This window comes from Paenibacillus nuruki (assembly GCF_963311185.1).
GTDB classification, from domain to species: Bacteria; Bacillota; Bacilli; order Paenibacillales; family Paenibacillaceae; genus Saccharibacillus; species Saccharibacillus nuruki.
This window is the reverse complement of record NZ_OY725677.1, coordinates 4694042-4751712: the sequence shown is the minus strand read 5'-3', so window position 1 is coordinate 4751712 and position 57671 is coordinate 4694042. Positions and strand designations below refer to the sequence as shown.

Here is a 57671-nt window from a genome sequence, read left to right as displayed (position 1 = left end):
CAAACATCCATTTTCCTGCTTTACGGACAAAAGGGCTTTTAGCCGGCAAATGACTAGGACTCGTGCGACTCATTTCATGCCAGACTGTTGATAATACGTTTTGGCTCCACTGACGTGCATTCTGGTGAAGAGACCGTTCAGATGCTTTGATATATAATTTGCGAATATTCTGTTCAATTACTGCTCGGCGTTCAGATGGATTAAATAAGCGTACAATATGATACAGCCAATCTTCAGAATCTCGAATCGGTTCTGATCTGCGTTGTTGCCAGATCGGCGGCATCACTATCGATGATATCCACTCAGGTGGTGGCAAAATCGTCAACAGATTAATTGTATGATTACTGCCTAACACCTGATCCATATTGCTGAGTTCAGTGACATTAAAAATTCGAGCAAGTCGACCCATTTCTTCAGAGCGCCGTTGCCATTCATTGCGCATTGTCGGTGATGGAGCAGGCAATAACAGTCGTATCATCGGCAATCGTCGTGATAACAAAGAAGGCATAGACAATATCATTTTACGAGAAGGGCGACTGGAACTTGTCTGTCTTGAGCTGGAACGCAGTCTTGCAAATTGCTGTTCTTCTATACGTTGAATTTCTCGATATTCATGAAGCACTTGATTGTCATCGATCTCCACATCGTATGATCGTGCTTCATTATCGGTATCGTGCTCCACACCTGCCGGATCATTCCACCATTCATGTATGCCTAGAGTCTGTAGAATTCGTTCTGGAGTCACTACAATCGAAGATGGCTCATATCGATTATGCATTTCACGGTTTAACGGAAGGGATTGATGTGTGACTGCACCTGTTGCCAGAGCCACCCATGGACTATTGGCTATCCATCGATTGTCTGAAGTACGGTTCGCATACAAAGGGTTTTCTGAATAAGACTGACCTGTACGCGATATAGCTAATGTACGCAAGAAATAATGCTGGCGAATCATCAATGGACGGATCACAGTCATTTGCGTAATATTCGTCCATTGTACATTCATCGAATGATGATACACTTCTTCGCTATGAACATTGTTTGCTAACTTGCGATAGATTAATCGAGAAATAGGAAAACGTGATAACGATGGCATTTGATATTTAGTTATCAGACGGTCGGCAAAATGCTGATGCTGACGCATATGACCGATACGATCTGATAATAACTTCATGTACTCATCGCTTCCTTTCTTATTTATCCATTTCATCTATAAGCACTTACAATTGGGCACGACTCCGCTGATCTAACGATAGCCCTTGATGGACAATTTCTATCGATTCAAATGCAATATCATTTTGCTTGGCGCTCAATTGTGGCCCTATCCATTTCACAGGATAAGCATCTTTAAAATGCCAGATCATAAAATCGTTATAGTTATCATTGCTCATCATAATAGAACCGTTAAGCTTGACAATACTGCCTGTTTTGAAGCCGTCATACCAGTTCCAAAGGCTCTGCGCAAACACAATACCTCGCTTGAATACAAGGGGTGGATACTCTCTTCGTGTGGGCAAATAATGCACATACCCATTTTCCCCACCTTCAATATATGTTTCGTACTTGGTTTCCGCTTGTAACCCACTTATCTCCGAGAATCCCGCAACTTGCAACTGGTCGATTTGAACCATGAATCGGAAAGCGGCTAATGGATCTTTGCGAATAGGGGCCGCATTACCGTGCATCGATTTCCCTGGCAATGATCATCATCCTTTCCCAAATACATCAAATAGATTTTCTTTCTTCTCTGAACCTTCTTCATTCAGATTGCGGTTAATTCGAGAAATCTCTTCACACCATCGTTGACGCTCTCGATGCTCCATACTCATCAATGCTTCATGCGACCAGTGAAAATAATAAGCGATAAATCCCATTTCTTCATATAACTTATCAGCAGGATAACTCAAGCTTAGACCAGACTCTGAGACAAAAAATCCATTTTCACCTCGTGTTCATGTCCACATTTAGGACAGATAATAGGAACAGACGGTTCGTCAACTTCATTAATGCTACGATAAAAATTCTGCAAATATGCCAGATCAGCTGTAAATAGTCCTTCAATGGTATGGGTGTCGATCATGCTCATATCGCCAAGCTTGGTAATCACGCGGGCTAGCAAAATAATGGTAAGATAACTGGGATTGTTCTGTACTCGTGGATCACGCATAGGCAAAATCTCATCACTTGCTGTCGCAAGGCGCATCACTCCACGTCGATGTAAATTACCATCTCCATCGATATAACCACGCGGCAATTCAAAGCTATGTTCTGTCGTCAACACCATAATATAGTAACCTCCAGATTGAATTCGATTGCTATTCTAGCTTCTACCCGTTAGACGATAACAGGCGGACATTCGCTTCCGCCTGTCCCTTTAACTGTTCATTTAGCTTTTATTTAGAACGCTTCATACCTTCATGTGCTAACTCAATCGTTTCAATCGCTACTTCTTTGCCAGAACCGTTAAAGTTAGGTGCAGTGTATTTGGTTGGCCATGCTTGGATAATCTGCCATGCTGCTTTATCTTGCCCAGTCTCATCAATCGCTGTAATCGTTACATCTTGACGGGTGATCGTTCCATTCGAACAATCTTCCAACCATTTGTACAATTCTGTCGAGTCGGTTACGCCCCATTTGAGTGTGATATTACCGTATTTCGTTAATCCAGGTAATTTGCGTGGTGTTGTCACTTCATTACCTTCGCGATACTCTACAATTTCGACCGTTGAATCGTAACCAGATACTTCGGTAAATCCAGCTTGAGTAATACTTCCCACTTCCATTTTGAATCTAAAATTACGATATGGATCTTTGCGTTCTCCCATAGGTTCTACCCCTTCCCCGAATTAAAAACAGAATCTCAAGACAGTTCATCAGCCATTTAGCTTGTAAGACATGTACTGATATTTTATTCTGTAGCTGTTTTTTGTGTCACACGGAAAATAACAAATTCTGCTGGCTTCACAGCAGCAATTCCAATAATACAGATTAAGCGCCCGTTATCGATATCATCTTGAGTCATCGTACTTCGTCCAATCTGTACATAAAAGGCTTCAGCGGGTGTGGCTCCCATCAATGCTCCATCTCTCCACACTGTTGTCAGAAAAGAGTCAATAGTCCGTTGTACGCGTGACCATAACGGCTCATCATTCGGTTCAAAAACAACCCAATTCGTATTACGACGAATCGATTCTTCCACAAAAATGAATAAACGACGCACGTTAATATATTTCCATAATCCATTGGAAGAACAGGTGCGCGCCCCCCATACCCGAATGCCTTGCCCGGTAAATTGCCGAATTAGATTGACACCTTTAGGATTCAAAATATCTTGTTCTCCCATGTTGTACTGGCAGTATAATCCGGTCACACCACGTACGACTTCATTGGCTGGTGCTTTGTGCACACCACGCGTATTGTCTGAACGAGCATAAATGCCTGCCATAGATCCTGAAGGAGGAATCGCGACACTTCGCTTTTCAAAAGCATCATATACCAGTAACCATGGTGAATATAAAGCGGCATATGAACTATCAAAGTAGTTACGGTGCTCTAGTACGTCAGGAACTTTAGTGGTTTCTTTCGGTGCATCCAAAATAGCAAATCGATTGGTGGCATTTTCACAATGTGCTACTAATGCTAGCTGTACATTGGGATCGGTCACTCCTGGAACTGCTAGAATACTGACTTCATCATTATCAATAAAGGATTGAATCCCTTTACGTTTGCCTGGCCCCAGATCTTTGCCCATAAAATCACCTGCGCCTAGATCATCTGCACTGCCATCACTACCACCGCTAAGTGCTAGATTGGATGATCCTTTGTCTTCCGTCTCACCGCTAACCACTTCAAAAGGAGGGACTGCTTTGGTTGCCTTATCTCCTTCTGGCTCTATCCACTGCACACTAATCAATGAAGAACGAGAAGCAGCAATTCCGATAAAATTAGGAGCTGTTGCGTTAAGTGAAGCATTTTCAAATCGTTCTGCTTCCATTCCATAACGTACTTCAACATCGAACTCACGGGTAGATAATACTTTGGTAGGAACAAGTTCAGAATCTACCACATCACCTGTTAATGGTTCTTCCAATTCCATTAAATTATCGAGTGCTGATACCACCCGATTATACGTAACGTTGTCTCCTTCAACAAAAGAAACTACATCTCCAGCACGGAATCCTGCTGTACTTTTGACCAGATATTTACCTTCTCCTAGATCTTCTGTAATCTGAGTCTTGGCTTTGCTTGCGGGAATAAATCGGATCACGATACGATTGCCCCACTGCCCCGGATTACGTGCATGAATGATAAGCCCTGTTGCTTTTTCCAAATCTTCTGCTTTCATATTAGCCGCTGTTTTAGCTGTTTCAGGTGCTACTCTCATGACATAACATCTAGAACCACCATTACCAAAAAAGTGTTCTACGGCATACGCAAGATACCGATACTGACCAAATGCATTTTCCGATAAATACCCACCATAACTACGCTGGAAATCCGCAATCCCTGTGATCAATACAGGCAATCCTTCTACTGCTCCACGCTCTGCAACGCCCAAAAAGCCTGCGGTACTCGTACTGACTCCTGCCATAGGTACGGGGCCGCTATCAAATTCCTCTACATATACTCCCGGAGACAAATATTCTGGCATGTGCGCATTCTCCCTTCTCTTTATCAAATTTAATGTTTAGCCATACCATCCTCTTCAAATGATGGAGGAATCGTCAGTTGAAACGTTACGACTTCAGATTCTTGTACAGTCAGCATTTCTGATCTATACAGCTTTTGATTAGCATAACCAGCAACAAGTTCAAATTGTCCTTGGGTAGAAGGGATAGCACGAATCACTAACACTGCTTCACCATGATGATCGGTGATCGCTTGCACGACAGGCAATAATAAGACTCCTGATAGATAACTTTGAGATAAGGGAGCGGTTAGTTGCCATACTTGGTCGTTGAGCTGAGGAAGACACTCAATCATAATGAGTTCATCCGATGTTATTTCTCGGGAAGTTACGTCTTTATCTACTGCACTAAAAACAAATTGCTCTCCTGCTAGCGGACGTACGCCTGCGGTTGTCACTTCAATCACCCGAGATTCTAGAGAAGCATTCTTTTTTAAGCGTGCCCGACTATTGACAGCTGAACGACTGTATAATGTCAAAGGAATACCAGCCATCGGTTGACCCGAAGCATTCACGCAACGACAGTCAATTCTAGTGGCTTGTGTACCAAATGAATACGCAGGAGAGGGCTGTAATAGTAAGCGAAATACCGGTGGATTTTTCTGCTCAGGATTCCATTCCCACTGTTTGGTCACTATTCCATAATCGGGTGAACGAATCGTTAACCGGTACACACCTACAGGCAGATTACTGTAAATATAACAACCTTCGTTTTTGTAAATAGGGGCATTACCGGCAGGTTCTAAAATCAAAGACAGACGTTGATGATCTACAGCGCGACCAGTGACTATATCTGTTATATAGATGACAGCAGACAACTGATGCCTTATTGAGAGCGACTGCTGAATCATGGGTATCCCTCCCGTGTCTGTGTACGAATATCGCTCTCCAATATGCGTGCGACTTTTTTGGTACGTTTGGATTCTATCAATACAGGGCCGACGCTGTAACTGATCGATAATTTGTACGGTTTTTGCGGGAAAAAGCTCAATAGCTTTTCACTTGGAAAATCTTCAAAAATAATTCGTAATTCTTCATTATGATCACGTAACGTTCCGACAAGATCAGTTCCGCTCAATATCGCATGATCGTGCATCGTTTGCAGAATATGACCCATTATCCGATTGCTATCTAACGCTCGTACACTGGCATCGGCAGCAGAATGTACTGTAATCAGATAGGATAACTCTAAGGACAACGGTGGATACTGTAGAAGATCGTTCCCCCGTGAAATCATATCGTAAATTTGATATTCTTTACTTTGCCGAATCTCATAAAGATAGACACTAATGATTAATTCACTATCTTCAATCGGAGAAGAAAGTCCAATACTCGCTGATTCTGCAATAGGATCAGGTGTAAGTTGGTCTCGCAATAATTTGACGATCGATAATCCAGTATCTGCAATAACTTGGGTGCTACCGATAGGCTTCTCCTCCTTTCCAGTATCTAGCTATTATGGATTTCAAGAATTACTGCCATAGATCACTATATAATCCAAGAGAAGTTGTAGAAGGAACCATGCCACTTTTATCTAGCTCTTGTCGTAACGCTGTAAAAATCATTTTCATCGATAGAGGCACTTGTTCCGATGCCGCCAGAAAAGCAGAAGCCACCAGCACATTTTTAATCTGTCCGCCAGAGATCTCAAATGTATCTCCCAGAAAATCAAAATCAATGCCTTTTTCAATCGGAACTTGATCCGGTAATAAGGTACGCCAGATCTGCTGACGACTTTCTTTATTAGGAAAAGGAAAACGAATAATAAAGCTTATTCTACGCATAAAAGCTTCATCCAAATTTTGCTTGTAGTTGGTGGCGAGCACCGTAATCCCTTCATACTCCTCCATCTTTTGCAATAAAAAAGAAGTCTCCATATTCGCAAATTTATCATGCGAATCACTCACTTCAGAACGCTTACCGAACAATGCATCAGCTTCGTCAAAAAACAAAATACTGCTGCTGTATTTGGCTTCATCGAATACTTCTTGCAGATGCTTCTCGGTCTCTCCGATATACTTACTAACCACCTGTGACAAATTAATTTGATACATTTGCATCTGCAACTCGTTAGCAATCACACGAGCCGACATCGTTTTCCCTGTACCCGGTGGGCCTGTAAATAGGAGACTTAACCCTTTACCATAAGCTAACTTATGACCAAATCCCCATTCTTCATACACTTTACTGCGATACTTTACCTGATCACAGGCATAACGCATTCTTTGCTTCTGACTAACAGGCAAAATCAAATCATCCCATGTTGCTGTTATCGATAATCGAGTTGCTTGCGTATTTAATCGAGTCTGAATCTGTCTATAACAACTACGATTGAGATGTTCTTGTGTAAGCTCAAGTGTCTGATCAGCAGTTGTATGATCTGAGTTCAAAGTATATTCTGTTGCCATATCTGCCAAAGCTTTGACGATCTGGCCTGCTGTCATTTGAAAAGTCGATGCTGCTTGTTGCCAGTTCAATGAATGTTCAGTCCACTTTTGATTGCCATAATATTCCCAGATCAGTAGAGATTCTTGAATACTTGGCATAGAAAGCTGAATTTCTTGCTCTAGTGACCATAAAGTGGTTGTTAGATACATATCTTGCATCGTATTTGCTATCAAAAATAAAATGCCCTTATATTGCTCTAATTCTCGCACGACATATTGAATTTCTGTAGGTGTACGTTGTAGCCATTGATCCCATCCGGTACACACTAATACAGCATCCCGTAGCATAGCTTGACGAAGTGTCTTTTGGATCCATTCCTGTATCTTTTCACTAGATGAGGATTCAATTCGTTCGAGATCAGCAACTAACATCGAACGGTGATAACACTGACATAGATGTCGGAGTTGATGCTTTTTACCGCTTCCTACACGACCGTGAATAAGAACAACTGTCTGATCGGATTGATGTTGCCAGATAAGCTGTAATTGCTGTTGGATCGATTGATGAATAATCAGTGGCGGCAGTTCATCGTCTGGTTGGTATAACCTTAGACCTTTTGCCGAAAATGAATGCTGCTCAACCTGTTCTTCTAATAAAAATTGCATCACATCAGGCTCAACGATCCATGCCCTGGACAATGAAGATTTAGGTTCAGATTCTACAAGAGGATGAATCAACCAATCTGTTAAAGGATGCCGGGTTCCAAAAGCTTGGCGAATCCGCTGAACGTGTTCTGGTTGATCTGCAAGCAACTTTAATAAGAGTTGCAGTGTTGGGGATTTACAAGTGATATCGTCTTGCAAATAAGCATATAACTTTTCATATTTACGATCGATTTCAATAGCAAGTACAACTAAAAAACACAAATAGCTGTGATCTTCTAATTTCATTCGCTGACGAATCTGATCCAATGGTGTATGTATCCCTTGTTGTCTACTTAACTCTAGACGTTTGGCAATATACTGCTCCCATGCGGTTAACATATGGAGTAGTTGTTCTATAGGCTCCAGTTGCTCGGGGGATTTATAAACTTCTAGCAGAGACCATACTTCTTCTTCACTAATGAATAGTCCCTTATATTGCTCAATCTCAGCAGATACTTGAGGAGGATAACGAATCAAAGCGATCCGTATGAGTAGATCGATTCTGCGAATTTCATGTTCAATATGCTCCCATCCAGAAGCAAAAGGCATCACCTTATCATCTTTGATCCATTGATCCACTTGATGTAGTGGCGAAGACACATTCAATACGCTAACCTTCCTTTCCAGGGATAGGTAATAAGGAACTTTAAAAAGCTATGCTATTGTAAAAAGGAATACAGTAAAGGAATAAAAATGATAGAAGTGGAGAGTAGATATAAGCGATACTATTAAAATTCATAGATCGATCTATTTTGGGTAATAGCGATACGTATACATTATGAATTTGACCAGATCATTTTTGATATAGATGGGGTAAGTGGATATAATTACTAATAATGTTAATCGATATCTTTCTATTTTTCAACATAAAAAAACCTTCTCTATATTATCTATAGAGAAGGTTTGAAAAAATATAAAATTATATTATTCTAAATACTCTGAAGGTAGATAAACAATTTCTGATGCGGCTTCGATAATTAATTGGTGTTGGTCTGCTTGATACTGCACACCTTGTTCTTTGACATAGTACCAGTGCTTGATCTGTGGAGCATCTTCAGGTAGTTCAAAGCGGAATAGATTTAGCTCATTTTGCAAAGTAAGAATATCTTGTACAATCTCTTCAGGCACATTCATAAGCGTCATACGGAAACCACCTGCGGGCAGATCGCTTAATTCATAAGTGAACGTGTGCTTATTATTATTTAATAATTCTCGACCTGTCACTGCATGCTTGACCATTACGGTTTCTTTCATCAGCTATATTCCTCCTAAGGCAAGTCGATCAGCAAGAAAAAGACAGGTTCTTCTGCTGTCATCTGTAAATGAGTTTCTTGTTCGATCCGCATGGCATCTCGCTTGGATAATAGATGTTCTTGATTCATCGTCAGACTACCTTGAATCACAAATACATACGTACGGCGATCTGGATGCTGAACGAATGGAATCTCTTGCCCTTTTTCCAGACGACTGAGATAAATGGTCATATCTTGATGAATCGTCGCTTGATTCTCGCCACCCTGACGACTTACGATCGGTAACAATTGACCGTTTAACGAAGCTGGATTATACGACGAACTCATATACGAAGGCTTAAGACCACGTGCTTCTGGCTCAAACCATAACTGCAATAGATTACAATGCGTCTCATCTGAAGCATTATGCTCTGTATGCACAACACCAGTACCCGCAGACATCCGCTGAACACCGCCAAAAGAACTTACAGCTACATTTCCTATATTATCTTCATGGCGCAATTGTCCTTCCAAAATAATCGATACAATCTCCATATCACTATGCGGATGCGCACCAAATCCACGTGAAGGTGCAATCACATCATCGTTAAATACACGAAGAGGACCAAAGCTTACATTATTCGGATCTTGATATTCACTAAATGAAAAGCTATGACTTCCTTGTAGCCAACCTCGATCAAAACTAAAACGTTCTTCTGCCGGGTATCGTGTAAACATATCTATTCCTCCCTGAGTAGATGATCTGCTGTTCATTGGTTTATATCATTACTGAATTATTGTAACAAACTTACGAATATAATGTAAAATATAAAATAAGAAATAGCCGTTGTCACTTAATATGAGACAACGGCTATAGTATTGAAACATGTTCATCGCAATAGTTATACTTTAAAACGAGAAACTAATTGTTGTAACTGTTCTGCTAGACGCGTTAAATCGGTAGCCGCACTGGATACTTCTTGCATCGAAGCCAGTTGTTCTTCTGCTGCTGCTGAGATCGTCTCTGTATTACTTGCTGCTTCTTCTGAAATACTAGCGATATCTTCAATCGATTCTACAACCGCATTCGCATCACTGTTCAAATGATCTGTTGTTCCGGTTACATCATTCATTTTGCGAGAAACGGCTTTAATCGCACGATTAATTTTGGAGAATGAGCGTCCAGACGTATCAACTGCTAAGATACCACCAGTTACATTTTCTTTCGCTTGATCCATAACTTCGATCGATTGCGCAACAATACCTTGCATGCCTGTAATCAGACTACCGATCCGTTCTGCGGATTCTCCTGATTCGGAAGCAAGCTTACGAACTTCGTCAGCAACTACAGCGAACCCTTTACCATGTTCCCCTGCTCTAGCAGCTTCAATCGAAGCGTTCAACGCTAACAAATTGGTCTGTTTGGCAATATTACGAATAAGATCAACAATACCACCAATTTCACTGGATTGAGTATTGAGACTGGTGATAATTTCAGCCAAACGATCGACGGTTAATTGAATTTCAAAAATTTGTTGCGTTACATTAATAACCGATTCATTTCCTTTAGCTGAAGCTGTTGCCGCATCGGTCATACTCTGGCTCACTTCTGCCACATGACCAGAAATTTCAGATACACGTTCTGACATACGATGAATAGCATCTGCTCCGATCTGTACGCCTGCTACTTGTCTTTCACTACCTGTAGACACTTCTTGAATCGCCATCGTTACATGTTCTACAGAGCGACTGGTTTCTTCTGCACCTGCTGCAAGTTCTTCCGAAGCTGCGGATACATTATCTGTCGTATCTCTGACTTTTTCGATCATTTCACGCAGACTGCTCACCATAATCGCAAAGTCATGCGCCAAATCGCCAATCTCATTGTTTTTGCGATCATCTATTTGGATAGTCAGATCACCTTCACTAATTTGATGGGTGGTTTTGCGCAAAGCAAGCAATGGCTTCATAATCATATTGATACAGAACGCCACAATGATCGCTGCAATCACAATTGCAATAATAATAATCAGGAATGCTTGATTACGAATCGGTTCGACCGCTGCATCAATTTCAGTGGTGTACATCGTACCTGCAATTTTCCAGTTGGTATCTTTGTTAGTAAGAAAGACCATTTTTTTCGGTTTATTTTCAAATGTATAGTTAATCGTACCAGTATCCTGAGCATACATTTTTTCTAAATATTCACCAGTTGCGGGATCACCGGGTACACCACTACGTGTCACAATATATTTTTTCTCGGCATCCAAAATAATCACATAACCTGCTGTACCTACATCAATATCCACTAATTTAGAAACATTTTGCAAATTTAATGTAATACCGACCACACCTGATTGATCTTTTAAACGATGAGCAATCAGCACAACAGGCAGATTATCTGCATTGAGCTTCACAGAAGTAATAATGGATTTGTCTGGAGAAGCTTCTGCCAACTGATACCAATCATTTTTTCGAGGATCATCGCCCGCTTTATTTTCTTTGGTTGCTCCATGAATAATTCTTCCATCTTCAGTACCCACAAAGATATCTGTTGCTTCTGGATGAAGCCCTAAATACTGAGTTAACTTGGGATTAAGAAGGGAGCTAGAACTTTCAGCTAGAAGCGATTTATCAAAAATACCTGATAAGTACTCCACATCGTTATACTTCGCCTGAATCGCATTGCTGATAAATAGATTAGCCATTTCTACACTTTGTGTCGCACTAGCATTTAGATTGTCTTGTGCTTCGACTTTGGCTTTGTTGTACATACTGATACCAATGACTAAGCTTGGACCCAATAAAATTAAAGCGAAAGCTAAAATTAATTGATTACGAATAGACCATCGAAAAGCAGGTAATTTAGCCAACTTTTTTCTTTTTTTCATGAACCCCACTCTTTCTATAAATGAATACAGATGATTCTGATGCCTGATGTTAATCATCTACAATTTGCTGGTACTGTATATATCGCCTAAACGATGTTAGTTTTTTAGGTAAAAAACAAAAAACCGACAATATCGTTATGATATTTGTCGGTTTTTGTTTGATTTATCTTTGGTTTCACACAAATATATTGTGCGTTACTTAGTTTTCGGCTAGTCGACTATTGTATTTATTTTTGAAAAGAAGACTATCCACAGATAATAATAGACTACCTGTAAATGCTAATTGAAGTGAGGTAAATAACAACAAATAATCAAATTCGGTACCCATCATAAATGGCTGTCCGGCTTTGGCTGTAAGCAATACGCCAACCATAATTACGGTTAAAGCAACACCTGCGATACGCGTTAGTAGACCTAGAATTAACAGTAGTCCACCCAGAATCTCAATAATCGCTACAACAGGAGCCAAAGCTCCAGGTAACCCTATACTTTGGAAAAATCCCATTGTACCGCCAATACCACCTTGAAATTTAGAAAATCCATGCAATAAAAAGATAACACCTGTTAATACACGAACAATAAACAGTCCTAATTCTACATTACGTTTAAGCAACATTATTATTCCTCCTTAGTATGAGTAAAATCTTCACTACATGGCGTAGTGTATTACTATAAAAATAGCCACTTATACAATCATTATAGAAGTGACCACAATAACAAAATACTGAGTGATATCAATATAACCACAGAAAATAGCACAGTTCCTATTGGCAAACGCAAAGATTTCTCTTGATCAGGTTCAACAATACGATGAATTCGGTAATTGAGTGATGTCTCGGCAAAAGAAGAATAGATCATCCGAAAAGGTTGAGGGGAATGGTATTGCTGACGGTGAACAAGCTTTAATAATGCACCGCCTAAGCCAACAGGTGTACCCAAATGATGAACAGCATAACTATCTGCTAGAATTTCACGCGATATTTTATAATGTAACGTAATATTTCTCAATACAGGCAAAAACCATAATGCAACAGCAAACTGCCCCAACAAAAAAGTCGTTAATGGATCACGATGTCGGTAGTGAAATAGCTCATGATGCGCAACAGCTTGTTGCTCTTGTTGATCCAACATGCGAAGTAATCCATCTGATAAAATAATACGTCGCCGAAAAATACCCATTGTTAACGCCAATGGTTGCGGACAGTGAATAATCACAAATAATTTGTTCGCAGGGCTGTAGACTTCATTATATTGTACTGACTGCTCTTCATCTTGTAGCGACTGAAAATAACGATATGCTCGGTGCGATCCTAGCCACTGATCTAACCCGTAGCCGATATATAAGACAAATGTACAAAGAACAAGACCTCTGAGTACATGCGCTACTGAAAACCAACCTTGAGCTTCCATCCAACGGTTACAGATACGTAGCAGATCAAAAGGAATATTCCAGCCAAATATCGCATGGAGAGCATAAATAAACATAAGCCCTATCGTAAATAAAGATAGCAATAGCCCGGTATGAAGCAATCTTCTTGAACGACGTTGCCAGTGATTTACGTTTCTTTTTTCCATTGTTTGATTTTATCCTCCAAGGCGCGAATAAGTTGAGGATCTACTTCCTCCAGCACATCTACCATATGATTTACGGCGAGTGACCCGAATTCTTCCATCAATTCATGCGTCAATTCCCTGGACTGATTGTTTAAAAATTGCTCTCGACTTTCAGAAGGCTCATAATGAAAACTTCGACTTTCTCCCGTTTTCGTTAAAGCTCCTTTTTCAACCAAGCGGTTCATCACCGTCATAATGGTATTAAAACTAAGTGGTTTGGTTGTCTGAAGTGAAGCTAGAACTTCTTTAATCGTCATGGGGTGATCCATATCCCATAGAATATTCATGACTTGAGCTTCCAGTGGACCGAAAAAGCGATCCATTCCTGTTGCGCCTACTTTAAAATTTTGTATTTTCATATCCTTATGCCACCTCACTACATATAGTAGTGTATCTCTGTAGCACGCGTCAAACGTCTACCTTTTAGAGTAGAATTGATTCTTTTTTCTGCATTTCCTCTATATAAGGATACATTATACAAATAATACCAGATTAATATCGTTTTGCGAAGCTATTTTTTTGGAAATCATGATCTTATCTATAGCCCTTCTGATAAGCCACTGTCATAAATACTCTTTATGTAAAGGTCATGTTATAATTGAACTGGAATAACAAGCAATAGCTGTATAGCCACAAGCGAGTAGATCTATAATCTATTTAGAAATGAGGGCATGATGAATGAAAAAAATATGGAGTCTATTCTTGACTGGAATGTTACTTGTCGTCATCGTAAGTGCTTGTAGTAACGCATCTGCACCCGCTAATCCTTCAACTGAGAGCACTCCGGAAACGAATAATACAACCGATACGACGAATACAGAACCGGCAACACCTGCGACAACAGATACAGAATCTTCAGATATGACCACTGAACCTGCTTCGACGACTGATTCTTCCACTGAAGCAACCGAGCCTGCGACGGAAAGTAATGATACTGCAACCAATTCAGGATCACTGACAGAAAAAGGACCGATTGCAGCAGATAGTGTAGAAAAACGTCCTACTTACTTACCGACAGACTTCCCGATTCCCGATGATGCGGTCATCTCCACATCTCATCAAGAAGAAAACAAAGGTAAAAAATCGGTTTTACTTATCTTTACTACTAAAGGAAGCATGGAGACTCTATCCCAAACGTACAAACAATATTTTGATGCCAAATCTCTTACTGATGCAACATCCACAATTGATGAGAAAAACCTTATCATTCAAGGAACCGATCCTAAAACTAAACAAGTCTGGTCGATTATTGGCGGCGCTAAAACAGGCAAAGATGTTGTAGAATTGACAGTAAGCTGGTCAGAGAAATAAGTAGATACGTATTTTAAGTATTTCAAATCAATATACGCTTATACAACAAAAAGATGTGACTTCGCTCAAAAAGGAAGTTACATCTTTTTATTATTTATACTATTCATTTGATTGTATTCATTCCTATCGTTTTCATTTCGATTGATCATCTATCTTTATTGATGTTTCATCACTTTCACCGTTACTTCTACTGTATCTTTGGAGGCAGTAGGTGCACCAGTTAATGACCATTGTTGAGCTGTAACCGGTTCTGTTCCTTGTACGCTCAATTGCTGTTCATTTAACGTCTGAATCGCTTGGTCCATATTCACAATACGGAAGTATTCGTCATACGTTTTGGCAAGGGTCTCCATACTACTTTTCGTATGAAAAACAAGCAAAATACTATGTTGTCCTTCAATATACGTTTGTTGGGACGTATCGATCACGGCATCATCGGGAATCGGGAAATCAGCAGGTAAAATGTCTGTGGTTGGTCGCTTGGTTAGAATATCAGGAGTCACAACAGTATAAGATCCATTTTCAGTGGCAGCAAATGCAGGTGCAACGAACGAACTGGACGTTCCAACAACAAAGATGAACAACACACCTATCATGCCAACGCTCCATGATTTTCTCATGACTCACATCTCCTTCAATCTTCTGGAATAGTAAGCACCCATCTGTTGATCTTCCTACACTGCATTCATACGAACAGACCCCTTTTGCCTTTCATCACCCCTTTTTTTAGAGTATACAAAGGAGCGCACACATGAATTTGTAGCGCTCCTTCGTCATAACTGCGGTCAATAGTGACCTTATCCTACTAAGCTATCTTTTTTTGAGAACGATTAAGGTCTCTATTCACAGCTTATATATAAAAGCGTTCTGCTTCATTTCAACTAACGATACCCCTTTAATATAAAGCGGAACGCTGAATATCTCAAGTCAATCATTTGTCATTTGTTGCAAGTGATGATTACGATCTCATTTGTCCCATAAATTCACTGATATCAATGCCTAATCCTTGTGCTAGACGCATACCATATTCACGGTCAGCACGGATAAAGTTACAGATTGCCAGCAATTGAGTATCTTTTTTAACCTCTTTTAAATCATTAACCAAATTTTGCAATAAATTCTCTTTTTCTTGAGCAGTATATGAACGATATTGATCTCCTGCTTGAGCAAAATCATCGGTTTTGGCAATTTTCTGACGGGTCACATGTCCTTGTTCCAATTCTACTTCAGAATCACGGTAATGCGGATCTTCTGTAGGGCCATCGGTATAGCTGTTAGGCTCGTAGTTGTACGTGGATGTATCTTGCTTGATGTTCATTTGCCCATCCCGTTGTTGATTACGAACAGGTGCATACGGACAGTTAATTGGAATTTGAAGATAATTGGTTCCTAGACGGTGACGTTGTGTATCTGGATAAGAGAACAGACGACCTTGAAGTAATTTATCTTCAGAAGGCTCAATCCCTGGAACCAAAGCACTTGGTGAAAAAGCAGATTGCTCGACTTCAGCAAAGAAATTATCTGGATTGCGATTGAGTGTCATCGTTCCGACCGTATGCAAAGGAAATTGATCTTCCGGCCATACTTTCGTTGGATCTAGTGGATCAAAAGCATAATTATCGATATCTTTGGGCTCAATAAATTGGACTTTCAATGTCCATTCCGGGAACTCGCCTTTTTCAATATGTTCAAACAGATCACGGGTGGCATGATTGAAGTCTTTACCTTGTTGCTTTTCAGCATCGTCAGCCGTGAAAGTACGTACACCTTGGGCTGTTTCCCATTTGTATTTAATATAAGTCACTTTACCCTCAGCATTAATCCATTTGAACGCATGAACACTGAATCCATCCATTTCACGATAATTCGCCGGTGTACCATGATCTGAAAATAACCATGTCATCATATGCGTCGATTCAGGCGTAAGTGTCATAAAGTCCCAATAACGTGCTGGTGTTTGTAGATTGGTCTGCGGATCAGGCTTGAGTGAGTGAACCATATCCGGAAATTTCATTGCATCACGGATAAAGAATACAGGCAAATGGTTACCTACAATATCGTAGTTGCCTTCTTTGGTATAAAATTTAACAGCAAATCCGCGCGGATCGCGTGCTGTTTCGGGTGAACCTACACCATGAATAACCGTTGAAAAGCGTACAAAAACAGGTGTTTCTGTGCCCACTTCTTGTAAAAATTCAGCTTTGGTGTATTCCTTCATACTTTGATCGACACGGAACACTCCATGAGCGCCTGCTCCACGAGCATGAACAACACGTTCTGGAATACGTTCACGGTCAAAGTGAGCGATTTTTTCTAGCAAATGATAATCTTCTAGTAAAGTAGGTCCTCGACGACCTGCGGTACGGGAATTCTGATTGTCCCCTACAGGTGCACCCTGGTTGGTCGTTAGACGGTGGTCGTTGTTTGTCATTGTTAGAAATCATCCTCTCATCATAAATGGTCATCAATCTAATTTATAATTAGACTCATTCCAAAAGATTAGATTCATTCTAACATCTACCCTTACCACCATTCATGAGTTACCTATGAGCCTTCGATGAAGAAATGATGAAGAGCTCCCTTAATCTGCCAATCGATAACCTACGCCACGCACAGTTTCTACATATTGCGGTGCAGAAGCATTATCACCGATTTTTTTACGTAGACTTTTTACATGAACATCAACAACATTACTACCGCCAAAAAATTGAGTGCCCCAAATTTCGCTCATCAAATCTTCACGAGACAATACGCCGCCTTCGCTTTCGATCAGCATAAGTAATAGATCATACTCTGTTTTGGTGAGTTCTATACGCTGTTGTGCACGATGAACAGTCATTTTTTTGCGATCGATCCATAGGTCTTTGAAAACAGTGCGATGTTCGGTATCTCCTGTTGCAGGTGCCGCAGGGCGATTGCTTCCAGCACGAATCACACGTTCTACATGATACAGTCCTTCTTGCGGACGTGCAGGCCAGACTAACAATTCTTCTTCTGCCCATTCGTTCAAATCCGTCGTTAACATATCTTCACGCACAAGGAACAATGTTGGTAAATGAGAATTTTTCTCACTAAACTGTAACTTAGCAGACTCAATATCTTGAGCACCTGATGAAGAAATCAGATCAAATATAAACAAATCAGCACTGATTGCGCCTGCACCATTACTTTCCCAACGGTGAAAAACCATAACATCAAAACAACTATCTGATAGTGTACGTGTTAATTCATGTACACGGCTTGGTGCTGGACTGATAATAACCACTCGTCTTGTAATCGGGCAAGAATGTGCGATAAGATCGGCTACATTACGCATATTACGTTCAGCTACAGACCAGTTCATTAATGTATCTGTTGTTCCTAAATGATAATCATTATCAATTATTTTCGTGATTTGTTTCGACATTCTGTGCACACTCCTCTAAATACGACATGAGCATGGTGTACATCATATCCTGTTTCTTCGGCTACGGCTGCATACCATTCTACAGGTGCGTCTGTCATCACTTCATCTACAGCTCCACAGTTTTCACATACGATGTGTTGGTGATCATCCATTTTGCCATCATAACGACTTGCGGCTTCACCTAATTTTAATTCGCGAATCAAATCTTTATCTGATAAATATCTTAAAGAGTTATATACCGTCCCATATGCAAAATTATGACCACGCTCTACTAACCGATTCATAACATCAGCAGCAGTCGGGTGATCCGCAGCTTCGCAGACGATTTCATATACAGCTTTGCGCTGTGTCGTCAAGTTGATTGTTTTCATTTGGATCATTCCCTTAATTTGATTTTAGAATAAGTATAAATCCATTTAAAATTATGGTCAATAGTTTTGCAGACAATTCTGAGAATCATTATCATAAATTGGGCGGATTTGAGGCTTAAAGAGGTGCATTTAGACGGTATTAGGTAAGTGACGCTACGGCAATCGTTATTCTTGTCGTCGCTGGTAGAACGGAATCCCTTGATGTACCGCTTTGCGGTGGGGATTACGTTCTAAAGGCGAACGCTCCGCTCTTTCAGAATAATGATTGCCTCTGCTGGCGTGGGATATCACGTTGGGTATTGAAATGAATGTAGGGCAAAACCTGAAATCTTGGGTGGAAGGGGAGCAGGGTAGGAATTTTAAAGATGATATTAGTTTAAATTATCTTCATTACTCTTACCTCTTACCTCTTACCTCTTACCTCTTACCTCTTACCTCTTACCTCTTACCTCTTACCTCTTACTAATATTATCGGGTGAATATAGGAATATTTGAAATTATTTAATGGTGAGATATTTGAAATTAAAATGTAGTGGTTATGTATATAGTTAAACTAAAAAGCCTTCCATAACGCGGAAGGCTTGAAAGGGTTATAGATTGAGTTTATTTTAGACGGTTAATACTTTTTCGATGGCTTCGATGACGTCGGATGTAAGTTGGATGCCGGATGCGCTGGCGTTTTGTTTGACTTGTTCAGGACGACTGGCTCCAACGAGTGCGCTGGATACATTTTTTTGACGCAAGATCCATGCTAGTGCTAGATGAGTTAAAGGTATCCCTGCTTCATCAGCGATTTTTTGCAATTGTCCGATTTGAGATAGTTTTTCGTCGCTAAAGCGGTCATCATCCCATTTGAGTTTAGCGGCACGGCTATCGGATGGAATATCGGTTTTGGATGTATATTTACCTGTCAATAATCCTTGAGCAAGCGGTGAATAGACGACTTGTCCGATACCGTATTTCTCACCAAGTGGAATGACTTCTTCTTCTATATAACGGTTAAACATATTATAGACTGGTTGATTGACAACAATACGATCTAGCAAATAACGATCTGCTACACCCACCGCCGCTTGCATCTGAGCAGCTGTCCACTGACTGACACCTACATATAATACTTTGCCCTGACGAACAAGATCATCGAGTGCACGTAATGTTTCTTCGATCGGTGTCTCTGGGGAAAAGCGGTGGCAATAATAAAGATCAATATAATCATGCCCTAGACGTTTAAGACTGGCATGACATTGTTCGGTAATATGTTTGCGGGATAGCCCTTTGTCGTTCGGTCCATCGCCCATATCGCCAAATACTTTGGTTGCCAGTACATACGATTCACGAGGATAGTCTTTAAGTGTAGCACCTACTACTTTTTCAGCTTCTCCACGCTCATAGACATTTGCAGTATCAAAAAAGTTAATCCCTAAATCATAAGCTTCACGAATCGATTGAACCGCATTTTCTTTTTCCACATATCCTCCGTAAGTGAGCCAACTGCCCAGGCTAATTTCACTTACTTTCAAGCCACTACCACCTAATCTGCGATAATTCATTGTCATTGTAGATATGCCTCCTTGGATATGTAGTTATTAATAACGCTTACAAATGATTGCTTTTTTATTTTACCTTTCTCCAGAGATTAAGCAAGCATATTGCGGTTTATATAGTAAGATAGACCCAAATGAGAACTTTCATAAAGCTTCCATTGATGCATCCAACTCATTACTTTTTACGTATGAGTGTATAGGGAATATACAAAGATTCTACATATTGGCCATTTAAGATTCTGAAGGAGGATTTATCTATGCTACAAAGACGCTTTTTCCGTATAGGTGCCGGGGTTGCGCTTATACTCTTGATTGTCTATTTAGGAACACTAGTTGACTTTATTTTTACCCCAATCGCTTCGTTAATTAGCCTCACCATCGTTCCACTGTTGATCACAGCTTTTCTATACTATCCACTACGTCCACTCGTTAACTATTTAGAAAAAAAGAAGTTAAAACGTTCTTTATCTATTTTATTGATGTATCTGGCGGTTATTATCGTCTTAGCCATCTTTTCTATTATCGGCTGGCCGACATTACGAGATCAGGTCTCAAGTTTTATCGAAAATGCGCCTAGATTTACACAAAGTATTATTACGCAGATCCAACTATTACAACAGAATCCAACGATTCAGCAATATATCCCTGCTGAAAACAATCAAGAGTTAATCGCCAAATTAACAGAATATTTGAATACGATCTTTGATTGGTTATCGGTTCATATTTCAAGTATGTTCTCCTTTATTTCTAACTTTGTACTTGTTGTGGCTACTGTTCCTATCATGTTGTACTACTTGCTTAAAGATGACAAACGGTTGTCACCTCAATTGCTCAAACTTTTTCCAGCTGGTCATAAAGAAGATGGAAAAGCGATGTTGGATGAAATGGATGATTCATTAAGTAGCTTTATCGCAGGTCGAGTACTGGTTAACTTGGCACTATGTGTGCTTCTGTATATTGGTTTCTTGATTATTGATCTGCCGTATTCATTGTTACTTGTATTTTTAGCTTTCTTCTTAAACTTTATTCCTTATATCGGTGCCATTTTGTCTGCTGTTCCGGTAGCGATTGTGGGTTTGATCGAATCACCTGCTATGGGAATCTGGGCAATCGTGATCGTGATTATTGCGCAAATGATCCAAAATAATTTGCTTGAGCCGATTATTTTCGGGAAGCAGTTGGATATTCATCCGTTTACGATTGTTGTGCTTTTATTGGTAGGTGGAGACATGGGTGGTATTCTGGGAATGTTGCTTGTTATTCCATTGTATATGGTTGTGAAGATTGGGATCGTGCATATCTATGGTATGTATTTGAAAGATAAAATGAATCATAATTTCGAAGATAATCCGAACAAACCGAATAACGATTCTATTTTCAAATTGTAATCCCATCATAAAAAACAAAAACGAGCATCCTGTTGCATCAGGAGCTCGTTTTTTGTTTTTTCCTACTATAGTATAGAAAGCATTTTATGAATTAAACGCAGTCGTTACTGTTTCTTCAACCTGACGCAATACATTTTCCAATTGAGCTTCATCCGCATAAGGCGCGCTACCGAAGATCAAATGCCCTACACTTTCAATACCTACGAATCCAAAGATTCCTGTTGTTGATGTGATTTTGAGACCATCGGTCATACCCACTTGATCATAGATTTCATTCGTCTGACCATGTGTGTTAATAATAAGACCTTTTTTACCAGTAAGCAATTGAGCAACGCCTGTTTCTCCGTAACCATAAGCAAATCCGTAAGCAAACACGCGATCTACATAGCCTTTCAAAATTGCAGGAAGACCTGTCCACCAGATCGGATAAATAAAGGTGATTGCGTCAGCCGCAGTAATATATTCTTGCTCAGCTTTGATATCTGCTGGTGTATTACCAACTTTCATCGCTTCTGTGTCTGCTTCTGTTAATACCGGTTGGAAATTGAGCGCATATAGATCACGAACAACTACTTCATGCCCTTGCGTTTCTAAGGTGTGTACCATTCTTTTCAAAATAGCTTGATTAGTACCTTCTTGATGGGGATGAGCAAATACGATTAAATGTTTCATGAATGACATTCTCCTTATTAGATAGATATCTATATATTTTTATAAAAAAAGGCTCTCACCATCTCAAAGCCCTGAGTACACGCGTTCTAATAAATACTCAAATTGTTCTTGTTCCTGTTCACTTAGACGACCATAGACTTTATGATTGATAGCTTCAGATACTTGATTGAAGATAGGCTCTAATTCCCATCCTTTATCTGTTAAATGAACCATCGTTATGCGCTGATCTTCATCATCTTTGAGACGCTTTACATAACCTAACTTCTCAAGTTTGTTGACCAGTACGGTCACGGTTGGTTGAGTACGATGCACTTTCTGTGCTAGCGTGTTAACAGATAAGCTACCTTTTTCACTGTACAAAAAGCAAAGGATATCTCCGTGAGAAGGAACAACATCTGTAATATTGTTCTTTGCTAACTCTGTGATAATCAGCTTGTTAACGTCGTCGCGAATTTTAGAAATGATTGCACATGCGTTGTAATTTAACATAATTTTATATTACATAGATATCTATGTATTTGCAAGTATTATTTATTATGATCTTATTTCTATGAATTATTCTGAAGAATGAGTGTAATATTCTTCTGGCTGGGTAATAATACAGTAAATACTAAATTGCTAAGATAAGGGGTCGACTATTATGGATAACGAATCTACAAAATCAATTATTACAGGTGCAATTGCTGGGGCATTAATTGGTGCAGGAACAGCACTTCTATTCTCTACTCCACAAGGTGAAAAAATTCGTACTCGTGTAGCAGAATTGACTGATCTTGTTGTTGAGAACGCTCCAATGTTGAACGAACGTGGACATGTTCTTGCTGAAAAAGGTCAAGAAGTTGTGGGTATGGTTAAAGAATCTTTAGATGGTGTTAAAGATTTGAAAGATGAAGCTCAATCTGCAACTCAAGAAGTTAAAGGCGAAATTCAAGGCTTCAAAAACTCACATACAAGCTAATTGTAATTTATACATTTCAATACCAAAAAGCCCCTCTATGCTAAATAGAAGGGGTTTTTTGATTGTTCAAAAAGGGCTCTATCGTATATACAGGTTACCTATTTTATGATGTAAAGTAATGTCCTTGTTCTAGACCTTCAAGTAATGAAGGATGTGTCGGTTGCCATCCTAAGGTTTTTTGAGTGGATTGACTAGAGCGAGGAATATCCAAACCCGCAAGCGCTCCAAGAAAACCAAAGTGATCTTGTGCTTCTTCTTGTGCAATACTCACTACAGGCAAATCCAAATGTTTGCCAATTATAGTGGCTATCTCTCGAAAAGCTATTCCTTCGTCGCCCACCCCATCTAACCGTGAACCTGCTTCAGCCTGTTCTAAAGCAAGCCGGTATAAATGAGCAGCATCCAGTCTGTGTACAGCAGGCCAGCGATTATTGCCTTCTGCGATATAGGCTGAAACCCCTTTGGTTCTAGCAATCTCAATAAGCTGTGGTATAAAGCCAGTATCTCCTTCACCATGAACAGAAGGGCAAAGTTCGATAATCGATGTGCGCACTCCACACTTCGCTAATGATAAAGCGACATTTTCAGAAGCAATTCCGTTAAAATGAGCTGTGGTCACAAATGGCTTGCCAGAGCCTTCAAGTACCACTCCTATCGCTTCAATCACTTGTAGATCTGTTGCAAGAGCACCTTCAAAATCTGAAAAATCATGTTTAAACGCTAAATGAATGACGCCGTCTGCACTAGCCACTCCTTGTTGTAGACGATCTGCCTGATCAATATCTCCTCGATACGCTTCAGCACCAGCTTCTTTTAATAATTGAGCACTCCGATCTGAGCGAGCTAAACCAACGACCGTATGACCGGCAGCAATAAGCTCACGAACAACAGCAGAACCGATATATCCTGTAGCTCCTGTGACAAAAACATGCATAATCTTATTCTCCTCATCTAATGAACGATTGAAATAATATTCCTAGACTACTTACCAGGCTACTACACCATTCTCATCTGAAAATGTTCCTGTGGGGCCATCTGCTCCAATAAGCGCAAGACGAACAGCTTCACGAGCGCCTTCTTCTACACTACGTGTACCTGCAAAGTTATTCAGTGCTGTTGAGGTGAATCCAGGACAAGCAATATTCACTTTAATCGGAGTCGATTCCAAAGCGAAAGCAAAAGCAAGGGTGATCGCATGAAGTGCTGATTTGGAAGCAGAATAGGTGCCGAACATGGCTCGATGCGGATTGTCTGGATTGGAGTTCCATGTTAGCGATCCGCCAGAACTACCGATATTCACAATCCGTCCTGCTGGTGCTTGATGTAGAAGTGGCAACATCGCTTGCGTAAGAGCAATCACACCGAATACATTCGTTTCAAATACCACCCGAATATCTTCAATCGGTGCTACCGTCAACAGACCGGATTGCACACTTGCTGGAAAAGCCCCATCTTCTTTGCCCGGGTGGGAGATACCTGCATTGTTAATCAACACATCAAGACGACCATACTCACGCTGGATATGCTCGGCAGCGGCTGTAACGGAATTAGCATCTGTTACATCTAATTGCAACGCATGAGCATCCTTCCCTATGCTATTTGCAGCTGTTTCACCATTCTCTAAATGACGTGAACCGACCAGTACCGTAAACCCTTTAGCCACCAGATCTTTTGCAATTTGAAGACCAATTCCTTTATTCGCTCCACTCACCAAAGCAACCTGTTTATTATTCATGAGGATCTCCTTTGTACTGATAAATGTATTTTTATAGGTTGACACGTCAACCTGAATACAATTTAACACGTTGAAGTTGACGTGTCAACCATGCTATTATACTTTTATGGATAATCACGAGATCAATCAAGAAGAAATGAAAATATGGCATATGTGGAAAGGTACTTTTCATACCATTTTCGGACGTGTCGTTAAAGAAATGTCGGATCACACCGGGCTATCAGAAAGTGACTTTGGAATACTGGATCGATTGATTCTTTTGGGAGAAGGTAAACTTCGCCAACAAGAACTCGCCGATTCTATGGATTGGGATAAAAGTCGGTTGTCTCATCATCTAAAACGTATGGAAAAACGTGAGTTAGTGGTACGAAATCCGCTTGATACCGATCGTGGTGTTCAAGTTGAGATTACATCTGAAGGCAAATTAGCACTGGATAATGCGCGTCCTTTTCTCTCCAAAGCGATACGCAAACATTTTTTTGAACAATTAACAGATCAAGATATTGAGGTTATTACCAAGTTAGCCGAAAGAACTAAAGAAGACCTTTAGGCATAAAAAAAGGCAAAAAGAAGCATTAGCACATTCGCTTCTTTTTGCCTTTTTGATACGGAAAGGAAGATGTTATGAATATTAATCCCAATATCGCTGAAGTCGCTTCTTTGTTAGCAGAACCTTCACGAGCAACGATACTGACCAGTCTGATGGATGGACGTTTTCATACAGCAAGTGAACTGGCATTGATGACTGGTATTACGCCACAGACGGCTAGTTTTCATTTATCCAAATTAATCGAAGGACGACTGATTACTTTTGAAAAGCATGGACGGCATCGGTATTATCAGTTAGCGAATCAGGATATTGCTTCTATTTTGGAGTCCTTTCTAACCCTATCTTCTCCGCCAGAAGTCCGTTCGCTGCGTCAATCCAGTCAAGTGCAATCGTTACGTGAAGCCCGTACTTGTTATGATCATCTAGCTGGCAAATTAGGTGTAGCTCTGACCGATACAATGCTTGCGAATCAATATATCACTACAGGCGAGACTGAATTTATTGTCACCGCTAAAGGTGAAGTCTTTTTTGCACATTTCGGTCTGGATTTGTATATGCTCAAGCGCAAACGACGTGCTTTTTCTCATGCCTGTCTGGATTGGAGCGAACGTCGACATCATTTAGCAGGCGCTCTGGGACAAGGACTGATGCATCAACTGTTTGATCTTGGATGGATTGTACGTGTTCCTTCTATTCGTGCTGTTCAAGTTACAGAGCAGGGTGCCCAAGGTTTTAAAAGTGTATTTGATCTGTAAATCATAGATATACTACTGTACGTTTGCGTTAGAAATGCTCATCCTACACGATTTCTATCCAAAAAACGTACAGTCTGATCTATAGATAACGTCTATTTTATAAGCGTTGCTGATCTCTTTTTAGATTGAAATTGCCGATTCACCAGATAAATGCCTACTATAATAAATAATCCTCCCACAATACTGGAAAGATACAACGTCTCTCCTAGCAATAACCAGCCGGATAATATGCCGAAAAAAGGAGCTAAAAACAAAAAAGAACTCGTTTTACCGGGATCGCCATGTTGAAGGACATAATACCAGACTGCAAACTGAACAATCGAAGAAAAAATACTTAACCATAGCAAGATCAAGATCGACTCTTTATTCCAGATAAAAACAGGATCTTCTAATAGTAGACTCAGTAGTAGTAAAATAATGCCTCCACATAACATCTGATACGCAGACAATACCCATGTATCGAACAACGTCCCCCACCTTTTGACCAGCAAAGTAGCCATCGCCCAGAATACAGCTGAACACAACCCGAATACAATGCCTATTTTCCATTCAATCTGCGCTCCAACAGTAATGCTCACACCGATCACGCCCAATACAACACCGATCCACTGATACCATTTGTACCGCATACCCATGAAGATCGTACCCAGTACAACGACTAATAATGGATTGGTAAATGTTAAGATCGACGACTCACCCGCAGTAATTGTGCGTAGACTTATAAATACACAACCCATTACCCCTGCTGTCTGCAAAGCACCAATCAGCCCCATTTTCAGCCAAATCGTAGGGCTTTGAGGATGAGGTCTTCGCAATACCAGCACAATCACTACCATAATGATTCCTGCTAATACAAACCGTAAACCCGCCAAAAAAAGCGGTGAAGCGTAATGTAGCCCTATTTTTCCGACTGCAAATGAAGAACCCATCAAAAAAGTGGTTAACACAATCAGCGCTGAAAATTTCCAAATATTCATCTTGACTCTCCTGACTTTGCTCTATTCTCTCTACTCTGCTGATTATAATTGCAAAACATTTCAAATGTGATCGAAGTATGGAATACATTATTCATTATAATTTTAATACAGAGTTTACAAAACTCGGACTTACACCTAACATTGCCACCCTACAATAAGTGAGTAGTCAAAAAAAACATAAACGTATGGTCCTTTAATTAGGGGGAGGAGATTTAAACGATGTCTAGAAAACTGCCAATTTTATTATTTACACTGACGATGATTCTTGTGCTTGCTGCTTGTGGTTCTAACACAGGTACTACAGGGTCAGGGTCAACAACTGGTACTACAGGAGAAGCTTCCACAGGTACAGAACTTAGCGGGTCCGTGCTTGCTGTAGGATCGACTGCATTGCAACCATTGGTTGATCAAGTCGCTCAGAAATTCATGGCAGATTCAAAATATGCTAACGTCTCCGTTCAAGTACAAGGTGGCGGTAGTGGTACAGGTTTAACTCAAGTATCCGAAGGTCAAGCAAACATTGGTAACTCTGATGTATTTGCAGAAGAAAAATTAGATGCTGATAAAGCAAAAGAATTGGTTGATCACCAAGTAGCAGTTGTAGCGATTGCAACAGTAGCTAACGAAGCAGCTGGTGTAACGAACTTAACAAAACAACAATTGGTTGATATCTTCACAGGTAAAGTAAAAAACTGGAAAGATGTTGGTGGTAAAGATCAAGCGATCGTTATCGTTAACCGTCCAAGTAGCTCCGGTACTCGTGCAACTTATGAAAAATTTGCTTTGGGTCAAAAAGTAGAAGATTTAGCGGGTTCGATTCAAGAAGATTCTTCAGGTACAGTTAAGAAATTAGTAACTGAAACACCTGGTGCAATTGGTTACCTAGCTCTTTCTTACCTTGATGATAGCCTTAAAGCTATTCAATATGATGGCGTAGATGCTAGTGTTGAAAATGTTGAAAGTGGTAAATATCCTGTCTGGGCTTATGAGCACATGTATACAAAAGGCGAGCCTGATGCAGCAACTAAAGCTTTGCTTGATTACATGTTGACTGATGAAGTACAGAACGGTGATGTTAAAGACCTTGGATATATCTCTATCTCTGGTATGCAAGTAAAACGTGATGTTGAAGGTAAGATCACGAAGTAATGAATGAAACATTCTGTGAAAAGAGGAAACTTACGTTTCCAAGGCAATAGCTGGAAGAGGCGGACTATCCGCCTCTCTTTTCACGTTTAATATAGCACAAAATTTTCTAATCATTACCATTTAAGTTTAAGAAAAGAGGTTTTAACGTATGGAGCAATCCAACACAACTCCAAGAGAAGCACGGAGGCGCGCCTGGCCTATGGAAAAGCATCGCGTAGAAGACTGGATCGGTAGAATCTACACGTCTATCTGTGTCGTATTTCTGATTGCTGTTATTATATCTATTGTTTATTTTGTAACATCTAAAGGTGTGGCTACCTTTGCAGTCAACGGCGTAAGTCTTAAAGAGTTCTTCTTGGGTACGAATTGGAATCCTCAAGCAGACACTCCTTCTTTTGGAGCATTACCGTTTATTACAGGTTCATTTATGGTTACTCTGTTAGCGGCATTGATCGCTAGTCCACTGAGTATCTCGGCAGCTTTATTTATGACAGAGATTGTGCCTAGCTTTGGGAAACGTATCCTTCAGCCAGCGATCGAATTGTTATCAGGTATTCCTTCAGTTGTATACGGATTTATCGGTTTAAGTGTTATTGTACCGTTTCTACGTGAACATGTAGGCGGGCAAGGAATTGGGATTGGCGCAGGAGCACTGGTATTGTCGATTATGATTTTGCCAACCATTACGAGTGTTGCTGCGGATGCTCTCGCTTCTCTGCCACGCGGATTACGTGAAGCTTCTTACGCACTAGGTGCTACACGCTGGCAAACGATTTACCGTGTTGTTTTACCAACGGTTATGCCTGCATTGTTAACTGGTATTGTACTGGGTATGGCTCGCGCTTTTGGTGAAGCTTTGGCTGTACAGATGGTTATCGGTAACTCACCACATATCCCTACGTCCTTACTGGAATCTGCTTCAACTCTAACCAGCGTAATTACACTGGGTATGGGTAACACAGCGATGGGATCGATTCAAAATAATGCGTTGTGGAGTATGGCGCTTGTCTTGATGTTGATGACATTTGTCTTCGTCTTGATTATTCGTCTACTTGAAAGGAGAAACCGGTTATGAGCACAGTAAAAGTCAATCAAAAAGCTAGAAAACGCGCGAAAGCTACAGATAAACTGGCTACTGTGCTCATCGTTACTTTTGCTATGGCGATTGTAGCGATTCTTCTTGGATTACTTGGTTTTATTTTATTCCGTGGTCTAGGGCATATCAGTTGGAACTTCTTAACCTCTGTTCCACAGACGATGCGTGCTGGCGGCGGAATAGGGCCTCAATTATTTAACTCATTATTCCTATTATTCTTAACGATGCTAATTACCGTTCCTTTAGGTCTTGGAGCAGGTATTTACATGTCTGAATATGCAAAGCCGGGTAAATTAACTAACTTTATCCGTCTAGTGGTTGAAGTGTTGTCTTCATTCCCTTCGATCGTTATCGGTTTGTTCGGATTATTATTACTTGTAAATACATTCAATCTTGGTTTCTCCTTACTATCCGGTGCACTTGCACTAACGATCTTTAATTTACCGTTGATGGTACGGATTACGGAGCAAGCTTTTGCAGGTGTACCGAAAGAGCAAAAAGAAGCAGGGCTTGCACTGGGTCTGTCCAAGTGGAAAATCATCACTTCGATTATGTTGCCTGTAGCGATTCCGTCTCTTATTACAGGTACGATTTTAGCGTCAGGTCGTGTATTTGGTGAAGCAGCAGCTTTGCTTTTCACAGCAGGGATGAGTACTCCACCACTAGACTTTACGAATTGGAACCCATTTAGCCCACGTTCGCCAATTAACCCTCTTCGTCCAGCTGAGACATTAGCGGTATATATTTGGAAAGTAAACAGTGAAGGTATTGCTCCAGATGCTACACAGATCGCAGCAGGCGCTTCAGCTGTACTTGTAATCATGGTGTTAATCTTCAATCTGTTAGCACGTTTCTTGGGACGTACTCTTTATCGTTATATGACAGCTTCAAGACGAATGAGTTAATATGTGATCTGGTTTGTAGGGTGAATTAAAGGAGGAATTTCTCAATGGCATTACCTTTTAGTACAGAAGATTTAAGTATCTATTATGGCGAGTATCAAGCCGTTAAAAATATAAGCATGTCGTTCCCGGCACAAAGTGTAACTGCACTGATCGGCCCTTCAGGTTGTGGTAAATCTACATTTCTTCGTTCATTGAATCGAATGAATGATGAGATCGCAGGTTCACGTACAACAGGGCATATCTGGATGGATGGGATTGATCTTACTGCATCCTCTACCGATGTGATCAAGCTTCGTCAACGGATTGGTATGGTATGGCAACGTCCTAACCCATTTTTCAAATCGATCTATGAAAATATTGCATTTGGTCCACGTTATTATGGCACCAAAAACCGTAAACAACTGGATGAAATCGTAGAGTCTAGCCTACGCAAAGCTGCACTATGGGATGAAGTGAAAGATCGGTTAAAAGAATCTGCGCTTTCTTTGTCCGGTGGACAGCAACAACGTCTTTGTATCGCACGTGCATTATCAGTTACACCACAGATTTTGTTATTAGATGAACCGGCTTCTGCACTTGATCCTGTATCAACAGGTAAAGTAGAAGAATTGATCAGTGAACTCAAAGATGAATTGCGTATCGTTATCGTAACTCACAATATGCAACAAGCAGCACGAGTATCGAATTATACAGCGTACTTCTACTTAGGTAAATTGATGGAACACGGAGAAACGGATACGATCTTCACCAATCCAACACAACAATCCACTCAAGATTATATTATGGGACGCTTCGGATGAAGCGTCTTTTTTTATGTCTATATCTCCTATACATACGAACAGAACCTTAAACGGTATGTAAGGAAAGTTTAAGGTAAATCGATAGTTTGGATCTACGTCTGTCCTTTATGCTTGAGTCATCTATTAAAGGACGGTGACTGATATTGTCTATGCTCACACTTCGTAAAGGAATAACACTGAATCATTTTCAGCTTAAATTACTGGGAATATTATTCATGGTTTTTGATCATGTGCATCAATTTTTCTATATCGATGGAATACCAATGTGGTTTACATGGCTAGGTCGAATTGTTGCACCTATTTTTTTGTTTTTAAGTGCAGAAGGATTTCATTATACGCGTAATCGGTTCAAGTATTTACTGCATTTGTATATTGGATTTGTTGGGATGAATATTGTAAGTCAAGGATTGCAAACTACTTTCCCTTCAGACCATATGCTGATCAATAATATTTTTGGAACGTTATTTCTAGCGGTGCTTTATATGCTGATGATTGATCGATTGATCCAAAGTATCAGGCATCATCGCTGGTGGAATATGCTAGGTACAATAGGACTGATGATGATTCCTGTTCTTTTGAGTTTTGTAGCGATTAGTCTATTATCGCAAGAACATATTTCGTCATGGAGTCTTTATATCATGTATGTACTACCTATACCTATATTGGTTGAAGGTGGGTACTTCTTTATTTTACTTGGCGTCATGTTCTATGTATTACGCAAATATCGTATCGGGCAAATGATTTTTTTCATTTTATTTTCGCTGATGATAGGCTTGCTATCCGGTGCTTCTCTACTAGATTTGGATACTAATTTTCAATGGTTAATGATCTTCGCTGTCATTCCACTTTCTCTCTACAACGGTGAAAAAGGACGTAGTATGAAATATTTCTTCTATCTATTCTACCCTGCTCATATTTATTTCCTTTATATCCTGGCTTATTATATTCAGCGTTGATCCAAGAGATACAAATAACGGATATCGTTCGTCTTATAATCAAGAACGATATCCGTCTGAGTAATGAAATCTAATAAATTTTAATCTATTTCTTAACCATGTGGAGGTGATCTTATGGCTGATCGCTTTATTTTTGCAGGTGTTATTATTGTCGTCGTGGTGATTGCACTTGTAGTCGTTGCTGAACTACCGATTTATCAATTTAATCAGATGCCACGTTAACTACTTGTGTCGATCAGGATACACTCACAATATTATTCAGAGGATGCTCCGAATTGGAATGTAGAGATGCGCACACCTTTTGAAAGTTTGAGATAGACATCATGCTTTCCAGTCACACCTGTGATAGATGTCTGTTCTGTACTCCAATGCTGTTCTCCAGATGCACTCGCAAGCACAATAGCGCCTACACTTGCTTGATCTACCTGATCCAATACAATCTCTATCTTCGCTTGATCTTGGGTCGTCGCCATTCGAACCTCAACGTGTTCTACACCTGTACCAAAATCGACATCTTGAAAAAGCATCCATGCCTCATCTGTGATCGCCTCGATGACTGCTCCGCCTTCTTTGGATTCGCCTAGCTGTACATGATGATAGTTATCGTAATTCACAGCTTGTGTAGTAAACGTGAGATCACGCGCAGGAATCACTTCTCCATTGACTTTGATACTCATTTGCTGAGCAATATCTGCTGAAGAACGTCCGATCATCAATGTATACGTACCTGCTTCTACACAATACAGATCACGTGTTACATCCCAGAATGATAGTTCTTTCACAGGTATCGTAAAATGCACGGTCTGTGATGTTCCAGCTGCTAGATGTATACGGCGGAAGGCTTGCAACGTTTTGATTGGACGCTTCACACGCGAATGATCAACATGTGTATACAATTGCACCACTTCTTCGCTATCCATCTCGCTGATATTTTTGACCTGTACCGATAATTCGATCACTTCGTCCACTTCTAATTCAGACGAGACCACTTGAATATTACTATATTGGAACGTCCCATACGTTAACCCATGACCGAACGGATACAATACATCTCCTTCAAAATACTGATATGTTCTACCTGTGCGGATAATATCATAATCTCGAATATCACTCAGTTGTTCTTCTGAACGATACCATGTCATATTCAGGCGACCTGCTGGAGCATAATCTCCGTATAATACATCAGCTACCGCATTTCCTAATTCTTGCCCTACATGAGATAAATAGATAATCGCAGGAATATGTTCTTCTACCCACTCCATCGCAAATGGATAACTTCCCACCACTACGACTACGGTATTAGGATTCGCTTTGTATACTTCTTGTACCATATGGAGTTGGGATGCCGCTAATTCTAAACTTGGACGATCAATCTCTTCTTTACCATTAATCAATGGATTGTTGCCGACAAATACGATAGCTGTTTCTGCTTCTTTGGCTGCTGCGATTGCTTGCTCTAATCCATTTTCAACGATTGTCTTTTCAAAAGAAGCATGTTCGTCTAGCGATTCTGGTGTGTCTATGATCGTTAATTGCCTGGAAGTCGGATTGACCGAAACGGTTTTACCATTCCAGGTTGTTATGGCTGTCGTTCCATTCGCTTGAGGTTGAAGTCCAAATACTTCTTTTACAAACCAACCATATGCTTCATCAGCAGAAGCTGTCACGATGCCTTGATCATCATTGCTTGTCCAATATTTATGATTAGGCGCACGTAGCGTATAACTGCCGAATCCCCAATCAGACAATTCGAATACAGTCTGCTCTGTTGTAGACTCGCTAGCAGCACTCAGTACACCTGTAATCGGTTTGTTCGATTGAATATCATTAGGATTAGCTGATGTGACTGAAGCTGTTACAGACTCTTGTACAGGATCAGGTTGGATCGACAATGGTGCTCTTGTTGCTGTCGACGTTAAAGTAATTCGATCATTACCATCTTGATATGATACTTTGCTATTCACTTTCTGTTGAATACCTTCAAGTGCAGTAACGGCATAAGGTAATGTACCGGAGTACCAATCACGATAGACTGCATTTCCCAGTTCACCGATCACAGCTACACTTCCAGTTGCTGTTTTGGATAATGGTAATGTCTGATTGTCATTTTTGAGGAGTACGATTGACTTGCGTGAAGCTTCAAGGGATAATGCTTTGGCTTCTGCGGTCATCATAGCTTCTTCGCCGATATGAGCATACGGATTCAATTCCGCAGAATCGAATTCACCAAGCAGAAAACGAACACGGAATGTGTTAAATAATGCTTGATCAATATCTTCAAATGTAAGCTGACCATTCGCCAAAGCTTCACGCAAAGCTGTTTTGGATAATTCAGGATCATCAGTAATACTATCTATTCCTGCTTTGACCGATTCGGCAACACCCGGGGTATGAGAGTCATAATAATGATGATCATTTTTGATACCCATCACATCGCCTGCATCGCTAACGATAAATCCGTCCATTCCCCATTCGCCTTTAACCACTTCATTCACCAGTGGATGTAAAATAGCTGGCGTTCCATTGATCGAATTATAAGCCGTCATCATCGACTTTGCTCCGCCTTCTACAAAAGGCTGTTCAAATGCTTTTAGATAATATTCACGCATATTCCGTGGATCGATACTGGAAGAACCACTGCCACGTTCCACTTCATTATTATTGCCAAGAAAATGCTTTAACGTAGCTACAGCTTTGAGATATGTAGGATGATCTCCTTGAATACCTTGCACTAAATGACTGGTTAATTCTCCTGTTAACTTAGGATCTTCTCCATAAGCTTCTTCGTTACGTCCCCAGCGTGGATCACGTTCCATATCTACCGTCGGTGCCCACAATGTTAGACCATTCACTTCTGGATTGCGTTTGTAGACTACACGCGCTTCATCTGAGATCACATTACCGATTTTTTTCATCAATTCAGCATCCCAAGTACAGGCTAATCCTGTCGGTTGCGGGAAAAAGGTAGCTTCACCTAGCCATGCGATTCCATGTGCCGCTTCTGTACCGTGTTTATATCCGCCTAGACCTAGACGTTCAACAGCAGGCTGATATTGCAACATGGATTCAATCTTTTCTTCATCGTTCAAGCGAGACACCAAATCGTGTACACGTGTATCAATATCTAGCGTATGATCTTGAAATGGGTGTTTCTGAGTCTGTTCCATATTATTATATCTCCTTTAAGTTTATCGTTATTTTATTGAATATTGGAAGGTTATTTCATTTTATTTTGTGTTTTTTTTCGTACCTCATTGTTATATTAAAACAAACTATTTCTAAAAGAAAGCCCTTACATACCAAATCACCCATGAGTAATTAGCGTAATAATTAGTGATGCCATACAAACAAAAAAAGAACAGTTTCCTCTGTAAAAGGATACTGTTCTCAGTGATTTTTTTTATTTTAACAAATCAGATAATGGATCACGTGCAGGCGATGAAGCCGTATGGGAAGACGGTAATGAATTGGATGGAGAGCCTGTGATCGAAGCGATCGGATCTTTGTTAACATCTGCGCTATCTAAGCCTAGACGCTTGGTCATCATATCGTTAATACCGGATAATTTGACCGTATAATCTTTACAGCTTGCAATAATATCACGGTTCGATTGTTCCGAGTTATCCAGTGCAGACATCAGATCATTGATCGCTTGATTGACTGAATCCAATGACATTGCAGGCTTTTTGAGTAGTTCAGCCGAACGTTCACTATTCACTTTGAGCATTTCAGCATTGCGCTTGAATTGATCTTCGATCGTCTGGTTTACACTTTCTACTGCATTCGCTACACGTTCTTGATCTTCGATCGCCAGCGCAATCATCGCTGAAATTTTGATCAAGTTCGCGGCTTTATAGACCGAATCATTGACCGAATCAATCAATTTGTCATTCGTATCATTCACGATATCGGTTGCAGCAATTGCTTGGTTAAACAGCATAATATTTTCAGTCATGGATTGAATACGAGTGACCACTTTACGTAGACCCCGTTCTAAATATACTTTGCGAGGAGCATTTTCAGGCTTCTGAATTTCAGCTTCAAATAAATCTTTAAGCTTGTTACCCATCTCAATCTTATATTGGAGTTGATAAATTTCTTCTAATGAATTGCGTTTGAGTGTACGCATACTGATCATATTTTCTTCCAGATTATCTTTACCATCTCGAAGTCCGATTACGATCGCGTCTACATTTGTTTTGACAGACTGGTATTTGTATACATAATTTTTGATAGGAGATTTACGCAACAATTTACCAAATAATCCTACGTTTTTACTTTGCTGTAATTCTTCACACTCGTTACGAAGCGATAGGATCAAGTTAGACACTTCTTTGGACTTGCCGCTCATAAGATCATTGACCGGACGGTCTAGCATCTGTAGGGTCTGTCCTGCGCGCTCTTGCGTCTGCATACCGAGCTTACCCACTTCATCCATCAGTGTATCTAACTGCATTTGATCCGCTTGCGATACCCGCTGAATAATCATAGATGCTTCTTGCATGACTTTGTGTTCGTCTTCTTTTTTTAAAGTAATAGGTTGACTTGCCATAAGTTCTTCCTCCTTATTATCAATAAACATCTTCTTCATACTGAAATAGATATTGTACCGTCAATCAGGAGTAGCGTTGGTGAAGAAGTTCTGCCCTTGTCTGTAACTCCATCAAGTCTTTATGTTCTATCGTTTTGACGATATGTGTAATTCGGCTATCTACATCTCGAATACCATCGAGTAATACACGTCTATTTTTGGACTTGGCTTCACCACTGAGTCGCAAAAAGGGATTAATGATACTGTTTAAGTCCTTCAGCACCAGTCGTTTTACCGTATGGTTGATCTCATCATTATGAAGCTCACCTAGCATCGGCAATACGCGTTGTAATCGTAAAAACAACGAACAGGACTTTTCAACAATCTCATTATCCAGATTGTCTTTCTGCCCTTCAGAGATGACCATATCTTCTAATACCGCTAAATATTCTAGCACCGGTTGAAAAATCGGCGGTACGGCTTCTTGTTCCACAACAGGTGTAGGGCTAGAGGAAGATAGACGATTGGCAGGACGTTCTTCTGTAAGGGTCGGCACAAGAGGTTGATCGGTTGTAAGCGTGTCTTGCACATGAACAGGTTCTGCGAGTGGTTTCTCTAGATTAGCGGTAGGATTACTGCTTAGCTTCGCCCAGACCACACCAGCTAACGTCCCCACAACCGGGAAGATTAATGTAATATAGTCTTCTGTAAACCAAAATCCTGCTAATATTCCTGCTAGATAACCTACGATACCACCTACGGTTGATTTACCAAACGTTTTCCAAAACGTCATTACGGTTCGCCTGCCTTTCGTCTAAAATCACAATGCACTATTGAATAACATATCTAATAACATACGTTTTATAGTTAAGATTGTTCCAATTTACGAATTAATACAGGTTGCTCTACATAGCTCGCTAGAATACCAAACTCTGGATTCTGCTTTTCTACAGCATGACCTAATGCTAATTTGACAGCTAAATAAGGGAAGTCGACACCACTCAGACAGGAGATATGCAATCCACCAGACATACGAGGATTGATCTCTAACACTTTGGGAATATCGCCTTGGTACTTCAGTTGTAAATTATAATTATACGGAATCTTATAGAACTGCGCCACTTCCTCCGCAAGTCGAATCAATTCCGGTACATTCTCAAGTAAACGTGCACGTCCGCCATCGGCTTTGCGGCGAGGGACAGCCGCTAACAATTCTCCTGTTGGAGAAGCCAGACAATCGATACTATATTCATGCCCTTCTAGTACTTCCATAACCATAAGCTCAGGGAAAGACTCAATAGAAGATAAGATCTGAACCGTTTGCTCATACGAAATATTAACATTGGGAACGTCTAGCAATTCCTCTAAAGCATTATAATTCGGTTGAATAATGCGGAATCCCAGTCCACCTTCTGAACGAGTAGGCTTAAAGCATACCCCTAGCCCTTTACTAGTCAAATCATCATACGCTTGCTTGAATTCTGCCACATTATGCACTAGATGATATTCAGGCACAACCATCAGACCATTCTGCTCGACTGAACGATAAAAGTTACCTTTATCTTCGATCACATCCAGTAGTTCTAGATTCGTACAAGCTACTACTTTGACACCAATCGCTTCAAAAGAATCAATCGCTCTCACAATATTGATCATCCGCCAGCGTGGCACAAAGACATCGATCTTATGACGCTTACAGAAATCCAGACAATAAGCTACATACTCATCACCCGGTAGCGCCGGTTCGATCTCTGTATAATCACAAGCTTGAAACGAAACATGTTCTGCATCCCGATGTGTACCGTAAATTTCAAATTCCAGTCCATCCGGGTTATGACGAATATTGTTCATATAATGATATCCGACAGCAAACCAACGATTGAACCAGACCCGTACTTTATGACTCATAGCTGACTTTCCCTTCTGTATCTAATGTAGCCACTACATATTGCAGAATCTCATCTGCGGCAAAAATGCCTGCTTTAGATGTAAACGAATAATGACGAAGTGCAGGCTCAGCTACTGACTCACGATACAATTCACCATGAGCAGGAGCGATCGAATAGTCTGCAATATCCAGTAAGCCACGATCCAAAATCGAATCGCCTGAAGCAATTACTTTCGAAGCGCCTACTCTTTGCTTCACTTCAGTAATCGCCCGATTTTTGCTGACTGGAAAAGGAACCAGATACACTTTGCGTCCTTGCACTGACATCCCCCAGCCTAACGATTCTAATTGCGGTTGAAGAGCAAGCACAGTATCCAGTGGCATTAATTCACGATCTACTACAATAGAATAAAATGTACTTTCCCAGAAATGTTCCGCTACGATCCAGCTGGGATCAGATACGCTATGGAATATAGCTAATGCTTCTGCCGCAGGAGCCGACTTGGCATACACATCTGCCAGAATCTGCTCGTGCCATGCTTGATCAACCACTCCATTGACTAGAATATTTGCTCCATTACTGGTAATCGCATATTGTGGAATTACGTTATTTTGAAAAATATGAATACGCGCATATTGATCGAGTGTACGAGTCGTGACCGGTACAAAAGTGATCTGCTGAGCTACACGTTGCAATTGTTGAAGAGTTGCTATGGAAATATAAGAAATAATCCGTTCTTTGTACGTCTCCGCAGGTTGCATCACCGATAGATCGACATCCATTCCCATCGAGCGTACCGAATAGATTAACGTCTGATCCAGATCACTAGCATAGATCATTCGCTTTCCCCCTGCCTTGGCTTAATAATGCCACAGCAAGAATACGTTAGATTCGGATAGACTTCGACAGGCACACCACGATCTTTAGCCAACAGCAAAATATGACGCAGATTCGGATTGTCTTCACGATCAACAAGAATTTTCCACGGTACACGACGTAACAAGACACGTGTCGTCTCTCCTACGCCCGGTTTCACTAGATTGATATCTTCGATCCCATACTGATCTTGAATCGATCGAATATCACTTAGCCCTTGCCATGTGATCGGTTCAGGCGTATCGAGCAATTGTTGCGCTTGTTTTTTGGCTTCTTCAGCGATAGCAGGGAAATAAGAAGATACCTGATCGACAAATACATTCGATAGATCGCTATCTAACCATTCTTTATAAAATTTAGCACCATGAAAATCATGTTCACCAATCAGATCGTCACGCAGTACCGTTCTACTCATCAATCCAGATACGGTCGAGTTCAGACAAGCACTTGGAATCAAAAAGTCTTCGCGTGTGCCATACGTATCCGAGCAGAAGCCTGGATCAGCCAGTACAGCGAGATCATCATTCAGACGAACCCCGTAATCTTTTTCAAATTGATCACAAGCCTGAATCAATACCTGACGGATTGCGCCCTTACCTGTCCAACCATCGACAAATTGTAATTCTTGCTCTGCGCCATGTTGTTGGAAAATATATTTCAGCGCATTTTCGTCGATCCCTTTACCGCGAATAATAGAGATACTGTAATGCGGAACATCCAATCCATATTGTTGCATCAAATAGCGCTTCATCAAGATACCGATAGGCGTACCTGCTCTAGCAAGCGAAGCTAGAACCAGTTTTTGACCACGTTTATGCAAAATCAGTTCACTCACTACACCCGCAGCCAAAGCTACTTTTTCAGCAGATTCGGCTAACGTTTCATGAAATAACTGAATATATTCAGGAGTTGGTTGATATTCTACAGGTAACATTTCCGAATAGTGGGTTCCCGTCTGGATCGCTTCTTCACGTTCCTCGGTACCACGCTCTAAATTCACATTACTTAAATCTTTCAATAGGAAAATCACATCGGATGGACTGTAGCTTCCAAGAGGTTCTGGATGTGGTAAGGGGAATGCTAGCAATTGCTCTTGTTTATGTTCGGTCATGATCTATCCCTTTCTCTTGCACCATTTGAGGACCACAGATCACGATATGAATCTGCTGGAACAGCTTGGAGCGTAATACATCGATTAATGGTTGGATACGTTCTTGAGGGACATCGCGTTCTAGAAAGACAAATACATCATCATAATGCCCTTCCGGAATGTTATATACAAAGTTGGTTACACTACTATCTTCGGGAGAGGGGAAGGTATCTCCTGTCTGAATACTATAATGCGGCATGAGTGAACGATAAATCGGACTACGTGTTGTGGAATGGAACTTAATGCCATCACCCATTTCACTACTGATTCGCATCGGAATATACATAAATTCTTCGGTTCCTAGACATAATGTCCGTTGACCGGTTCTGTGCTCAACAAGTAATTGTGCAGCTTTTTCTATACTGATGGTGTTGCATAGATTATCATGTGCACCGATACCGAATCGTCCTGTACCTGTCATCAATGAAGCACGATTCTGTTGACCATGCCCATCAATAGAGGCATATCCTTCTTGCTGTGCAAACAGATGATCCAGATAAATCATATCTACCGGAATATCTGCTAATTGCTCATGCAGTGTCATCGGATCATGAGTCAGACTTGGTTGTCCATCCACCGTAATCTGTCCTTTGATCAATGACAGCACTGTAATCGTAATATTCAGTTCTTGTTCTAGATCAGCAAATCGCTGAACATGAGCATCTTCTCGCCAATCCAGTAACGAAGCAACATAATACGTATCACGTGGATATTCAGCATGAATTTCCCGAATAATATTAAGGGCTGTTTTGCCTGTCGTAATCTCATCGTCTACCAAAATAATCGGATCGTTGCCTGTAATCATACCTTCCGATTGGGCATAACAGCGATGAGCTGTTGCATGGGAATGTTCTTCTTCAAATGTAATTACCGAGGATAGACCGGCTATATCATGCCGTGTCGTATGTACATACTGAGCTCCCCGATCAAACACTTGATACATACTATGACCTAACGCTGTCGCTGTCTCGGCAAAGCCAATAAACGATACAGGCGCAGGTAAAACAAGCTTTAGGTTCATCAATTCATGATAGGCTTCTGCCAAGCCTTCACCGGATGACATCGCTTGTAGAATACGAGGCAGTAACGCTGTTATCTTGGGATCAGATTGTTCCCGCATATCATTGTAAAGTAACAATGATAGAACTGCTCCACTCAGCAATGACAAATAAGGATCAACCGCCAGATGTTTGCCTAATACTTTGCTGACAAATAAAAACGAGCGCTTAGGATTAATACGTGCTGCCATCGTAAATAAGTGATCTAACTCTAATTGAAAAGGATTATGTTGCACTTCTACGTTTACCGTTAAGTCTTCTAGAATCTTATACGTATATACGTTGTTCTTGCTCTGAGAGAAGAGAGATGAAATGTTGTTGTTCATGTAGCACCCCATAAATTTGTGATCTTGCTATAATTTTTTGCGCCCAATTTAAATGAGGTTTGATTTCATTCATTTTGTTAGCATAACCGCTTTTGAATACCCCAAGTTCGCCATTGTTGTTACGAATAATACTTTCCGCATCTTCAAATTCTTCGCGGGTCACTGTATATAGTGATTGTACCAGACCAATATGCGTTGGATGAATAATCGTTTTGCCTATAATTCCATTTTCTTTATCCATAATGACTTCGCGAATCAATCCATCCACATGACGATTAATATACTCTTTCCGTAACTTACGTCCATCATCACCAAGCGCTTCTTCAAAAGGCGATTGACGCAACATCGGTTTGAGTACACGTTCACCATTGGCAAAGTATTCCCATACCGGCCCTGAGATTACATACGGCGAATCCATGCGACCGAATAAGTTAATAATATCAGACATACAGTCACGAATAGGCGCAATATCATAAATTGTCATATCTGGACTACGACGTAATCCGAATAAACTGGAGAAATCAGTCGCACCAATCCGTACATTCAGTACATACGGTTTGTACGTATCTAATATTTTTTTGATCGCTAATAAATGTTCAACCCGACTTTCACGGTAGATCACAGCAGCTGTCTCCAAGATAGGTAGTCCATACAATACAGGAGCATGAATATCTTTCTCCTGATTATAACGTGCGATCGCTTGAAAATATTGCAATCCTTGTTCAGGATCGAATTTGGGTAACATAAAGCCTGTGATCAACTTCATCATTTCGCCTAACTGGTCGATCATTCGCTCTAATTGCCCAATACTGCGTACACGAATAAATAACAAAGGTAACCGATCTCTATGCACCTGTTCTTGCTGTAATTGGATATACAGTTGTGTCAGTTGTTGTACTAATAATTCTTCAGCCATTGCTACCTGATGATCTCCAACAGCATCTTCTAGATCAAGTACCCATGAAGTCAATCCTTGATGCCGCTCTGTCAAAATATCTCTAGCAATTGTGGGACGTGTTGCAGGACAATATAGTGCTGCGCCTACGGCATACGCCAATAGTTCCTGTTCGGAAGAGTTATTATAATGAATCGGTGCTGAATAGAACAATTCCTGTTCTTCTTCAAGCGATAAATAATTAAAGTAACGCATAAGTCTCCTCCTTTGTTGCACCGAAACTTGAGCTTGTTAAGCCGCCGTATAATAAATAAATCCCTCCTATTGTGCAGGCAGGAGGGATCATCCAATCTGTTGTAGCAGCAATCCTGATTAAGACTGTTCTTTTTTACGACGAATCGAACTGATGACCATCGTTCCTACAAACACCACAATAAGAATTGCAAAAAACAACACTTGAGAAATTTCAAAACCAAATGCGCCTACAATCATTTTGACTGCAATAATCGCAATTAAAATAAAAGCGGTTTTTTCAAGTTCAGGGAACTTATTAATCAGTTTCAAGAACAATTGAGCAACGCCACGCATCATCAAGATACCAATAATACCGCCCAGGAATAGTACCCAGACTTCATTACTGATACCAAAAGCAGCCACGACGCTATCAATACTGAATGCAATATCCATCATTTCAACCATTAATACGGTTTTCCAGAAAGACATTGGCTTGTTCTGTACTTCGTCTTCGTCTCCGCCTTTGAATAATCCTTTGTACGCAATATAGAACAGATACAATCCGCCAATGACTTTGACTGCTGTAAATGTAACCAGATACGTTCCAAGACCAATCGCCAGAAAGCGGAAAAGATAGGCTCCGAGAATACCATAGAACAAAGCCTTTTTCTGCTGTTTCGGTGGCAAATGTCTGACCATAACGGCTAACACAAGCGCATTGTCAGCGGACAATAATCCTTCTAATAGTACAAGACTTGCAATAACTCCCCAGCTCACTGGATCGGATAGAGTTGCAGCAATCTCACTCCATGAGAAGAAGTGACCGTAGTTATCAGCAATACTTTGAAAAAAATTACTGAACCAGTCCATACATCGTCCTCCATATACACTTCGTGTGTTAAGCGTGATGTCCACATTCTAATTATTTTAGAGGTGTATCAACACTTGTAATACCGATTTGTGTAAATTCTGTGTATGTTCATTATCATCATCTATAGCGATAGCCTAATCTTTGCTACCGGCTTTCCAGCGCATGCCCCAATTGAAAGCACGATCCATATCCGAATGACCTTTGAAATACTGAACCAACTTTTCGATACTAAAAGTTTCATTACCCACATTTTGTATCATTGCAATCGCACACATCGGACTGCGATTATCTGCTTCGTCTAGACGCACAATAATATCAGGTCCATTTTGTTGAGAAATAGTCACGACACCATCGGCATCTGTCCAACGTGTAATACCTTCATAGATAAAAGAAAAGACCAGAATACGCTTGATTTCGGATATTTTGTTACCGTTAATCCGCATATTTTCGCCACCTGCTATAGCACCTGTTCGGTCATCACCGTCTAGCGCTACAAAAGGCCAATTTGTCAAAGAACCAAAAGAATTACCGAGTGCTTGAACTACACCTTTATCACCATCTTGTAATTCATACAAGCAACCTAGATCCAGATCGACTCCTGAACTACGTTTGAATAATCCTTTTTTCTCCTGACGATTCCAGTTCAGATTGATCAGTAATTCCCCGAGGGTACCGCCCGATTTTTTCTGAAGATTAATCACATCGCCTTTTTTCTTAAGCTCAATCTTGGATAGATTTAAGTTTACTGAAGGCGTAGGAGCTGGTGTTGGCGCTGGAGGAGCAGGAGGTGGAGTCGATGGTCGATTAAGATTCATCGGCTTCGCCGGTATTGGAGCTGGTGCAGGAGGCGGCGGTGGTGGTGGCGAAACAGGCTTAGGAGGTACTGGTGGTGTTGGTGGCGGTGTGGGAGCAGGTGTATCTTCTACCTCAACACCATAACTACCACATAATTCTTTAAGTCCACCAAAATAACCTGCTCCTACTGCTGCGAATTTCCATTCTGTCTGATAACGATAGAGTTCCCCTACCACAATCGCAGTTTCTGATGAAAATTGGGAATCGATATCATAGCGAAAAATCTCTGCACCTGTCGCTTCATGGGTACAACGTAAGTACGTACGATTCACCTGACTAAAATTTTCTGTCGGTTTATCGCTATTGTAAATGGTTAGCGTTACCGCAATTTTTTGAATATCTTGCGGAATCGCTCCTACATTTACTTTAAATTGACGAGCATCACTGCCTGTCGCATTTTCAACATAAGTAATAAAAGAATTGCCCGGGTTACCATAAAAAATAAGATCATTATCACTTTTCACTTTTCCATTTTGTTGAAGCAAAAAAGCAGAAGTATCTAATTCTAATGAAGCAGGTGCTTCCCAACCCAGCGAAATAATAAGCTGTTGAAGCCCTGGTGTTGTTTTGGTTATGTCTGTTTTTTGTCCTTTAACAATAGCTACACTCATAATTGTTTAACCCCGTAATTTATGACGTAAATGGTCCATTGTTCTTTCCTATTTTAGCATTAAATGCTAGTGACGAGTTAAAAAAAATAGGGCAGGAAACCCACCCTATTCATGTATAGTTCATGCTTTTGCCTTATTTGTTGAGACAACAGGATTATACTGGTAATCCGTAGTTCTGACACAATGCTGCCAGTCCGCCTGAGAATCCACTACCGATCGCTTGGAACTTCCAATCTGTTGCTTGACGATAGAACTCACAGAACACTACTGCTGTTTCTGTAGAGAATTCTTCACCTAGATCAAAGCGCAAAATTTCACTATTGTTATCTTCATTGACTACCCGTACAAAAGCAGCACTTACCTGTCCAAAATTCTGTCCACGTGCATCAGCATCATGAATCGTAACGGTAATTCCGATACGCGAAATGCTAGCAGGTACTTTGCTGAAATCGACAACGATCTGCTCATCGTCCCCGTCACCTTCACCTGTTCGGTTATCTCCGGTATGCGTAACAGCACCATTGTAGGTCGTTAGATTATTGTAGAATACAAAATCCGTTTCTGTTTTGGCTTTGCCATCTTCATGCAATAAAAATGCCGAAGCGTCCAAGTCAAAATCGCTACCACCGCTATATTTGTTCGTGTCCCAGCCCAGACCTACCACAACACGTGTTAGTCCTGGATTTGTTTTCGTAAGGTCGATCCGTTGCCCCTTGGATAAATTAATGGTCATCCTCTGTTCACTCCTTACCATCACTGTAATGTCATACTACGTATGAGACTGAAACAAAACGGAGCTATGCGCTCCGCCTCGTTGACAGCTTATTTAAAAGATAGAAAATGTTACAATATTTTGCTTTGCAAAAATCATTTTTTCATTGCACTGGGTCGCGTTTTTACTGCCAAACGCTAGAAGTAAGATATTTTGCTTTGCAAAAATCATTTTTTCATTGCACTGGGTCGCGTTTTTACTGCCAAACGCTAGAAGTAAGATATTTTGCTTTGCAAAAATCATTTTTTCATTGCACTGGGTCGCGTTTTTACTGCCAAACGCTAGATACCAAACGTTTATTGTAAGCCGTAGTCGCGTGTCAATCCTGCAAGACCATCTTTGTAGCCGTTACCGATTGCGTTAAATTTCCACTCTGCGCCATGACGGTACAATTCACCAACAACTACACCTGCTTCGATAGAGAAATCTTCTCCAAGGTCAAAGCGGATCAATTCTTCGTTGTTATCATCGTTTACGATACGAACGTAAGCGTTAGATACTTGACCGAAGTTTTGGTTACGAGCTGCTGCTTCATAGATTGTGATTGTAAATGCAATTTTGTCTACATCAGCAGGTACGTTCGGGATGTCTACTTTGATTTGCTCATCGTCGCCATCGCCTGCGCCTGTACGGTTGTCGCCTGTATGTACGACAGAACCATTTTCATTTTGAGGATTGTTGAAGAAAATAAAGTTTTTCTCGCTAGATACTTTACCTTCAGTATTCGCGCAAAATACAGATACGTCCAAATCGAACTCTCCGCCGCCATCATATTTATTTGTATCCCAACCAAGACCTACAGTGATCTTAGCCAATCCTGGATTACTTTTCGTTAAATCTACTTTTTGTCCTTTAGATAAGTTAATTCCCATGTTCAATTCCTTCTTTCCATGTGTATGATTTGGAGTTGCTGTTGAAGATAACGCTTACTGATTACGAATATTGGCGAGCCAAAATATCGATATGTGCGGCCTGTTTTCCTTGACCGATTGCGTTGAATTTCCATTCTGCTCCGTTACGGTAAATTTCACCCGTAATCAATGCTGTCATACCGGAATAATCATCCGTCAGATTAAAGCGAACCAATTCCTGTTGATTCTGTCCATTCATAATGCGAATATAAGCAGACGAAATCATACCGAAATCTTGTTTGCGTTGCTCTGCTTGATAAATATTAACCACAACGAGCACTTTATTCACATCAGCAGGTACTTTAGAAAGATCGATATGGATTTGCTCATCGTCTCCTGCACCTTCACCAGTTAGGTTATCGCCGCTATGTTTGACAGAACCACAACCGCTCGTCAAGTTATGAAAGCAGACCAAGTTGGTAGCTTTGGTCAATTTATCATTTGCATCCAACAGAATCGCTGAAGCATCACAGTCGATATCTGCTTTTGCTTTTTTCATACCGAAGAATCCTTTAGATTGCGTTTCTGCGGGATCCCAACCCAAACCAACCACCAGTTGATTCAGACCGCTATTGCCTTTGGTTAAATCAATTTTTTGACCTTTGACTAAGCTGATACTCATAAAATGATATGACCTCCTTTGTAATACTGATATGTAATACTGTTATTACCGGAGAATCGTTTCAACTTTTTTGAAACTGCCTTCATTCTTACCCGACTTACAGTCCAAATTCAGAAGCATTCAAGCCAAGAACTGTCGCGATTTCGCGTACAACCGCTTGCTCTTGAGGATCAAAGTCACCATCAGCTGAACCAATTGCACTACATACACCAATCAACAAGCGACCTTCTTCAGGTTTGCTTTTGAATTTACTGATCGCTTTAAGCGCTTCTTGCTTACCGATAATCGCATCAAATTCAAAATTTTCTACATAATGATTAAAGCGAGCAATCACCAAGCTCATATCAAACACTTTCAATTGCTCATTGCGTCCGATATAACCTGCCATTTTTTGCTTTTCATCTGCGCTGATATTACCATCTGCTGCCGCTACAAGAGCACAACCTGCTACGATCGCTTCTAAAAAGTCCTTATTTTTGAACTTTTTCATCTGATCATTCAAGTTGCTTTTCGTACTGTTTAACCATGATTTGAATGCACTCATATCGATCACCTCCTATTTATCATAAACCAATTTGAAGCAGACCTCTAGTTTTGCAAATCTACAGTATTTATAGAAACCACTGTGCCTCTATATTTTCCCACAAGTTATCAAAAAAACCAAATTTCCCTTTTGAGTTTGTCAGTTGATCTCAGCAAAGAAATAGTCTCTTCTCTCATAATAAGCCACAGCTCTCTTACTGAAACAAAAAGCACCTTAATCCGGTATATTTCCGAGATCAAGATGCTCTTTATCATTTAGCTATTTATGTGTTCTAGATTGACGTTGCACAGTTCTACGTGGGGCGCATCACCGGGCAGAATAACGTATCTCCTTGTTACTCTTGCCACCGAGTATGACACATGTTTTTAAAACAGTACTTTTTGTTTTTTTGTAAACAACAATTTATTTTAACTTTTCCATAGTATAGGAAGAAAGGTAGGTTCATTTATAGTGTGAAGAAAGAATAGAAGTTAGAGTATTCGCTTAGTGTGTACGATGATTCGTATTGAATGTGTCGCCAAAAAAATAACTAGAAATCATATCACCAATCGTTAATACGATGACTGCAATAACAGCAGATCCTATGGCTTCGTAGACACTGACATGAATACCATACATCCACACTAAAAAGATAATCATCGCCGGGATCAGATTCCAAATCATTTTCTTTTTAACACAATCGGTAAACGCTATGCTGACTCTGTTCATTCATAAGCCTCCATGTTAGATATAAAATAACAGCTTATAGAATATACCACAAAAATATCCATTTAAAACCATTTTAGAAGATATATTTTGGAAATATTTTGAAATTCAACAAAGTAGTCATTAAACGCCAGAAAAGAGCGTGATCTGTAGGCGATCATGCTCTTTTCTGGTCTTCTCTATTCATTTAGGGAATATTTAGGTGTTCTATGATATCAACTAATTTAATACTTATGTGGTATGTTGCTATAGAATTCTTCGGACTCACTACGTTTACTTGCTAGGGTATGGCTAGTTGTTTCTATATTGCTATAGGATGATTCTGTTCAAACGACAAGCTACTTTACTAATGGTGTGGCTATCGTGCTGATGAGCTTAGGGTATATAGGATTGTAGTGAGATCCTGTCAGCCAACATTTGTACTTCTACGTGTCCGTTTATAGGTCAGTAGTGAAGTAACTTGTATCCTTATTATTACAGGAGTTTTCAAAAAACGGATTCTTTTATTTTGTAATCACAACCTTTTTTTGTAATCCGTGAGTGTTTACTCCCAAATTCTATAGGTCAATAGAACCCTTATACTAAGTTACTAAAAAAGGTACTCTGACATTTTAAGTAACTTATAGAATAATAAAAACTATCATTTTCTGGAATCGTATAAGGATTATTGTATTTTTCGGAGGTGCTTACCGTTTATGAGCCCACTGGATACAGTACGCTCTCATATTGAGCAAGAACTTCAACGCAGACAAATCAATTTAACACAGTTTGAAAAGATATCTGGTATTAATCGTGGAGTACTCAGTGCAACGCTCAACAGCAATCCACCTCGATCAATATCGATCAACCAGCTAGATCGTATGGCAGCCGCTCTCGATCGACCGGAAGGCTGGTGATATGAGCAATATGTTTATCGAAACGTTTTGATTTAGCAGAATTTATATTTGTTATAAGGAAAATAAATTAAAACTATAATTAACTAGATAAGAATGATGTTGCTCTGTCAACCGAAAGACATATAGATAAACTTTAAGAAAAATTTATTATTTTCAAAAATACATTGAATACATTTGATATGTCATTACGTAGATACAATATGAGCCGTACGATGGACTATACGTCTTTGCTACAACTTTTTATTCGTTCGATGCCTTAATACAACAGTCAAGAGGTGAGCTGTATGGACAACCGAATAGCCTTATGTACGGAGTTAGAAAATGAGATTTCCCGACAAGGTTATTCTCTTAGTCGTTTCAGTCAAATTTCTGGAATCAATCGTGGCATTTTAAGTGCCACATTGAATGGAAACCCTCCCAAACCGATGTCGATTAATCAGTTAGATACAATGAATACTGCTTTGGGCAAGCCAGAAGGTTGGCTGTATGAGCTGTTTGTAGAACAATGCTTTGACGAACAAGGTAAAACGAATTGGCGACGTGTTAGCGCACTCCTATTCCGTTGTATTGAACTCAATCGAAACGTTTTGATTGATCGTATTTTGTGCTTGTTGCTTGAAGACATATCCTATCTTAATCACGTTTTTGAATTGGCTGAAGAACTCATTGTAGATAATCCGAGTGACAGTGTTATGCAGTTGTATGAATGTGTCGTGAGTAATGAGCGCAACTACCAAGCAGAACGGCTGGCGATCAGTCATTATCGTATTTTCCGCTATTCGATTAAACGCGATATTAAACAGAACTTTATAGCGGCTGTGACTTTCCAAGCTTTCTGTGATCGTCTGCCTTCTTATATGCAATTAGATGCTTGGTTGCAGTTGGCAAATGTGTACTATACCGCTAACGAATGGTTACTGATGGAAAAGTGCGGAGATGCTTTAATCGAATTATCCAATCGACTTTATAAAGAAAAGAAATACCATAATCTCAAAAGTGAGCGTTCTTTCGTTGTTTACTATGGACAAGGGTATCTTATCAAATCCATATTTTATCAAAAAGTAGGACAATATGAAGAATCAACAACATACATTAGGAAATATAGTGATCTGAGTTGGTTAGACGATCTGGATGAGTGCGGACAACAAGAAGTAGAACGCTTCAAAATATTTGCTCAAGGCAACAGCTACTGTACCGAGTTATATAAAGGGAATTTTAGTGTACTGGATGGTTATGTTGCCTTTTTGGAAAACTATCCGAAGGAAACGATTCCGGGGTTGCTGACGATTCTAAGTACTGCAAATCAATACAATATTGTGGTTGATCATATTATCGAAAAATTCCATGAGCATATTACAACGAACTTATATATGGATCATTCAGCGAAAAAAAAATCTGTGGCAGACAATCAGTATACAAATATGTGTTACCAGTTAGCTGTCTATCAATCGAAACATGCGAGTCAGTCTACTAAACTTCAAAATACGATTAAACGCTTTGATACATCATTACGTAAATGCAATATGAATCTCAATTTAGACTATACTTCTTTACTACAAAATGTCATTCGTTCCATGCCTTAACATATACCCTACTACATCGAGGTGATCTGCATGAAGCATCGAATAACCCTAATTACTGAACTTGAGTCCGAAATGCATAAGCAGGGTTATTCGCTTAGTCATTTTAGTAAGGTTTCTGGAATCAATCGTGGTATTTTGAGTGCTACGTTGAATGGAAACCCTCCCAAAATCATGTCGATCACTCAATTGGATGCTATGGCTAAAGCTCTGGGCAAACCGGAAAGCTGGCTATACGAATTATTTGTAGAACAATGCTTTTCAGAAGAAAATAAAACGAATTGGCGACGTGTTCGTACACTTCTACTCCGTTGCATCGAACTCAATCGTGATGATCTAATCGGTGATATTTTAAACTCATTGATGGAAGACCCTGCCCATGTCGCTCATGTATTTGATCTCGCAGAAGAATTAGTAGAGCAAAATCAAGCCATTGTGGCGATGCCTTTTTATGAATGTGTGATCGAGAATGAGCGTAATTATCATTCTGAGCGGTTAGCCATCAGTCATTATCGAATATTTAGAGCAAGAACCAGTCCGATTATCGAAAATAATCTTAGACTGGCTATGGTTTTTCATCCTTTTCGTAATCGCTTACCCGATCATTTGAGACTGGAAGCTTTACTACAACTCTCCAATATCTATTACACTATTCAGGATTGGGATATGGTTATAGACTGTGCCAATGAATTGAATGTGTTATCTAATATTATCTACGCCCAAGAATGTAAAAGAAGAAAAAAGAACTTACCTGTTACAACGGTTCTTTTAGAAAGACCACTGGTGACTTATTATGCACAAAGCCATCTTATGAAATTTGTGGCGTTAGAACATATGGAAAAGTACGATGAAGCTCGACCTTATTTGAAAGAGTTTGCCGATTTGAGCTGGTTTGAAGGTTTAGATGACATCGGAAAAGAAGATGTCGAAAAATTCAAACTATATGCTGTATTCAATGAATTGAATTTGGATTTATTAACAGGGAATACAGATAAATTAGTCGATTATGTTGAATTACTAAAAGCTCATCCCGGTGAAGCATTGCCTAGTTTAGTGATCATTTCAAAAGCAGCCAATAAATATAATATGAATATTGATGATATTCTTGCTGATTATGACGACATTATTTATCCAAATGATATTTTAGATTATATCCATCATGGCAAATTTTTAAGGGATCATTATAAAGATATTCCGATTGGAATTAGCCGTTATATCAACATTTACTACCAACTGGCTCTGTATCAATGCAATCGTAATGTCTATGATGAAAAGCTCGAAAAAATTCTAATTGCCCTAGAAACATCAGTCGAAAAGTATAATCGTGGACGTATTATAGATTGTCTAGCATTATTCAAAAAATTACGTGAAATGCCTAGAGAACATAAAGAATAATCTATCTATTGTGCTAACTATTTAGCTTCATTTGCCTGACGTAAGATCAGTGCATAAGTTGATCGTATGATACTTTATTACCTTTTGGGCGTTTCATAATCTGTAGATACAATATATTTTATAAATAGCACATTAGATTATCTTGAACGGTTAAAAAAACTTCGACTGATTTCTAAAAATGGGAATTAAGTTACCCCTAAGACATAGAAACCATGACTTCCCTTGCATGGTAACTATGTCTTTTGTGATTCCTAAATTTTGAAGATTTGATTAAAAGTAATTGACCCCCGTTCAAAGCGTAATGTATAATGTAATAAATTTGAATTTCATGGGCTTACTGGGGCGCAACAATGGGAAACTTTCAACATAAAGGGGTGTGTTCGGTTATGATTACCAACACCACAACCATACGGCTTGAGATTGAAAAAGGAATTCGACAAAAAGGTCATTCATTAAGCAGCTTCGGTAAACAGGCTGGAATCAACCGTGGTATCATCAGCGGGATCTTGAATGGTAATCCTCCAAAATCGATTTCTATTCGGCAGTTAGACTTGATGGCAGAAGCTTTGGGTCATGCAGAAGGCTGGATGTATGAGTATTATGTGGACGAATGTTTTATTAATGAAAAAGCAGACTGGCGTCGGATCAAGGCATTTTTATTGCGTTGTACAGAGATTGGCAGATATGATTGTATCAAAGAAGTTCTTGATCGTTTGATGGAGGATTTGAACAATACGATATCAATCTTTGGATTGGCTGAAGAATTGTATGCTGAAGGTAAGGTACAAGAGTCGTTGCCATTCTATGAATGTGTGATTGAGAACGAAAAGCATCAGCATTCTGAAAGATTAGCGATTTCGCATTATCGAGTTTTTAGAGCTTCGATTGGTGAGAATACAGAAAAAAGCTTTAGATCAGCAATACGCTTTGAACCTTATCGTAATAGATTACCCGAAAATTTAATGTTAGATGCATTACTTCAATTAGCAAATGTTTATTATACTCTTCAAGACTGGAAAACAATGGAGTACTGTGCTGATGAATTAAAATTATTATTAGAACAAGTTTATAAGATTGATCCTCATTATCCTGAAAAAATAATTGCACCAAAAGAGACAGAGCGTCATATAGTTGTGTATTATGGACAAAGCTTTCTTTTGAAGTCTGTTGCTCTAGAATCCTTGGGAAAATATCTTGATGCAAAATCTTATATATCTGGATATGCTGATTTAAGTTGGTTTCCTGATTTAGATAGCGTGGGTCAAAAAGAAGTTGATAAATTTAAATTAGCTGCTATAGCAAACAAACATAATTTAGACTTGTTAATGGGTGACGACTCTAATTTAGATGAGTATGTTAATTTTCTTCAAAGACATCCAAATGAAATATTGCCTAGTATAATAGTAATTTTAGAAGCTGCTAATAAATACAACTTTGATATTAAAAACACTTTGAAAACTTTTTCAATATCATTTGATTCTGAAATCAATTTTCAAAATGATTATTATCAAAAATCTACCTATAAATCACGGTTGGTAACATTCTATTATGAATTAGCTCTCTATTTTTTAATAAGAGAATTACACAACGATGGAATAAAATACGTTTTAAAAAGTTTAGAAATGGCTCTAGAAATAGTTAATAAAAATAAAGTTCTAGATTGTGTATCTTTATTTGAACAATTCAAAGCTTTTTCTACAGATAATCAGAAAGAATTTTACGAAAATCTAATTAGAGGGGTGAATAATGATGCGAAAATTCACATTGTTGCTAAGTCTAGCTTTGATATTAATTAGCAGTCCAGTGATAAATTCTTCTAACTTTGATAGCAAAATAACTACTAATAGCAATGGAGTAGGATTCTAAATAAAATTAAAAATAAAAAGAGATTCTAAAAAGAATCTCTTTTTATTTTTATTAATTACCTAATTTCTCCTTCCACTCTCGCCAATCCTCATAATTCCCCAAATTCACACTCAACACTCCACTATCCAGACTCCAAATCTGACCTGCAATTCGATTGATAAAATAGCGATCATGGGAAACGGTCAAAATCGTTCCTGGAAATTCTTCTAATGCTTCTTCCAGTGCTTCTCTGGCGGAAATATCCAGATGGTTGGTCGGTTCATCCAGAATCAGCAGATTCGGGCGTTCGTGCATCAGGATGGCTAGACGGAGACGGCTCCATTCGCCACCGGATAGACCGGAGACTTTTTTGAACACGTCTGATCCGTAAAATAAGAACTTCGCCAACTGTCCTCTGGCTTCGCCTTCTTCCATCTTCGCCGCTAGCTTGAACCATTGCAGTACTGTTTCTCCCAGATCAGGTGTAGCGGCTTCTTGCGCCAGATAGCCGACTTCGGCACGTGAGCCGAGTGACAATGTGCCGGCATCGATTGATTCTTGTTGCAGTATCATACGTAATAAGGTCGTTTTGCCTGCACCATTGCCACCGATAATCGCAGCATTTTCCCCATATCGTAATAGAGCCGAGGCTTGGTTTAACAAGACTTTATCTCCATAGCATTTATTGACTCGATCCAGTACTAATACACGATCACCGGAACGATCTTTCTGTCTCAAATCCAGTTCGATCTGTGCACGATCCATAATTGGACGTTTAACCTTTTCCATACGATCTAATGCTTTCTGCATCGAAGCCGCTTTGCGGTGGAACGATGGGTTAGGCGGATTAGAGCGATTCCCCCATTCGATCAGACGTTTGATCGACTCTTTGATGCGTTTAATTTCTTTTTGCTGATCTTTGTAATCTTCGAATTGTCTGACCAGACGGCGCTGTTTCTCATCTCGATATGCTGAATAGCTCATCGGATACGTGGTAGCTTCTCCGTCCTCTAGTTCTACAATTTGATGGACTACTTTATCTAAAAAATAACGATCATGCGAAATCACGACTACCGTTGCTGTCGATTGACTGATAAATTGTTCTAACCAGACGACTGCATCCATATCTAGATGGTTGGTCGGCTCATCTAAAAGCAGTACATCTGGATCGGTGAGTAATAGTGTGGCCAGACCGACTTTAGTCTTTTCTCCACCGGATAGCCCTTCGAACGACCGATCGTAATGCTCAGCAGGAATCCCTAGACCATTCGCGATTCGATCGATTCGAGCAGACATTTCATACCCGCCTCCACGCTCAAAGGTATCCAGTGCTTCTCCATACTGCTGAAGTATCCGTTGCATCTGTTCTTCTCCCAGATGTTCGTCTGACATCTGTATACTTAGTTGCTCCATTCGTTCTTGCAATTGGGTCAGATGAATAAAGCTTTCTTGCAGAACTTCTAAGATCGTTATATCTGGAGCATAGACAGGCATCTGTTGCAGATAACCCACTCTAGCACCTTTTTGGATATGGACTTCTCCTTGAAACGGTTTGTCTTGACCGGATAAAATGCGAAACAGCGTTGTTTTGCCTGCCCCATTCATTCCGATCAGACCGACTTTGTGACCACTGTGAATTTCAAAAGTAACATTCGTTAACACATGCTCGGCACCATAATATTGTTGAACCTGCTGACAGGCGATCATAATAGACATATTGTTCATTCTCCTCTGAGTATATAAAGTAGAGGGAAATGCGCTTCTGCCTTGCGATCTGATCTGTGCGCATAGGGTAAAGAACACAAAAAAGCCGCAGGGAAATGTCCCTGCGACTTCTCTGTTTTTGCTTGCATCAGAGCAGACGCTTTATATGCCAGCAGGTATAGAGTGTTACGTGTGGCTTGCTAGAACGTACGAAGTGATTATATCGGAATTGCTTTCCGTTGCACCGATCAATCGTAGCTTCGTATCTAGACAAACTTACGCTCTGTATCCGTCTGGAGATAAAGGCAGGAGCGGCATTTCGCCATAATAAAGATATTCATTTTTGGACAGACTTCTCCCGTCTTCGCCAAATGAATGAATAATACTATAGCTACCAAGCGGTCTGCGCTCAAGCGTAATAGATAATAGGAAATACAACATCCTGCCTCACCTCCTTCTCCAATTCAAGTCGTTGAATCTTCCTGCTTCTATCCCAGAGATTACAGGTTCAACAGACTCGGGTATAATTAATATATTTTTAACATAGATGGTTAGGGTATAGCAAGACATTTTTTTTAGAAAAGGATGTGTCTACTGATGAATACTGTCTCACTTTCCCCTGTATTATTAGAGTTATTCGATGGACAGCAATTACATGAAAAAAAGCAATTAGCGATGCCTCTTCTTACGGTTAATGAAGATGGTTATCCGCATCAAGCCATGGTTAGTGTCGGTGAAGTGATCGCCATAGATAGCGAGCATCTACGACTCGCTCTATGGGAAGGTACAACAACGACCACTAATATTTTACGTACTGGGCAAGCGTTACTAACGTTTGTCTGGCAAGGGGTGTCTTATGCTTTGCGTATATCGCTTACGCCTTTGCCAGCGTTACCAGATGCCCTCTATGCTAGAGCACGATTTGTCGCTACCATCGAGCATATTCGCGAAGATACTGCCAAATATGCTACCCTTACTTCCGGTATCACGATTGAGCTTCATCAAGCAGACGAAGTATTGGAACGCTGGCAACAGACTTTACAAGAATTACTTCGATAATTGCGATAATCACCCTGATCATATTTCTATACAAATGTAGTTTACACTTTACGATTTGGCATTGATGATGTTAAATAAGTCGTTATGATTAAACACATCATAGCTAACTTTCCATGTATCTGCGGTAGGCTGTAATTGTAATTCGCCCTCGACAGGAATACTTGGCTCTCCGTTCGCAAAAGCGATCTTCATTGTATAAGAAAGTTGCAGAACCCCTTGTCTGGTTTGGGGTTCTTTTTTGTGTATTTCTAGA

58 protein-coding genes (2 of these 58 running past the window's edge) are annotated in these 57671 nt (G+C 40.0%); 15 read left to right on the top strand and 43 right to left on the bottom strand.

The genetic code is table 11. From position 1 onward, the window contains the following. The 15 genes from RCP16_RS21110 to RCP16_RS21040 all read right to left on the bottom strand — a co-directional run. Positions 1–1174, bottom strand: the 5' portion of a protein-coding gene (locus RCP16_RS21110) for a hypothetical protein (protein WP_308641262.1). Its footprint begins 836 nt before the window's first position; 1174 of the gene's 2010 nt are visible here — the first part of the coding sequence; the start codon lies at positions 1172–1174; its stop codon lies off the left edge, out of view. A gap of 46 nt (positions 1175–1220) precedes the next feature. After that, complete coding sequence (locus tag RCP16_RS21105; RefSeq protein WP_308641261.1) at positions 1221–1700, bottom strand: phage tail protein; 480 nt, start codon at positions 1698–1700, stop codon at positions 1221–1223. A 6-nt stretch (positions 1701–1706) separates the two neighbouring features. Next, positions 1707–1907, bottom strand: a complete 201-nt coding sequence (locus tag RCP16_RS21100) for a DUF6760 family protein (RefSeq protein ID WP_308641260.1) — start codon at positions 1905–1907, stop codon at positions 1707–1709. 2 nt (positions 1908–1909) lie between these two features. Beyond that, positions 1910–2284 carry a phage tail assembly protein gene (locus RCP16_RS21095; RefSeq protein WP_308641259.1) on the bottom strand — a complete coding sequence of 125 codons (375 nt, stop codon included), beginning with the start codon at positions 2282–2284 and terminating at the stop codon, positions 1910–1912. 109 nt (positions 2285–2393) lie between these two features. Further along, complete coding sequence (locus RCP16_RS21090; RefSeq protein WP_308641258.1) at positions 2394–2825, bottom strand: phage tail protein; 432 nt, start codon at positions 2823–2825, stop codon at positions 2394–2396. Positions 2826–2908: 83 nt separating this feature from the next. Further along, positions 2909–4651 (bottom strand): phage tail sheath family protein, encoded by a 1743-nt coding sequence (locus RCP16_RS21085; RefSeq protein ID WP_308641257.1) that lies wholly within the window; start codon positions 4649–4651, stop codon positions 2909–2911. A gap of 29 nt (positions 4652–4680) precedes the next feature. Continuing rightward, positions 4681–5538, bottom strand: a complete 858-nt coding sequence (locus RCP16_RS21080) for a hypothetical protein (RefSeq protein WP_308641256.1) — start codon at positions 5536–5538, stop codon at positions 4681–4683. Next, positions 5535–6062 carry a Pvc16 family protein gene (locus RCP16_RS21075; RefSeq protein ID WP_371748136.1) on the bottom strand — a complete coding sequence of 176 codons (528 nt, stop codon included), beginning with the start codon at positions 6060–6062 and terminating at the stop codon, positions 5535–5537. The genes RCP16_RS21080 and RCP16_RS21075 overlap by 4 nt, the downstream gene beginning before the upstream one ends. Before the next feature lie 97 nt (positions 6063–6159). Beyond that, positions 6160–8379 (bottom strand): ATP-binding protein, encoded by a 2220-nt coding sequence (locus tag RCP16_RS21070; RefSeq protein ID WP_308642521.1) that lies wholly within the window; start codon positions 8377–8379, stop codon positions 6160–6162. A gap of 324 nt (positions 8380–8703) precedes the next feature. Continuing rightward, on the bottom strand, positions 8704–9033 hold the full coding sequence (locus RCP16_RS21065) for a hypothetical protein (RefSeq protein ID WP_069327740.1): 330 nt from the start codon (positions 9031–9033) through the stop codon (positions 8704–8706). A gap of 14 nt (positions 9034–9047) precedes the next feature. Then, positions 9048–9749 carry a pirin family protein gene (locus RCP16_RS21060; protein WP_273592583.1) on the bottom strand — a complete coding sequence of 234 codons (702 nt, stop codon included), beginning with the start codon at positions 9747–9749 and terminating at the stop codon, positions 9048–9050. A 164-nt stretch (positions 9750–9913) separates the two neighbouring features. Next, a complete protein-coding gene (locus tag RCP16_RS21055) occupies positions 9914–11902 on the bottom strand; it encodes a methyl-accepting chemotaxis protein (RefSeq protein WP_308641255.1) in 1989 nt (662 codons plus the stop codon). 199 nt (positions 11903–12101) lie between these two features. Beyond that, the gene (locus RCP16_RS21050) at positions 12102–12518 is read right to left on the bottom strand and encodes a DoxX family protein (RefSeq protein WP_193555951.1); all 417 of its coding nucleotides are present in this window, start codon (positions 12516–12518) and stop codon (positions 12102–12104) included. A gap of 80 nt (positions 12519–12598) precedes the next feature. Continuing rightward, a complete protein-coding gene (locus tag RCP16_RS21045; protein ID WP_308641254.1) occupies positions 12599–13477 on the bottom strand; it encodes a M56 family metallopeptidase in 879 nt (292 codons plus the stop codon). Continuing rightward, positions 13459–13875 (bottom strand): BlaI/MecI/CopY family transcriptional regulator, encoded by a 417-nt coding sequence (locus RCP16_RS21040; RefSeq protein WP_137223042.1) that lies wholly within the window; start codon positions 13873–13875, stop codon positions 13459–13461. Before RCP16_RS21040 ends, RCP16_RS21045 begins: the two co-directional genes overlap by 19 nt. 319 nt (positions 13876–14194) lie before the next feature. Between RCP16_RS21040 and RCP16_RS21035 the strand changes: the two genes are divergently transcribed. Continuing rightward, complete coding sequence (locus tag RCP16_RS21035; RefSeq protein WP_308641253.1) at positions 14195–14827, top strand: hypothetical protein; 633 nt, start codon at positions 14195–14197, stop codon at positions 14825–14827. A gap of 155 nt (positions 14828–14982) precedes the next feature. On the opposite strand, the gene RCP16_RS21030 is transcribed toward RCP16_RS21035, so the two are convergent. The 5 genes from RCP16_RS21030 to RCP16_RS21010 all read right to left on the bottom strand — a co-directional run bounded on the left by RCP16_RS21030 (position 14983) and on the right by RCP16_RS21010 (position 20154). Beyond that, positions 14983–15447 carry a hypothetical protein gene (locus RCP16_RS21030; RefSeq protein WP_137223046.1) on the bottom strand — a complete coding sequence of 155 codons (465 nt, stop codon included), beginning with the start codon at positions 15445–15447 and terminating at the stop codon, positions 14983–14985. A gap of 338 nt (positions 15448–15785) precedes the next feature. Then, positions 15786–17258 carry a catalase gene (locus RCP16_RS21025; RefSeq protein ID WP_137223048.1) on the bottom strand — a complete coding sequence of 491 codons (1473 nt, stop codon included), beginning with the start codon at positions 17256–17258 and terminating at the stop codon, positions 15786–15788. Positions 17259–17408: 150 nt separating this feature from the next. Beyond that, positions 17409–18233 carry a winged helix-turn-helix transcriptional regulator gene (locus RCP16_RS21020; RefSeq protein ID WP_137223050.1) on the bottom strand — a complete coding sequence of 275 codons (825 nt, stop codon included), beginning with the start codon at positions 18231–18233 and terminating at the stop codon, positions 17409–17411. Further along, positions 18209–18604 (bottom strand): Fur family transcriptional regulator, encoded by a 396-nt coding sequence (locus RCP16_RS21015; protein ID WP_069327730.1) that lies wholly within the window; start codon positions 18602–18604, stop codon positions 18209–18211. The genes RCP16_RS21020 and RCP16_RS21015 overlap by 25 nt, the downstream gene beginning before the upstream one ends. A 608-nt stretch (positions 18605–19212) precedes the next feature. Beyond that, on the bottom strand, positions 19213–20154 hold the full coding sequence (locus RCP16_RS21010; RefSeq protein ID WP_069327784.1) for an aldo/keto reductase family protein: 942 nt from the start codon (positions 20152–20154) through the stop codon (positions 19213–19215). 251 nt (positions 20155–20405) lie between these two features. Between RCP16_RS21010 and RCP16_RS21005 the strand changes: the two genes are divergently transcribed. Next, positions 20406–21536, top strand: coding sequence for an AI-2E family transporter (locus RCP16_RS21005; protein ID WP_308641252.1), 1131 nt, complete (start codon positions 20406–20408; stop codon positions 21534–21536). A gap of 84 nt (positions 21537–21620) precedes the next feature. Here the strand turns inward: RCP16_RS21005 and RCP16_RS21000 are convergent, their stop codons facing one another. Together RCP16_RS21000 and RCP16_RS20995 are read right to left on the bottom strand one after the other, a co-directional pair. Further along, on the bottom strand, positions 21621–22208 hold the full coding sequence (locus tag RCP16_RS21000) for an NAD(P)H-dependent oxidoreductase (protein WP_308641251.1): 588 nt from the start codon (positions 22206–22208) through the stop codon (positions 21621–21623). A gap of 63 nt (positions 22209–22271) precedes the next feature. Beyond that, a complete protein-coding gene (locus RCP16_RS20995; RefSeq protein ID WP_069327727.1) occupies positions 22272–22697 on the bottom strand; it encodes a MarR family winged helix-turn-helix transcriptional regulator in 426 nt (141 codons plus the stop codon). Between the two features lie 151 nt (positions 22698–22848). Between RCP16_RS20995 and RCP16_RS20990 the strand changes: the two genes are divergently transcribed. Then, positions 22849–23166, top strand: a complete 318-nt coding sequence (locus tag RCP16_RS20990; protein WP_069327726.1) for a YtxH domain-containing protein — start codon at positions 22849–22851, stop codon at positions 23164–23166. Positions 23167–23269: 103 nt separating this feature from the next. On the opposite strand, the gene RCP16_RS20985 is transcribed toward RCP16_RS20990, so the two are convergent. Both RCP16_RS20985 and RCP16_RS20980 read right to left on the bottom strand, forming a co-directional pair. After that, the gene (locus RCP16_RS20985) at positions 23270–24100 is read right to left on the bottom strand and encodes an SDR family oxidoreductase (protein ID WP_308641250.1); all 831 of its coding nucleotides are present in this window, start codon (positions 24098–24100) and stop codon (positions 23270–23272) included. Positions 24101–24151: 51 nt separating this feature from the next. Then, positions 24152–24901 carry an SDR family NAD(P)-dependent oxidoreductase gene (locus RCP16_RS20980; RefSeq protein ID WP_308641249.1) on the bottom strand — a complete coding sequence of 250 codons (750 nt, stop codon included), beginning with the start codon at positions 24899–24901 and terminating at the stop codon, positions 24152–24154. 106 nt (positions 24902–25007) lie between these two features. On the opposite strand from RCP16_RS20980, the gene RCP16_RS20975 reads away from it, so the two are divergent. Next, the gene (locus RCP16_RS20975; RefSeq protein WP_137223062.1) at positions 25008–25451 is read left to right on the top strand and encodes a MarR family winged helix-turn-helix transcriptional regulator; all 444 of its coding nucleotides are present in this window, start codon (positions 25008–25010) and stop codon (positions 25449–25451) included. 74 nt (positions 25452–25525) lie between these two features. Continuing rightward, positions 25526–26206, top strand: coding sequence for an ArsR/SmtB family transcription factor (locus RCP16_RS20970; protein WP_308641248.1), 681 nt, complete (start codon positions 25526–25528; stop codon positions 26204–26206). A gap of 92 nt (positions 26207–26298) precedes the next feature. On the opposite strand, the gene RCP16_RS20965 is transcribed toward RCP16_RS20970, so the two are convergent. Then, complete coding sequence (locus tag RCP16_RS20965; protein ID WP_308641247.1) at positions 26299–27183, bottom strand: DMT family transporter; 885 nt, start codon at positions 27181–27183, stop codon at positions 26299–26301. A gap of 219 nt (positions 27184–27402) precedes the next feature. Between RCP16_RS20965 and RCP16_RS20960 the strand changes: the two genes are divergently transcribed. The 5 genes from RCP16_RS20960 to RCP16_RS20940 all read left to right on the top strand — a co-directional run bounded on the left by RCP16_RS20960 (position 27403) and on the right by RCP16_RS20940 (position 32089). Then, positions 27403–28332, top strand: coding sequence for a phosphate ABC transporter substrate-binding protein (locus RCP16_RS20960; RefSeq protein WP_069327720.1), 930 nt, complete (start codon positions 27403–27405; stop codon positions 28330–28332). 148 nt (positions 28333–28480) lie between these two features. Beyond that, positions 28481–29407, top strand: a complete 927-nt coding sequence (gene pstC / locus RCP16_RS20955) for a phosphate ABC transporter permease subunit PstC (RefSeq protein WP_069327719.1) — start codon at positions 28481–28483, stop codon at positions 29405–29407. Continuing rightward, entirely contained in the window at positions 29404–30333 is a 930-nt protein-coding gene (pstA, locus tag RCP16_RS20950) for a phosphate ABC transporter permease PstA (protein ID WP_069327718.1), read from the top strand. The genes pstC and pstA overlap by 4 nt, the downstream gene beginning before the upstream one ends. Before the next feature lie 44 nt (positions 30334–30377). After that, the gene (gene pstB, locus RCP16_RS20945; protein WP_069327717.1) at positions 30378–31133 is read left to right on the top strand and encodes a phosphate ABC transporter ATP-binding protein PstB; all 756 of its coding nucleotides are present in this window, start codon (positions 30378–30380) and stop codon (positions 31131–31133) included. A gap of 149 nt (positions 31134–31282) precedes the next feature. Further along, positions 31283–32089 (top strand): TraX family protein, encoded by an 807-nt coding sequence (locus tag RCP16_RS20940; protein ID WP_308641246.1) that lies wholly within the window; start codon positions 31283–31285, stop codon positions 32087–32089. A gap of 254 nt (positions 32090–32343) precedes the next feature. Here RCP16_RS20940 and RCP16_RS20935 read toward each other — a convergent pair whose 3' ends face one another. From RCP16_RS20935 to RCP16_RS20865, 15 genes are all read right to left on the bottom strand, one after another. Continuing rightward, positions 32344–35256 (bottom strand): glycoside hydrolase family 3 protein, encoded by a 2913-nt coding sequence (locus tag RCP16_RS20935; RefSeq protein ID WP_308641245.1) that lies wholly within the window; start codon positions 35254–35256, stop codon positions 32344–32346. Positions 35257–35489: 233 nt separating this feature from the next. Next, positions 35490–36641 (bottom strand): toxic anion resistance protein, encoded by a 1152-nt coding sequence (locus RCP16_RS20930; protein WP_273592597.1) that lies wholly within the window; start codon positions 36639–36641, stop codon positions 35490–35492. Positions 36642–36705: 64 nt separating this feature from the next. Beyond that, complete coding sequence (locus RCP16_RS20925; protein ID WP_069327714.1) at positions 36706–37413, bottom strand: hypothetical protein; 708 nt, start codon at positions 37411–37413, stop codon at positions 36706–36708. A gap of 74 nt (positions 37414–37487) precedes the next feature. Continuing rightward, positions 37488–38528 carry an ATP-grasp domain-containing protein gene (locus tag RCP16_RS20920; RefSeq protein WP_137223074.1) on the bottom strand — a complete coding sequence of 347 codons (1041 nt, stop codon included), beginning with the start codon at positions 38526–38528 and terminating at the stop codon, positions 37488–37490. After that, positions 38518–39348, bottom strand: a complete 831-nt coding sequence (locus tag RCP16_RS20915) for an HAD family hydrolase (RefSeq protein WP_069327712.1) — start codon at positions 39346–39348, stop codon at positions 38518–38520. The genes RCP16_RS20920 and RCP16_RS20915 overlap by 11 nt, the downstream gene beginning before the upstream one ends. Then, entirely contained in the window at positions 39345–40496 is a 1152-nt protein-coding gene (locus RCP16_RS20910) for a cysteine protease StiP family protein (RefSeq protein WP_308641244.1), read from the bottom strand. The genes RCP16_RS20915 and RCP16_RS20910 overlap by 4 nt, the downstream gene beginning before the upstream one ends. Then, positions 40483–41919: a phosphoribosyltransferase family protein gene (locus tag RCP16_RS20905; RefSeq protein WP_308641243.1), complete on the bottom strand. Its 1437-nt coding sequence runs from the start codon at positions 41917–41919 to the stop codon at positions 40483–40485. Before RCP16_RS20905 ends, RCP16_RS20910 begins: the two co-directional genes overlap by 14 nt. Further along, positions 41861–43069 (bottom strand): HpcH/HpaI aldolase/citrate lyase family protein, encoded by a 1209-nt coding sequence (locus RCP16_RS20900; RefSeq protein ID WP_308641242.1) that lies wholly within the window; start codon positions 43067–43069, stop codon positions 41861–41863. The genes RCP16_RS20905 and RCP16_RS20900 overlap by 59 nt, the downstream gene beginning before the upstream one ends. Before the next feature lie 117 nt (positions 43070–43186). Then, complete coding sequence (locus RCP16_RS20895) at positions 43187–43918, bottom strand: TerC family protein (protein ID WP_069327709.1); 732 nt, start codon at positions 43916–43918, stop codon at positions 43187–43189. Between the two features lie 135 nt (positions 43919–44053). Then, positions 44054–45385 carry a TerD family protein gene (locus RCP16_RS20890; protein WP_308641241.1) on the bottom strand — a complete coding sequence of 444 codons (1332 nt, stop codon included), beginning with the start codon at positions 45383–45385 and terminating at the stop codon, positions 44054–44056. Between the two features lie 154 nt (positions 45386–45539). After that, the gene (locus RCP16_RS20885; protein ID WP_069327707.1) at positions 45540–46118 is read right to left on the bottom strand and encodes a TerD family protein; all 579 of its coding nucleotides are present in this window, start codon (positions 46116–46118) and stop codon (positions 45540–45542) included. A gap of 335 nt (positions 46119–46453) precedes the next feature. After that, positions 46454–47029 carry a TerD family protein gene (locus RCP16_RS20880; RefSeq protein WP_069327706.1) on the bottom strand — a complete coding sequence of 192 codons (576 nt, stop codon included), beginning with the start codon at positions 47027–47029 and terminating at the stop codon, positions 46454–46456. A gap of 61 nt (positions 47030–47090) precedes the next feature. Beyond that, positions 47091–47690 carry a TerD family protein gene (locus RCP16_RS20875; protein ID WP_069327705.1) on the bottom strand — a complete coding sequence of 200 codons (600 nt, stop codon included), beginning with the start codon at positions 47688–47690 and terminating at the stop codon, positions 47091–47093. A gap of 97 nt (positions 47691–47787) precedes the next feature. Next, on the bottom strand, positions 47788–48234 hold the full coding sequence (locus RCP16_RS20870) for a tellurite resistance TerB family protein (protein ID WP_069327704.1): 447 nt from the start codon (positions 48232–48234) through the stop codon (positions 47788–47790). Between the two features lie 483 nt (positions 48235–48717). After that, a complete protein-coding gene (locus RCP16_RS20865; protein ID WP_308641240.1) occupies positions 48718–48942 on the bottom strand; it encodes a hypothetical protein in 225 nt (74 codons plus the stop codon). A gap of 692 nt (positions 48943–49634) precedes the next feature. On the opposite strand from RCP16_RS20865, the gene RCP16_RS20860 reads away from it, so the two are divergent. The 4 genes from RCP16_RS20860 (at position 49635) to RCP16_RS20845 (ending at position 54606) form a co-directional block, all read left to right on the top strand. Next, positions 49635–49835 carry a helix-turn-helix domain-containing protein gene (locus RCP16_RS20860; RefSeq protein WP_308641239.1) on the top strand — a complete coding sequence of 67 codons (201 nt, stop codon included), beginning with the start codon at positions 49635–49637 and terminating at the stop codon, positions 49833–49835. A gap of 284 nt (positions 49836–50119) precedes the next feature. Continuing rightward, positions 50120–51418, top strand: coding sequence for a DNA-binding protein (locus RCP16_RS20855; protein WP_273592604.1), 1299 nt, complete (start codon positions 50120–50122; stop codon positions 51416–51418). Between the two features lie 30 nt (positions 51419–51448). Then, on the top strand, positions 51449–52810 hold the full coding sequence (locus RCP16_RS20850) for a DNA-binding protein (protein ID WP_308641238.1): 1362 nt from the start codon (positions 51449–51451) through the stop codon (positions 52808–52810). Positions 52811–53196: 386 nt separating this feature from the next. Further along, on the top strand, positions 53197–54606 hold the full coding sequence (locus RCP16_RS20845; protein ID WP_308641237.1) for a DNA-binding protein: 1410 nt from the start codon (positions 53197–53199) through the stop codon (positions 54604–54606). Positions 54607–54727: 121 nt separating this feature from the next. On the opposite strand, the gene abc-f is transcribed toward RCP16_RS20845, so the two are convergent. Together abc-f and RCP16_RS20835 are read right to left on the bottom strand one after the other, a co-directional pair. Then, positions 54728–56371 (bottom strand): ribosomal protection-like ABC-F family protein, encoded by a 1644-nt coding sequence (abc-f, locus tag RCP16_RS20840; RefSeq protein ID WP_308641236.1) that lies wholly within the window; start codon positions 56369–56371, stop codon positions 54728–54730. Positions 56372–56635: 264 nt separating this feature from the next. Next, positions 56636–56800 carry a hypothetical protein gene (locus RCP16_RS20835; RefSeq protein ID WP_161594256.1) on the bottom strand — a complete coding sequence of 55 codons (165 nt, stop codon included), beginning with the start codon at positions 56798–56800 and terminating at the stop codon, positions 56636–56638. Positions 56801–56956: 156 nt separating this feature from the next. On the opposite strand from RCP16_RS20835, the gene RCP16_RS20830 reads away from it, so the two are divergent. Then, positions 56957–57418: a pyridoxamine 5'-phosphate oxidase family protein gene (locus RCP16_RS20830; protein ID WP_308641235.1), complete on the top strand. Its 462-nt coding sequence runs from the start codon at positions 56957–56959 to the stop codon at positions 57416–57418. A 48-nt stretch (positions 57419–57466) separates the two neighbouring features. Here RCP16_RS20830 and RCP16_RS20825 read toward each other — a convergent pair whose 3' ends face one another. After that, positions 57467–57671 carry the 3' end of a hypothetical protein gene (locus RCP16_RS20825; protein ID WP_308641234.1) on the bottom strand. It continues 452 nt past the right edge of the window, so only the last 205 of its 657 coding nucleotides appear in the window; its start codon lies off the right edge, out of view; the stop codon is at positions 57467–57469.

What these genes read in the sequence shown, in the direction of transcription:
- RCP16_RS21045 (WP_308641254.1), bottom strand. Translation starts at nt 13,477, where the DNA reads ATGGAAAAAAGAAACGTAAATCACTGGCAACGTCGTTCAAGAAGATTG.
- RCP16_RS20900 (WP_308641242.1), bottom strand. Translation starts at nt 43,069, where the DNA reads ATGCGTTACTTTAATTATTTATCGCTTGAAGAAGAACAGGAATTGTTC.
- RCP16_RS20895 (WP_069327709.1), bottom strand. Translation starts at nt 43,918, where the DNA reads ATGGACTGGTTCAGTAATTTTTTTCAAAGTATTGCTGATAACTACGGT.
- RCP16_RS21060 (WP_273592583.1), bottom strand. Translation starts at nt 9,749, where the DNA reads ATGTTTACACGATACCCGGCAGAAGAACGTTTTAGTTTTGATCGAGGT.
- RCP16_RS21025 (WP_137223048.1), bottom strand. Translation starts at nt 17,258, where the DNA reads ATGACAAACAACGACCACCGTCTAACGACCAACCAGGGTGCACCTGTA.
- RCP16_RS20875 (WP_069327705.1), bottom strand. Translation starts at nt 47,690, where the DNA reads ATGAGTATCAGCTTAGTCAAAGGTCAAAAAATTGATTTAACCAAAGGC.
- RCP16_RS20870 (WP_069327704.1), bottom strand. Translation starts at nt 48,234, where the DNA reads ATGAGTGCATTCAAATCATGGTTAAACAGTACGAAAAGCAACTTGAAT.
- RCP16_RS20920 (WP_137223074.1), bottom strand. Translation starts at nt 38,528, where the DNA reads ATGAGTCATAAAGTACGGGTCTGGTTCAATCGTTGGTTTGCTGTCGGA.
- RCP16_RS20925 (WP_069327714.1), bottom strand. Translation starts at nt 37,413, where the DNA reads ATGACGTTTTGGAAAACGTTTGGTAAATCAACCGTAGGTGGTATCGTA.
- RCP16_RS20970 (WP_308641248.1), top strand. Translation starts at nt 25,526, where the DNA reads ATGAATATTAATCCCAATATCGCTGAAGTCGCTTCTTTGTTAGCAGAA.
- RCP16_RS20975 (WP_137223062.1), top strand. Translation starts at nt 25,008, where the DNA reads ATGGATAATCACGAGATCAATCAAGAAGAAATGAAAATATGGCATATG.
- RCP16_RS21020 (WP_137223050.1), bottom strand. Translation starts at nt 18,233, where the DNA reads ATGTCGAAACAAATCACGAAAATAATTGATAATGATTATCATTTAGGA.
- RCP16_RS21040 (WP_137223042.1), bottom strand. Translation starts at nt 13,875, where the DNA reads ATGAAAATACAAAATTTTAAAGTAGGCGCAACAGGAATGGATCGCTTT.
- RCP16_RS21015 (WP_069327730.1), bottom strand. Translation starts at nt 18,604, where the DNA reads ATGAAAACAATCAACTTGACGACACAGCGCAAAGCTGTATATGAAATC.
- RCP16_RS20995 (WP_069327727.1), bottom strand. Translation starts at nt 22,697, where the DNA reads ATGTTAAATTACAACGCATGTGCAATCATTTCTAAAATTCGCGACGAC.
- RCP16_RS20930 (WP_273592597.1), bottom strand. Translation starts at nt 36,641, where the DNA reads ATGGCAAGTCAACCTATTACTTTAAAAAAAGAAGACGAACACAAAGTC.
- pstC (WP_069327719.1), top strand. Translation starts at nt 28,481, where the DNA reads ATGGAGCAATCCAACACAACTCCAAGAGAAGCACGGAGGCGCGCCTGG.
- RCP16_RS20990 (WP_069327726.1), top strand. Translation starts at nt 22,849, where the DNA reads ATGGATAACGAATCTACAAAATCAATTATTACAGGTGCAATTGCTGGG.
- RCP16_RS20915 (WP_069327712.1), bottom strand. Translation starts at nt 39,348, where the DNA reads ATGATCTATGCTAGTGATCTGGATCAGACGTTAATCTATTCGGTACGC.
- RCP16_RS20885 (WP_069327707.1), bottom strand. Translation starts at nt 46,118, where the DNA reads ATGACCATTAATTTATCCAAGGGGCAACGGATCGACCTTACGAAAACA.
- RCP16_RS21095 (WP_308641259.1), bottom strand. Translation starts at nt 2,284, where the DNA reads ATGGTGTTGACGACAGAACATAGCTTTGAATTGCCGCGTGGTTATATC.
- RCP16_RS21085 (WP_308641257.1), bottom strand. Translation starts at nt 4,651, where the DNA reads ATGCCAGAATATTTGTCTCCGGGAGTATATGTAGAGGAATTTGATAGC.
- RCP16_RS20830 (WP_308641235.1), top strand. Translation starts at nt 56,957, where the DNA reads ATGAATACTGTCTCACTTTCCCCTGTATTATTAGAGTTATTCGATGGA.
- RCP16_RS21065 (WP_069327740.1), bottom strand. Translation starts at nt 9,033, where the DNA reads ATGAAAGAAACCGTAATGGTCAAGCATGCAGTGACAGGTCGAGAATTA.
- RCP16_RS21050 (WP_193555951.1), bottom strand. Translation starts at nt 12,518, where the DNA reads ATGTTGCTTAAACGTAATGTAGAATTAGGACTGTTTATTGTTCGTGTA.
- pstA (WP_069327718.1), top strand. Translation starts at nt 29,404, where the DNA reads ATGAGCACAGTAAAAGTCAATCAAAAAGCTAGAAAACGCGCGAAAGCT.
- RCP16_RS20865 (WP_308641240.1), bottom strand. Translation starts at nt 48,942, where the DNA reads ATGAACAGAGTCAGCATAGCGTTTACCGATTGTGTTAAAAAGAAAATG.
- RCP16_RS20905 (WP_308641243.1), bottom strand. Translation starts at nt 41,919, where the DNA reads ATGAACAACAACATTTCATCTCTCTTCTCTCAGAGCAAGAACAACGTA.
- RCP16_RS21055 (WP_308641255.1), bottom strand. Translation starts at nt 11,902, where the DNA reads ATGAAAAAAAGAAAAAAGTTGGCTAAATTACCTGCTTTTCGATGGTCT.
- RCP16_RS21000 (WP_308641251.1), bottom strand. Translation starts at nt 22,208, where the DNA reads ATGAAACATTTAATCGTATTTGCTCATCCCCATCAAGAAGGTACTAAT.
- RCP16_RS20910 (WP_308641244.1), bottom strand. Translation starts at nt 40,496, where the DNA reads ATGACCGAACATAAACAAGAGCAATTGCTAGCATTCCCCTTACCACAT.
- RCP16_RS20980 (WP_308641249.1), bottom strand. Translation starts at nt 24,901, where the DNA reads ATGAATAATAAACAGGTTGCTTTGGTGAGTGGAGCGAATAAAGGAATT.
- RCP16_RS20985 (WP_308641250.1), bottom strand. Translation starts at nt 24,100, where the DNA reads ATGCATGTTTTTGTCACAGGAGCTACAGGATATATCGGTTCTGCTGTT.
- RCP16_RS21080 (WP_308641256.1), bottom strand. Translation starts at nt 5,538, where the DNA reads ATGATTCAGCAGTCGCTCTCAATAAGGCATCAGTTGTCTGCTGTCATC.
- RCP16_RS21010 (WP_069327784.1), bottom strand. Translation starts at nt 20,154, where the DNA reads ATGAATTATCGCAGATTAGGTGGTAGTGGCTTGAAAGTAAGTGAAATT.
- RCP16_RS21030 (WP_137223046.1), bottom strand. Translation starts at nt 15,447, where the DNA reads ATGAGAAAATCATGGAGCGTTGGCATGATAGGTGTGTTGTTCATCTTT.
- RCP16_RS21090 (WP_308641258.1), bottom strand. Translation starts at nt 2,825, where the DNA reads ATGGGAGAACGCAAAGATCCATATCGTAATTTTAGATTCAAAATGGAA.
- RCP16_RS20880 (WP_069327706.1), bottom strand. Translation starts at nt 47,029, where the DNA reads ATGGGAATTAACTTATCTAAAGGACAAAAAGTAGATTTAACGAAAAGT.
- RCP16_RS20960 (WP_069327720.1), top strand. Translation starts at nt 27,403, where the DNA reads ATGTCTAGAAAACTGCCAATTTTATTATTTACACTGACGATGATTCTT.
- RCP16_RS21035 (WP_308641253.1), top strand. Translation starts at nt 14,195, where the DNA reads ATGAAAAAAATATGGAGTCTATTCTTGACTGGAATGTTACTTGTCGTC.
- RCP16_RS20940 (WP_308641246.1), top strand. Translation starts at nt 31,283, where the DNA reads ATGCTCACACTTCGTAAAGGAATAACACTGAATCATTTTCAGCTTAAA.
- RCP16_RS20835 (WP_161594256.1), bottom strand. Translation starts at nt 56,800, where the DNA reads ATGTTGTATTTCCTATTATCTATTACGCTTGAGCGCAGACCGCTTGGT.
- abc-f (WP_308641236.1), bottom strand. Translation starts at nt 56,371, where the DNA reads ATGTCTATTATGATCGCCTGTCAGCAGGTTCAACAATATTATGGTGCC.
- pstB (WP_069327717.1), top strand. Translation starts at nt 30,378, where the DNA reads ATGGCATTACCTTTTAGTACAGAAGATTTAAGTATCTATTATGGCGAG.
- RCP16_RS20845 (WP_308641237.1), top strand. Translation starts at nt 53,197, where the DNA reads ATGATTACCAACACCACAACCATACGGCTTGAGATTGAAAAAGGAATT.
- RCP16_RS20860 (WP_308641239.1), top strand. Translation starts at nt 49,635, where the DNA reads ATGAGCCCACTGGATACAGTACGCTCTCATATTGAGCAAGAACTTCAA.
- RCP16_RS20855 (WP_273592604.1), top strand. Translation starts at nt 50,120, where the DNA reads ATGGACAACCGAATAGCCTTATGTACGGAGTTAGAAAATGAGATTTCC.
- RCP16_RS21005 (WP_308641252.1), top strand. Translation starts at nt 20,406, where the DNA reads ATGCTACAAAGACGCTTTTTCCGTATAGGTGCCGGGGTTGCGCTTATA.
- RCP16_RS20850 (WP_308641238.1), top strand. Translation starts at nt 51,449, where the DNA reads ATGAAGCATCGAATAACCCTAATTACTGAACTTGAGTCCGAAATGCAT.
- RCP16_RS20965 (WP_308641247.1), bottom strand. Translation starts at nt 27,183, where the DNA reads ATGAATATTTGGAAATTTTCAGCGCTGATTGTGTTAACCACTTTTTTG.
- RCP16_RS20890 (WP_308641241.1), bottom strand. Translation starts at nt 45,385, where the DNA reads ATGAGTGTAGCTATTGTTAAAGGACAAAAAACAGACATAACCAAAACA.
- RCP16_RS20935 (WP_308641245.1), bottom strand. Translation starts at nt 35,256, where the DNA reads ATGGAACAGACTCAGAAACACCCATTTCAAGATCATACGCTAGATATT.